Annotated in this window: 53 protein-coding genes (2 of these 53 running past the window's edge); 19 read left to right on the top strand and 34 right to left on the bottom strand. The window is 67.7% G+C overall.

The window, feature by feature from the left end; genetic code table 11:
• The 6 genes from EV646_RS40475 to EV646_RS36835 form a co-directional block, all read right to left on the bottom strand.
• A protein-coding gene (locus EV646_RS40475) for a response regulator transcription factor (protein WP_132157125.1) crosses the window boundary here: on the bottom strand, positions 1-817 show its 5' portion. 800 nt of this gene lie to the left of the window's left edge; the window shows 817 of its 1617 coding nt (coding positions 1-817); its start codon is at positions 815-817; the stop codon falls past the left edge of the window.
• Between the two features lie 76 nt (positions 818-893).
• Entirely contained in the window at positions 894-3755 is a 2862-nt protein-coding gene (locus EV646_RS36855; protein ID WP_132157123.1) for a vitamin B12-dependent ribonucleotide reductase, read from the bottom strand.
• A gap of 84 nt (positions 3756-3839) precedes the next feature.
• Positions 3840-4334 (bottom strand): transcriptional regulator NrdR, encoded by a 495-nt coding sequence (gene nrdR / locus EV646_RS36850; protein ID WP_132157121.1) that lies wholly within the window; start codon positions 4332-4334, stop codon positions 3840-3842.
• 279 nt (positions 4335-4613) lie between these two features.
• A complete protein-coding gene (locus EV646_RS36845; protein WP_132157119.1) occupies positions 4614-6299 on the bottom strand; it encodes a dihydroxy-acid dehydratase in 1686 nt (561 codons plus the stop codon).
• Positions 6296-7183, bottom strand: coding sequence for a dihydrodipicolinate synthase family protein (locus EV646_RS36840; RefSeq protein ID WP_132157117.1), 888 nt, complete (start codon positions 7181-7183; stop codon positions 6296-6298). The genes EV646_RS36845 and EV646_RS36840 overlap by 4 nt, the downstream gene beginning before the upstream one ends.
• 10 nt (positions 7184-7193) lie before the next feature.
• Positions 7194-8909 (bottom strand): GH39 family glycosyl hydrolase, encoded by a 1716-nt coding sequence (locus EV646_RS36835; RefSeq protein WP_132157115.1) that lies wholly within the window; start codon positions 8907-8909, stop codon positions 7194-7196.
• A gap of 102 nt (positions 8910-9011) precedes the next feature.
• On the opposite strand from EV646_RS36835, the gene EV646_RS36830 reads away from it, so the two are divergent.
• Positions 9012-9962: a nucleoside hydrolase gene (locus EV646_RS36830; protein WP_199237434.1), complete on the top strand. Its 951-nt coding sequence runs from the start codon at positions 9012-9014 to the stop codon at positions 9960-9962.
• Here the strand turns inward: EV646_RS36830 and EV646_RS36825 are convergent.
• Positions 9945-10700 carry a TetR/AcrR family transcriptional regulator gene (locus EV646_RS36825; RefSeq protein ID WP_199237432.1) on the bottom strand — a complete coding sequence of 252 codons (756 nt, stop codon included), beginning with the start codon at positions 10698-10700 and terminating at the stop codon, positions 9945-9947. The two genes, EV646_RS36830 and EV646_RS36825, sit on opposite strands and share 18 nt — an antisense overlap.
• A 76-nt stretch (positions 10701-10776) precedes the next feature.
• Here EV646_RS36825 and EV646_RS36820 point away from each other — a divergent pair, with 76 nt between their 5' ends.
• Positions 10777-11349 (top strand): GNAT family N-acetyltransferase, encoded by a 573-nt coding sequence (locus EV646_RS36820; RefSeq protein WP_199237443.1) that lies wholly within the window; start codon positions 10777-10779, stop codon positions 11347-11349.
• Between the two features lie 76 nt (positions 11350-11425).
• Positions 11426-12247: a bifunctional 2-polyprenyl-6-hydroxyphenol methylase/3-demethylubiquinol 3-O-methyltransferase UbiG gene (ubiG, locus tag EV646_RS36815; RefSeq protein WP_199237430.1), complete on the top strand. Its 822-nt coding sequence runs from the start codon at positions 11426-11428 to the stop codon at positions 12245-12247.
• A gap of 30 nt (positions 12248-12277) precedes the next feature.
• Here the strand turns inward: ubiG and EV646_RS36810 are convergent, their stop codons facing one another.
• Positions 12278-12778, bottom strand: coding sequence for a LysM peptidoglycan-binding domain-containing protein (locus EV646_RS36810; protein ID WP_132157105.1), 501 nt, complete (start codon positions 12776-12778; stop codon positions 12278-12280).
• Positions 12779-13147: 369 nt separating this feature from the next.
• Here EV646_RS36810 and lexA point away from each other — a divergent pair, with 369 nt between their 5' ends.
• Both lexA and EV646_RS36800 read left to right on the top strand, forming a co-directional pair.
• Positions 13148-13906 (top strand): transcriptional repressor LexA, encoded by a 759-nt coding sequence (lexA, locus tag EV646_RS36805; protein ID WP_132157103.1) that lies wholly within the window; start codon positions 13148-13150, stop codon positions 13904-13906.
• A 48-nt stretch (positions 13907-13954) separates the two neighbouring features.
• Positions 13955-14464, top strand: a complete 510-nt coding sequence (locus tag EV646_RS36800; protein ID WP_132157101.1) for a glutathione peroxidase — start codon at positions 13955-13957, stop codon at positions 14462-14464.
• Positions 14465-14845: 381 nt separating this feature from the next.
• Here EV646_RS36800 and EV646_RS36795 read toward each other — a convergent pair whose 3' ends face one another.
• Positions 14846-15442, bottom strand: a complete 597-nt coding sequence (locus EV646_RS36795; protein ID WP_132157099.1) for a hypothetical protein — start codon at positions 15440-15442, stop codon at positions 14846-14848.
• A gap of 239 nt (positions 15443-15681) precedes the next feature.
• Entirely contained in the window at positions 15682-16590 is a 909-nt protein-coding gene (locus tag EV646_RS36790; protein ID WP_132157097.1) for an alpha/beta fold hydrolase, read from the bottom strand.
• Positions 16591-16655: 65 nt separating this feature from the next.
• Here EV646_RS36790 and EV646_RS36785 point away from each other — a divergent pair, with 65 nt between their 5' ends.
• The gene (locus tag EV646_RS36785) at positions 16656-17273 is read left to right on the top strand and encodes a winged helix-turn-helix transcriptional regulator (RefSeq protein ID WP_132157095.1); all 618 of its coding nucleotides are present in this window, start codon (positions 16656-16658) and stop codon (positions 17271-17273) included.
• Here the strand turns inward: EV646_RS36785 and ligD are convergent.
• From ligD to macS, 5 genes are all read right to left on the bottom strand, one after another.
• The gene (gene ligD, locus EV646_RS36780) at positions 17259-18221 is read right to left on the bottom strand and encodes a non-homologous end-joining DNA ligase (RefSeq protein ID WP_422386737.1); all 963 of its coding nucleotides are present in this window, start codon (positions 18219-18221) and stop codon (positions 17259-17261) included. The genes EV646_RS36785 and ligD overlap by 15 nt on opposite strands.
• Before the next feature lie 5 nt (positions 18222-18226).
• The gene (locus tag EV646_RS36775) at positions 18227-20227 is read right to left on the bottom strand and encodes an ATP-dependent DNA helicase (RefSeq protein WP_132157091.1); all 2001 of its coding nucleotides are present in this window, start codon (positions 20225-20227) and stop codon (positions 18227-18229) included.
• 55 nt (positions 20228-20282) lie between these two features.
• Entirely contained in the window at positions 20283-22583 is a 2301-nt protein-coding gene (gene secD, locus EV646_RS36770) for a protein translocase subunit SecD (protein WP_132157089.1), read from the bottom strand.
• A 194-nt stretch (positions 22584-22777) separates the two neighbouring features.
• Entirely contained in the window at positions 22778-23413 is a 636-nt protein-coding gene (locus EV646_RS36765; RefSeq protein WP_241996567.1) for a response regulator, read from the bottom strand.
• A complete protein-coding gene (macS, locus tag EV646_RS36760; protein WP_132157087.1) occupies positions 23410-24534 on the bottom strand; it encodes a MacS family sensor histidine kinase in 1125 nt (374 codons plus the stop codon). Before macS ends, EV646_RS36765 begins: the two co-directional genes overlap by 4 nt.
• A gap of 195 nt (positions 24535-24729) precedes the next feature.
• Between macS and EV646_RS36755 the strand changes: the two genes are divergently transcribed.
• Complete coding sequence (locus tag EV646_RS36755) at positions 24730-27096, top strand: immune inhibitor A domain-containing protein (protein ID WP_132157085.1); 2367 nt, start codon at positions 24730-24732, stop codon at positions 27094-27096.
• Positions 27097-27150: 54 nt separating this feature from the next.
• Here EV646_RS36755 and hflX read toward each other — a convergent pair whose 3' ends face one another.
• On the bottom strand, positions 27151-28632 hold the full coding sequence (gene hflX / locus EV646_RS36750) for a GTPase HflX (RefSeq protein ID WP_132157083.1): 1482 nt from the start codon (positions 28630-28632) through the stop codon (positions 27151-27153).
• Positions 28633-28715: 83 nt separating this feature from the next.
• Positions 28716-29558, bottom strand: coding sequence for a diaminopimelate epimerase (gene dapF / locus EV646_RS36745; RefSeq protein ID WP_132157081.1), 843 nt, complete (start codon positions 29556-29558; stop codon positions 28716-28718).
• 374 nt (positions 29559-29932) lie between these two features.
• Here dapF and EV646_RS36740 point away from each other — a divergent pair, with 374 nt between their 5' ends.
• Positions 29933-30202: a hypothetical protein gene (locus EV646_RS36740; RefSeq protein ID WP_132157079.1), complete on the top strand. Its 270-nt coding sequence runs from the start codon at positions 29933-29935 to the stop codon at positions 30200-30202.
• Here the strand turns inward: EV646_RS36740 and EV646_RS36735 are convergent.
• The 4 genes from EV646_RS36735 to EV646_RS36720 are packed head-to-tail and all read right to left on the bottom strand — an operon-like array spanning position 30189 to position 34239.
• On the bottom strand, positions 30189-31736 hold the full coding sequence (locus EV646_RS36735) for an N-acyl-D-amino-acid deacylase family protein (protein WP_132157078.1): 1548 nt from the start codon (positions 31734-31736) through the stop codon (positions 30189-30191). The genes EV646_RS36740 and EV646_RS36735 overlap by 14 nt on opposite strands.
• A 19-nt stretch (positions 31737-31755) precedes the next feature.
• On the bottom strand, positions 31756-32865 hold the full coding sequence (menC, locus tag EV646_RS36730; RefSeq protein ID WP_132157076.1) for an o-succinylbenzoate synthase: 1110 nt from the start codon (positions 32863-32865) through the stop codon (positions 31756-31758).
• Positions 32855-33505, bottom strand: coding sequence for a MurR/RpiR family transcriptional regulator (locus tag EV646_RS36725; RefSeq protein WP_132157074.1), 651 nt, complete (start codon positions 33503-33505; stop codon positions 32855-32857). The genes menC and EV646_RS36725 overlap by 11 nt, the downstream gene beginning before the upstream one ends.
• Positions 33502-34239, bottom strand: a complete 738-nt coding sequence (locus EV646_RS36720; RefSeq protein WP_132157072.1) for a GNAT family N-acetyltransferase — start codon at positions 34237-34239, stop codon at positions 33502-33504. Before EV646_RS36720 ends, EV646_RS36725 begins: the two co-directional genes overlap by 4 nt.
• Positions 34240-34345: 106 nt before the next feature.
• On the opposite strand from EV646_RS36720, the gene EV646_RS36715 reads away from it, so the two are divergent.
• The gene (locus EV646_RS36715) at positions 34346-35449 is read left to right on the top strand and encodes a M20/M25/M40 family metallo-hydrolase (protein ID WP_132157070.1); all 1104 of its coding nucleotides are present in this window, start codon (positions 34346-34348) and stop codon (positions 35447-35449) included.
• Here EV646_RS36715 and ggt read toward each other — a convergent pair.
• The 4 genes from ggt to miaA all read right to left on the bottom strand — a co-directional run bounded on the left by ggt (position 35436) and on the right by miaA (position 39525).
• Entirely contained in the window at positions 35436-37247 is a 1812-nt protein-coding gene (gene ggt / locus EV646_RS36710; protein ID WP_241996566.1) for a gamma-glutamyltransferase, read from the bottom strand. The two genes, EV646_RS36715 and ggt, sit on opposite strands and share 14 nt — an antisense overlap.
• Before the next feature lie 77 nt (positions 37248-37324).
• Complete coding sequence (locus EV646_RS39140; RefSeq protein WP_158291116.1) at positions 37325-37999, bottom strand: hypothetical protein; 675 nt, start codon at positions 37997-37999, stop codon at positions 37325-37327.
• A 37-nt stretch (positions 38000-38036) separates the two neighbouring features.
• A complete protein-coding gene (locus EV646_RS36700; RefSeq protein WP_132157066.1) occupies positions 38037-38549 on the bottom strand; it encodes a SigE family RNA polymerase sigma factor in 513 nt (170 codons plus the stop codon).
• Positions 38536-39525 (bottom strand): tRNA (adenosine(37)-N6)-dimethylallyltransferase MiaA, encoded by a 990-nt coding sequence (miaA, locus tag EV646_RS36695; RefSeq protein ID WP_132157064.1) that lies wholly within the window; start codon positions 39523-39525, stop codon positions 38536-38538. Before miaA ends, EV646_RS36700 begins: the two co-directional genes overlap by 14 nt.
• 158 nt (positions 39526-39683) lie before the next feature.
• On the opposite strand from miaA, the gene EV646_RS36690 reads away from it, so the two are divergent.
• On the top strand, positions 39684-39893 hold the full coding sequence (locus EV646_RS36690) for a hypothetical protein (RefSeq protein ID WP_132157062.1): 210 nt from the start codon (positions 39684-39686) through the stop codon (positions 39891-39893).
• A gap of 85 nt (positions 39894-39978) precedes the next feature.
• The gene (locus EV646_RS36685; protein ID WP_132157060.1) at positions 39979-40221 is read left to right on the top strand and encodes an antitoxin; all 243 of its coding nucleotides are present in this window, start codon (positions 39979-39981) and stop codon (positions 40219-40221) included.
• A 347-nt stretch (positions 40222-40568) separates the two neighbouring features.
• Here the strand turns inward: EV646_RS36685 and EV646_RS36680 are convergent, their stop codons facing one another.
• From EV646_RS36680 to EV646_RS36670, 3 genes are read right to left on the bottom strand one after another with little or no spacing between them, the layout of a single operon-like run.
• Positions 40569-42005, bottom strand: coding sequence for a nitric oxide synthase oxygenase (locus EV646_RS36680; protein ID WP_241996565.1), 1437 nt, complete (start codon positions 42003-42005; stop codon positions 40569-40571).
• Between the two features lie 59 nt (positions 42006-42064).
• Positions 42065-42592 carry a DivIVA domain-containing protein gene (locus EV646_RS36675; protein WP_132157058.1) on the bottom strand — a complete coding sequence of 176 codons (528 nt, stop codon included), beginning with the start codon at positions 42590-42592 and terminating at the stop codon, positions 42065-42067.
• Positions 42540-43841: a globin domain-containing protein gene (locus tag EV646_RS36670; protein WP_132157056.1), complete on the bottom strand. Its 1302-nt coding sequence runs from the start codon at positions 43839-43841 to the stop codon at positions 42540-42542. The genes EV646_RS36675 and EV646_RS36670 overlap by 53 nt, the downstream gene beginning before the upstream one ends.
• Before the next feature lie 359 nt (positions 43842-44200).
• Between EV646_RS36670 and EV646_RS36665 the strand changes: the two genes are divergently transcribed.
• Both EV646_RS36665 and EV646_RS36660 read left to right on the top strand, forming a co-directional pair.
• Entirely contained in the window at positions 44201-44650 is a 450-nt protein-coding gene (locus EV646_RS36665; RefSeq protein ID WP_132157054.1) for an NUDIX hydrolase, read from the top strand.
• Between the two features lie 93 nt (positions 44651-44743).
• Positions 44744-46576: a LamG-like jellyroll fold domain-containing protein gene (locus EV646_RS36660; RefSeq protein WP_241996564.1), complete on the top strand. Its 1833-nt coding sequence runs from the start codon at positions 44744-44746 to the stop codon at positions 46574-46576.
• Here EV646_RS36660 and EV646_RS36655 read toward each other — a convergent pair.
• Together EV646_RS36655 and miaB are read right to left on the bottom strand one after the other, a co-directional pair.
• Positions 46573-47271, bottom strand: a complete 699-nt coding sequence (locus tag EV646_RS36655; protein ID WP_241996563.1) for a phosphotransferase — start codon at positions 47269-47271, stop codon at positions 46573-46575. The two genes, EV646_RS36660 and EV646_RS36655, sit on opposite strands and share 4 nt — an antisense overlap.
• A complete protein-coding gene (gene miaB / locus EV646_RS36650; RefSeq protein WP_132157052.1) occupies positions 47268-48740 on the bottom strand; it encodes a tRNA (N6-isopentenyl adenosine(37)-C2)-methylthiotransferase MiaB in 1473 nt (490 codons plus the stop codon). The genes EV646_RS36655 and miaB overlap by 4 nt, the downstream gene beginning before the upstream one ends.
• Positions 48741-48939: 199 nt before the next feature.
• Between miaB and EV646_RS36645 the strand changes: the two genes are divergently transcribed.
• The 4 genes from EV646_RS36645 (at position 48940) to EV646_RS36630 (ending at position 52224) form a co-directional block, all read left to right on the top strand.
• Complete coding sequence (locus tag EV646_RS36645; RefSeq protein WP_206752060.1) at positions 48940-49668, top strand: amino acid ABC transporter ATP-binding protein; 729 nt, start codon at positions 48940-48942, stop codon at positions 49666-49668.
• A 47-nt stretch (positions 49669-49715) separates the two neighbouring features.
• Complete coding sequence (locus EV646_RS36640) at positions 49716-50642, top strand: glutamate ABC transporter substrate-binding protein (RefSeq protein WP_132157048.1); 927 nt, start codon at positions 49716-49718, stop codon at positions 50640-50642.
• Between the two features lie 65 nt (positions 50643-50707).
• Complete coding sequence (locus tag EV646_RS36635) at positions 50708-51355, top strand: amino acid ABC transporter permease (RefSeq protein ID WP_132157046.1); 648 nt, start codon at positions 50708-50710, stop codon at positions 51353-51355.
• Positions 51355-52224, top strand: a complete 870-nt coding sequence (locus EV646_RS36630; RefSeq protein ID WP_132157044.1) for an amino acid ABC transporter permease — start codon at positions 51355-51357, stop codon at positions 52222-52224. The genes EV646_RS36635 and EV646_RS36630 overlap by 1 nt, the downstream gene beginning before the upstream one ends.
• Before the next feature lie 48 nt (positions 52225-52272).
• On the opposite strand, the gene EV646_RS36625 is transcribed toward EV646_RS36630, so the two are convergent.
• The gene (locus EV646_RS36625) at positions 52273-53562 is read right to left on the bottom strand and encodes an aspartate aminotransferase family protein (RefSeq protein ID WP_132157042.1); all 1290 of its coding nucleotides are present in this window, start codon (positions 53560-53562) and stop codon (positions 52273-52275) included.
• 132 nt (positions 53563-53694) lie between these two features.
• On the opposite strand from EV646_RS36625, the gene EV646_RS36620 reads away from it, so the two are divergent.
• Together EV646_RS36620 and EV646_RS36615 are read left to right on the top strand one after the other, a co-directional pair.
• A complete protein-coding gene (locus EV646_RS36620; protein ID WP_241996562.1) occupies positions 53695-54789 on the top strand; it encodes an LOG family protein in 1095 nt (364 codons plus the stop codon).
• A gap of 34 nt (positions 54790-54823) precedes the next feature.
• Positions 54824-55528: an alpha/beta fold hydrolase gene (locus EV646_RS36615; protein WP_132157038.1), complete on the top strand. Its 705-nt coding sequence runs from the start codon at positions 54824-54826 to the stop codon at positions 55526-55528.
• Positions 55529-55531: 3 nt separating this feature from the next.
• Here EV646_RS36615 and EV646_RS40800 read toward each other — a convergent pair whose 3' ends face one another.
• The 3 genes in view from EV646_RS40800 to EV646_RS36600 are tightly spaced (at most 33 nt apart) and all read right to left on the bottom strand, a layout consistent with a single transcriptional unit that may run on beyond the window.
• Positions 55532-56020, bottom strand: coding sequence for a DivIVA domain-containing protein (locus tag EV646_RS40800; protein WP_132157036.1), 489 nt, complete (start codon positions 56018-56020; stop codon positions 55532-55534).
• Positions 56017-57135 (bottom strand): dual-specificity RNA methyltransferase RlmN, encoded by a 1119-nt coding sequence (rlmN, locus tag EV646_RS36605; protein WP_132157034.1) that lies wholly within the window; start codon positions 57133-57135, stop codon positions 56017-56019. The genes EV646_RS40800 and rlmN overlap by 4 nt, the downstream gene beginning before the upstream one ends.
• Before the next feature lie 33 nt (positions 57136-57168).
• On the bottom strand, positions 57169-57671 hold the 3' portion of the coding sequence (locus tag EV646_RS36600) for an LLM class flavin-dependent oxidoreductase (RefSeq protein WP_132157032.1). 409 nt of this gene lie beyond the right edge of the window; the window shows 503 of its 912 coding nt (coding positions 410-912); the start codon falls outside the window, past its right edge — the gene reads right to left on this strand; its stop codon occupies positions 57169-57171.

The following is a 57671-nucleotide window of genomic DNA, read 5'->3' as shown; positions in this document are numbered from 1 at the left end:
GGACAGCCGGCAGCGCATCACGGGCCAGCTCCGCTGCAGCGGTCAGCTCGTTCTCCGCCCGGAGCCAGTCGCCGATAGAGACCAGCACTGCGCCGTACGACGCTCTGCACGTCGCGTGGAGGTACGGACAGCCGTAGCGCTCGATGAAGTCGTCCAGCGACCGCGTCCACTGCACTACCCGCGGGAAGTCGGCGCCGCGCACACAGGAACGCATCAGCACACAACTGGTGAAGACGACGGTGTCGGGCCGAGCGCCCTCACCACCGAGCGCACCAGCCAGCGCCTCGTCCAGCAAGGCAGTGCCCTCGATGGCCTGCCCCAGATTGACCAGGGCCGAGCCCCACAGGCTCAGCGCACACAGCTCGAGGTCCGTGTCGCCTGCTTCGACGGCAACGTCGTACGCCGCCTCACACCAGGCGGCAACGTCACTGGGGTCGTCTGCGGCACCAGCCCGGGCCAGCGAAGCCCAGGCGGAGACCAGAGGGTCACCGACTTCCGAAGCCACCCGGACTGCGCGTGCGGCCCAGCCCTGTGCGGCTGCGCGGTCGCCGAAGTTGGCGTCGTACAGGAGGCTCAGGCCGAGCGCTGTGAAGACGGCCTGAGCGGGGTTGGAGCGTCTCAACAGAGCGTAGGCACGTTCCCAGGAGGAAAACGCGGCCCGGACGTCGCCGAGCCACCACTGCGCGTCGCCCAGACCGGAGAGGCCCTCGGCGGTCTCCTTGACCCCAGCAGAGCCGAACGCGGCGCGTGCCGCCACCCAGTCCCCGTCGCCGAGCGCCTTCTCCCCGGCCCTGAGGAGACCGTCGATCTCCTCCACAGCTCGACGGTAGACGCGCTGCGGCCCCCGGGGAAAGTGGGAAGTTCCCGGGGGCCGTGGCGCGATCAGCTACTGATCAGCTGCAGCCGGAGGTGCTGCCGCAGCCTTCGCAGACGTAGCAGGAGCCGCTCGGGCGCATCTTGGTGCCGCAGGTGAAGCAGAGTGGCGCGTCGACCGACGTACCGGTGATGAGCTCGAACATCTCCGCCGTCGTGTGCGCCTCACCCTTCACCGGCTTGGCGGCAGCTGCTTCGGCGACAGGCTCCGGCTCGACGGACTTCAGCGACTCGGCCTCGGAGATCTCGGCCGGGGCCGGCTCGTAGGAGCCGGTGTCGAGCTGCCGGGACCGCTCCTCCGCGGAGTAGATGCCCAGGGCGGCCCGCTCGTCGAACGGCAGGTAGTCCAGGGCCAGCCGGCGGAAGATGTAGTCCATGATCGACTGCGCCATCCGGACGTCCGGGTCGTCGGTCAGACCGGCCGGCTCGAACTTCAGGTTGGTGAACTTCTGTACGTAGGTCTCCAGCGGTACGCCGTGCTGCAGGGCGATCGAGATCGCGATCGAGAAGGCGTCCATCACCCCGGCCAGGGTCGAGCCCTGCTTGCCCATCTTCAGGAAGACCTCACCGAGACCGTCGTCCGGGTACGAGCCGGCGGTCATGTAGCCCTCGGCGCCGCCCACGCTGAACGACGTGGTCCGCGACGGCCGCGACTTCGGCAGGCGCTTGCGGGTCGGCCGGTACTCGATCACCTTCTCGACGATCTTCTCGGCGACGGCGGGGTCGACGGCCTTCTTTGCCTTGGCGTCGCTCAGCGGCTGACCAACCTTGCAGTTGTCCCGGTAGATCGCGAGAGCCTTGAGTCCCAGCTTCCAGCCCTGGAAGTAAATGTCTTGGATCTCCTCGACTGTTGCGGTCTCGGGGACGTTGCAGGTCTTCGAGATGGCACCACTCAAGAAGGGCTGGCAGGCCGCCATCATCCGGACGTGGCCCATCGGCTTGATCGCCCGCTCGCCCATCGCGGTGTCGAAGATCTCGTAGTGCTCCGGCTTCAGGCCCGGCGCGTCCACCACGTGACCGTGCTCGGCGATGTACTCGACGATCGCCTCGATCGTCTCCTCGGTGTAGCTGTACTGACGCAGCGCCCGCGGCACCGTCTGGTTGACGATCTGCATCGAGCCGCCGCCGACCAGCTTCTTGAACTTGACGAGCGAGAAGTCCGGCTCGATGCCGGTGGTGTCGCAGTCCATCATGAAGCCGATGGTGCCGGTCGGCGCCAGCACCGAGGCCTGCGCGTTCCGCCAGCCGTTCTTCGCACCGATCTTCAGCACGCCGTCCCACGCCGCGGTGGCGTGCTTCTGGACGTCCTTGTCGATCTCGTGCAGGGTCCGGATCGCGTCGTTGGCCGCCGCGTGCTTGCGCATCACCCGGGTGTGGGCGTCCTTGTTGCGCTCGAACCCGTCGTACGGGCCGACCACTCCGGCCAGCTCGGCCGAGCGCCGGTACGACGTACCGGTCATCAGCGAGGTGATAGCGCCCGCCAGTGCGCGACCACCGTCGGAGTCGTACGCGTGGCCGGTCGCCATCAGCAGGGCGCCCAGGTTCGCGTAGCCGATGCCGAGCTGCCGGTACGCGCGGGTGGTCTCGCCGATCGCCTCGGTCGGGAAGTCGGCGAAGCAGATCGAGATGTCCATCGCGGTGATGATCAGCTCGACCGCCTTGACGAACTTCTCCGAGTCGAACATGTCGTCGTCGCGGAGGAACTTCATCAGGTTCAGCGAGGCCAGGTTGCAGGACGAGTTGTCCAGGTGCATGTACTCCGAGCACGGGTTGGATGCGGTGATCCGGCCCGTCTCCGGCGTGGTGTGCCAGTCGTTGATGGTGTCGTCGTACTGCAGACCCGGGTCGGCGCAGGCCCACGCCGCCTGGGAGATCTTGTCGAACAGCTCGCGCGCGTCGACGGTCTCGATGACCGAGTTGTCCAGCCGCGCCCGCAGCCCGAACTCGCCCTTCTCCTCGACCGCACGCATGAACTCGTCGGTGACCCGGACCGAGTTGTTGGCGTTCTGGTACTGCACGGAGGTGATGTCGCGGCCGCCGAGGTCCATGTCGAAGCCCGCGTCGCGCAGCACGCGGATCTTCTCCTCCTCGCGCATCTTCGTCTCGACGAACTCCTCGATGTCGGGGTGGTCGACGTCGAGCACAACCATCTTGGCTGCCCGCCGGGTGGCACCGCCGGACTTGATCGTGCCGGCGCTCGCGTCCGCGCCGCGCATGAAGGAGACCGGGCCGGACGCCGTCCCGCCGGAGGACTGCAGCAGCTCCTTGGACGACCGGATCCGGGACAGGTTCAGCCCGGCGCCGGAGCCGCCCTTGAAGATCAGGCCCTCCTCCTTATACCAGTTCAGGATCGAGTCCATCGAGTCGTCGACGGCGAGGATGAAGCAGGCCGACACCTGCTGCGGCGAGGACGTCCCGACGTTGAACCAGACCGGCGAGTTGAAGCTGAAGTACTGGTGCAGGAGCATCCAGGTGAGCTCGTGCTCGAACACCTCGGCGTCGGCCGGGGTGGCGAAGTAGCCATGCTCCTCGCCCGCCTTGCGGTAGGTCTTGACCACCCGGTCGAGCAGCTGCCGCAGGCTCCACTCGCGGTTGTCGTGCCCGACCGCGCCACGGAAGTACTTAGTGGTGACGATGGTGGACGCGTTCACGCTCCAGTAGTCGGGGAACTCGACCCCGCGCTGCTCGAAGACGGTCTCACCGGTCTTCCAGTTCTGCTGGACGACGTCGCGGCGCTCCCACGTCACCTCGTCGTACGGATGTACTCCCTCGGTCGTGAAGATGCGCTCGATGGTGAGTCCCGTGGGCGCGTTCTTCCGCCCGCGGAACCCGGCCGCCGACCTCTTGGTCGACCCCGAGTGGCCGGTCACCGTCTCTGTCATGGTTGCTCCTCGCCCTGTGTCTGGTACTGCCGCGGTCTGTCGGGACCGCCCCGTTGGTAACGCCTGGTGTTGCTGTTCCCCGATTTACGTCTGCTGGGTCGGCTTCAGCGGGCGCGGCTCGGTGCCTTCCGGCTCCTTCTCCGCCCGCAGCAGCGCGATCTCCGTCTCGAAGTCGTCGGCGGACTCGAACTGCCGGTACACGCTCGCGAACCGCAGGTAGGCGACCTCGTCGAGCTCCCGCAGCGGCCCGAGGATCGCCAGTCCGACCTCGTGCGCGGGCACCTCCGGCGAGCCGCTCCCCTTGAGCGCGTCCTCGACCTGCTGGCCGAGGCGGGCGAGCTGGTCCGCGTTCACCGGCCGGCCCTTGCAGGCCTTGCCGACCCCGTTGATGACCTTCTCCCGGCTGAACGGCTCGGTCGCGCCGGAGCGCTTCACCACCGTCAGCTGCATCTGCTCCACGGTCGTGAACCGCTTCTCGCAGACCGGGCACTGCCGCCGGCGGCGGATCGCTCCGCCGTCCTCGGCCACCCGGCTGTCCACCACGCGGGAATCGACGTGCCGGCAATACGGACAGTGCACGACGAATCACTCCTCCCGTGGGCTGCCGAGGGGGCAGCATGTGGACCAGCCTGGGGACAACCTGTGTAGAAGTTGTGTGCAACTGACCACTACCTGTGGAAAATTACACCCGTGTAACCACTACATCTAGGGATCCTAGATCGCTGCTCCGACAGTTTGCAAGAACGGCCGGATCTCGCGCGCGTCTCACTGGTTCCAACGCTCACGCGTCCTCGTGTAGTCCCGCGTGGCGCCACCGAAACGGCCTCCGGGAGGCGCAGACTATGGCCCGCCGACAGGTCAGGAGGGCGGTCGGCAGAAGCCGAAATCGCAGCCCTGGTCCGCACCCAGAACGTGGTCGCGGAACAACCGTCGGTAGCCGGTGAGAGGTTCGTTACTCGCGGCCGGCAGCTCGACCCGGCGTGTCGCGAGCTCCTTCGGAGAGACCAGCAGATCGAGGCGGGCCGTCGCGACCGAGAGGCGGATGAGGTCGCCGGTGCGGACGAGGGCGAGCGGCCCGCCGAGCGCCGCTTCCGGAGTGACATGCAGCACGATCGTCCCGTACGCCGTACCGCTCATCCGCGCATCGGAGATCCGGACCATGTCCCGCACCCCGGCCCGGGCCAGCTTGGCCGGGATCGGCAGGTATCCGGCCTCCGGCATCCCCGCACCCAGCGGTCCGGCGTTCTGCAGCACGAGTACGTCGGACGCCTCCACCTCCAGCGCAGGGTCGTCAATCCGCGCCGCCAGGTCCTCCAGCGAGCTGAACACGACAGCCCGCCCAGTGGTCTCGAACAGCGCCGGGTCAGCCGCGGACCGCTTGATCAGTGCACCTGCCGGCGCCAGCGAGCCTTTGAGCCACACCAGCCCGCCTTTGTCCCGGCTGGGCTCACTCAGCGGCCGTACGACGTCACGGTCGACCCACGCGGGCCCGTCACCCAGCCGCTCCCCCAGCGTCTCCCCGGTCACCGTGAGGGCAGATAGGTCGAGGAGGTCCCGTAGATCATGCAGCACGGCGGGGAGGCCGCCAGACGCATGCAGATCCTCCATGTAGTGCGACCCGGTCGGCTTGAGCTCCACCAGCACAGGTGTCGTGTCGCTCAGCTCGTTGAGCTCGTCCGGATCGACGGTGAGCCCAAGCCGGCCGGCCATCGCGGTCAGGTGAATCAGGGCGTTTGTAGACCCGCCGATGGCCAGCAGCACCCGCAGTGCGTTGCGGATCGACGCAGCTGTCACGACCTGGTCCGGCGTACGATCGGCGACCGCGATCTCGACCGCCGCGGCACCTGTTGCCTCGCCGATCCGCAACCGGTCAGCATGTACGGCGGGTGCGGTCGCACTGTCGGGCAGCGCCATGCCGAGCGCCTCGACGAGGCAGGCCATCGTGCTGGCTGTCCCCATCACCGCGCAGGTGCCAGCGGTGGTCGCGAGGTTGCGCTCGATCCGGCCGATCTCGTCCTCGCCGATCTCGCCGGCTCGGTAGCGCGCCCAGAAGCGGCGGCAGTCGGTGCACGCACCCAGCCGTTCGCCTTCGTAACGACCTGTCGACATCGGGCCGGTGACTAGCTGGATCGCCGGACGGCCGGCGGAGAAAGCACCCATCAGCTGGGCCGGAACGGTCTTGTCACACCCACCCACCAGTACGACGCCGTCCATCGGCTGGGCCCGGACGAGCTCCTCGACGTCCATCGCCATCAGGTTGCGGTAGACCATCGCGGTCGGTTCGAGGAAGCTCTCCCCCAGCGAGATGGTCGGGAACTCCATCGGCAGCCCGCCGGCCGCGATGATGCCGCGGGCAACGGACTTCACCAGCTCCGGTTGTTGTCGATGGCAAGGGTTGAAATCGCTGCTGGAGGTGGCGATACCGATCACCGGCCGATCCAGCGACTCCGGCGACCGGCCGCTCGCATGCAGGAACGCCCGCCGCAGAAAGCGCGAGAACTCAGGGTCACCGTAGCTGACCAGGCCGCGATAGATACCGCTCACAGGGCTCCAGGCGTCCGGCGGAGGTGCTCGGCCAGGAGTCGCAGCATGCTTTCCGGCGGTACGGCGCCGGGCGCGCGGACGGCGTCGTACGAGATCAGGCCGCGGAGGACCAGGCTGCGTTTGCGCAGGCCGAGGGCGATAACGGCCTGGAACTCGAAATTCACCAGCGGGAGGTAGTCGCGCCAGACCTCGCGAGCCTTCTCGAACCCGCCGCCTTTGTAAGCTGCCACGCAGGCGAGCAGGCCTTCGGGGACGGAGAAGCCGGTCATTGCACCGGCGGCGCCGACGGCCAGTTCATCGAGCAGGCAGGTGCCGCCGAGCCCACCGAAGATCGGTATGTCGAGTCCGGCCGCGAGCTCCGCGACAGCCGGCGGGCTTGGGGACGACTCGGACTTCACGGCCACGGCAGCGGGGACGTTGCGGACGGCGGCGATCAGGTCAGCGGTGGTGATCGGGATACCGCTGATCACTGGATAGTCCTGGACGACAAGGGGTCGATCGGTGCGGTCGGCAACCTCGTTCAGGTACTTGCTCAGGGCATCGGGATCGCTGGAGTTCACTTGAACCATAAGTCCGGCAAGCCTGGATCCCACGGCTGGCAGGATGTTCGTTGCCTCCGCGCAGACTTCGTCGAGCTCGAACGCACTCAGGCCGATCACCAGTGGCAGATCGGTCGAGGAGGCAACCACTGTCTCCACGACAGTGCGTCGCTCCGTCGGTGTCAGGCGAGCCGCTTCTCCGAAGACGCCAAGCACTGTCAGCCCGGTCGCGCCGATGTGCTCGTAGTGCCTGACCTGCCGTGCGAGCGACTCGGTGTCGACGGCCGAGCCGTCCGCCGTGAGCGGCGTCGCCAGTACGCCCCACACTCCGGGATCCAATGTCATGGAGCTCCTCTCACCGGTCCGTTTGAACCACCCTAGTCAGGACGACGAGGCTGAGGGAGGGCAACGGCAGGTCGATCCGCAGCGTGAGATCGCCGTCGACCTCTTGCTGAGTGTCATCGGTGAATCGCTCGAGGCCTTGCCGGGCAGTGATCGTGGCGAGCTGTTCGGGCGTCGGATCCTGCGGCGCACCGAGGTCCTGCCACACCGTGTGACTGTTGCTGTGATTGTGGTCGATCCGAAAATGCTGCATGGTCCAGTCGCCGTGGTCGAGGCCGTTGACTTGGAGCTCCACCTCGGTCTGCGCGGCGTCCTCGGCGTACTGATCGTCGGTGTGGCGCCAGAACAGGATCGTGACGCTGCCGTCCGTCGTGCTGCGGCTGGCGATCACGTCGACCTCCTCCGGCAGTCCGTTGCCTAGAGCATCCGTGATGCCCACGGATTGGTCCGAGGTCGCGGCGAGCCGGCGGTCTCCGAGTCGTGCGAAGGCTCGATAGGCGTTCATCAACGGCTTTTCGATACCCGACGCGGTGACGAAGCTCCGCGTTCCCTCGAAGTAGCGCTCGCCCTCCATCGAGAAGCTCCAGGTAGTTGCCTCATGCACCTTTGCGGTGTGCTGCTCGTTGAGATCGAGCACCTTTTTCATCAGCTTGGCCTGGAACACCGGGTAGTACTCGTTGTTGCGGTAGGCAAAGTTCGCGTTGTCGTAGATCCCCCAGTGCGCGGGGACCGAGGCGTCGCATTCGTCGACGATCACCGGTGCGTCGACGTACTGCGGGAACTCCTCGATGACACGCAGCGCGCGGTCGATCTCGCGGAGCATCTTCGGGGTCGAGGGCGACTGCTTCTCCGGCGCTGGTGCGCCGATCGGGCCGTAGGTTCGCCACGGAGTGAAGTGCGAGCCCTTGGTGTGGAACGAGACGAAGTCCACCGGCAGGTCGCGGTCGGCGCAGGCTTGGAGGAAGCCGCGGAGGAAGTCCGCACCGCCGCCGGTGACCGCTGGACCACCGACCTTGGCCGTGGGGTCGATGTCCCGGATCGCCTTGACCGTTACGTCGTACAGGTCGTGGAACTGCTCCGGTGTGCCGCGCCAGTACGAGATGTCGGGCTCGTTCCACAGTTCCCAAAGCCAGTGCTGGACCTCGTTGGCGCCGTACCGCTCGAGGCAGTGTTCGACCAGGGCGGCGACCAGGCCGGCCCACTTTGCGTAGTCCTTCGGCGGGTATGACCACCAGCCAGCCTCGTACGCGCTGTACTGGCTTGGACTGCCCTCGAACGGGAACTCGGCCTTCGCCTCCTCCGGTACCAGCGCCAATGGGGTGAAGGCGAGTTCGACCAGCGGATGGTGGCCGGCGCCGACGATCGCATCGTACGTGAGGTCGGCGATGGTGAAGTCGTAGTACGGCTTGCCGTCGGCGTCCTCGTGGTAGACGTTGCCGCTCCCCCAGTGTGGGAGGCCGAGGCCGGTGCCGCTGGTGAAGATGTTGTGCGGCCGGACGTGGTACGGCGTCTCGGCGAATCCGCCGATTGTCTGCAATGTGCGACGGCCCTGAGGTGTGTAGGTCCAGTTGATCTCGTCGTACCCCAAGCTCGCCCAGGGGCGGTCGAGGACGCCGAGATCCTGGCCGGCGTCGACGGTCACGCGCGCGGCGCGGATCGGGGTGGCAGCTGGGTCGGAGGGTGTGTACGGGAGGTGCTGCGCGTGGCTGGCAGAGGCGTTCTGGGTCATGTAGGCCTTTCGTTGTATCGATAAACAATCGTCTGGACCTGTGGAAGTCAAGACTTGAGGCCGCCTGGTTGGCGCGTGCCCGCATGCGTGAGGATGGGCGGCATGAAGCCGGTGATTCTCGATGTCGACACCGGGCTGGACGACGCCTGTGCGCTACTGCTCGCCGCCCGCCACCCAGAGCTCGACCTGAAGGCAGTGACGTGTGTAGGCGGCAACGTCGGCCTCGACGACGTCGTGGTGAACACGCTGACCGTGCTGGAAGCTGCCGGACGCACTGACGTCCCAGTGGCTCGTGGCGCCGCCCTGCCGCTGCTGCAGCCGGTGCGGGCGGCTCCGCACGTCCACGGCGTCGACGGCCTCGGCAACCTCGACTGGCCGCGCTCCAGCCGTACGCCGGGACCAGGCCACGCTGTTGAACTCCTCCGCGACGTACTGCGTGATGCGGCCGCTACGGGCGAGTTGGTCACGCTCATCCCGCTGGCGCCGATGACGAACATCGCGCTGCTGCTGCGGACGTACCCGGACGCGGCTGCAGGGCTACGCGAGATCGTGTTCATGGGCGGTGCCGCCGGGATCGGGAACGCGACTGCCTCGGCGGAGTTCAACATCTGGACCGACCCGGAGGCGGCTGCGATCGTGCTGGCCGCGGCCGCGGAGCTCGGCGTACCGGTGACGATGTACGGGCTGGACGTGTTCTACGACGTGGTGATCACGCTGGACCAGGCGCGTTCGTTGGGTGATTCCCCTTCAGCTGAGCTGGCGCGGCGGCTGATCGAGAAGCGCAGCGAGCTGTACCAGTCGGACGGCGCAAGCATCGGCGACGGCGGCGCGGTGTGCGCGGTGATCGACCCGGCCGGTCTGACGACTCAGCCGTTCCCCCTCCGGGTCGAGCTGTCCGGCACTTGGTCACGCGGCCGCACCATCGTCGACACCCGCGACTGGTCCTCCGACCTCACCAACGATCCCCATGGTCCGTCGCCGGCCGTCGTACAAGTAGCCACCGCGGTAGACGGCAAACGCTACGCCGACCTCTGGCTATCGGCCGTCAAGTAGTACGAGCTCCTGTAGGCGGGCGTGGACGCCGTGCATGAAGAGGTTGAGGCCTTCGGCGAAGTGGTCGGGGCTGGAGCCGTCGGGGTCAGAGCTGTCGGAGTCAGAGCTGTCGGAGTCAGGGCTGTCGGAGTCAGAGCTGTCGGAGTCAGAGCTGTCGGGCTCTGCGTTGTCGGGGCCTGGCGGGGGCTCGGCGACGACGGCGGCTAGGGTCCAGCGGGCGCTGGTCTCGAAGATGCGGCGGGCTTGCGGCTCGGGTACGCCGAGGTCCACGAGGGCGCGGATCTGCGCGCGTACGAGCTCCGCGCGCGATCCCTCGCCCTGGTCGCGGTCGGCTGTCGCCTTCGCCTGGATCAGACCGGCGAGTCCGGGGTGTTCGGCATAGAACTCCTTCAGCTTGTGGGCGCCGGCGATCGTGACCGCGATCCAGTCGTCGACCGTACGGACGCTCTCGTACGCCGCGGCGTCGGCGGCGAACTGATCGAACGCGTTGCGAGCAACAAGCTCGAGCAGCTCACCCTTGTTGTGCACATGGTGATAGAGCGACGGAGCCCGAACGTCGAGCCGCTCAGCAACCAACCGCATGGTCAGCCCGTCGAGCCCCCGCTCCCGAATGACCGCCAGCGCCGCATCAACAATCACCCCTACCGAAATCCCCGCCGCCACATGCGACGACGGATCCCGCCGGGCGGCTTGCCGATCGCGACGGGTGGCCGGCGGCGTACTGGGGCTCGTGGGCACGGAAACCTCGTTGTCGGCGGGGAAGCGGGCGGCTAGGTTGCTGTCTAACAGTATTAGACAGAGTAGAGGATCCCCTGTGCCTGGACTGCGACCTGCCTACCCGCTGCGTACCGAGCGACTCGATCTGCGGCCGCATCGGATGGATGATCTGGACGACCTGTATGCGTTCCACTCGCGGCCGGAGGTGGTGCGCTACACGCCCTGGCCGGTGCGGGACCGCGAGCAGACCCGTGTTGCGCTCGAGGCCAAGCTCACCCAGGATGCGCTGACCGAGCCCGGTCAATGGCTCGTGCTGGCGATCGAGCTCCGCGAGACCGGCACGGTGATCGGCGAGGTGCTGCTCAAGTGGGCCAGCGACACGGATCGCCAAGGGGAGATCGGGTTCGCACTGCACACCGACTACCAGGGCAAGGGACTCGCCGCCCAAGCCGCTCGGGAGGTACTGCGCCTGGGCTTCGAAGAACTCGGCCTGCACCGCATCTGCGCCGTACTCGACGACCGCAACAAACCGTCCGCCCAACTCCTCGAACGCCTCGGCATGCGCCGCGAAGCCCACCTGATCCACTGCGTCTTCTTCAAGGGCGAATGGACCAATGAATACATCTACGCCCTCCTCGAAGACGAGTGGCGCGCAACCACCAGCCACTGACCCACCACCTCCACAACCACCAACCCAGGACCCCCAGCGGGGGTGGAATGGCTCGGCGGATGGGCAGAGTGGGATTGTGCTGCTTGACTGGGTGGTTGGGCGAGGGGCGGCTGTGGTGGCGATCGACAACGGGATTTACGAGCGGCTTGGGGAGTCCTGGTGGGATGAGGACTGTCCGCTGAACGTGCTGCAGGGGAGCTTTACGCCGGGGCGATTCGGCTACTTCCGGGCGGTGCTCGATCGGCTCGGGAAGGAGGCGATCGGGTTGCGCGCGGTGGACATCGGCTGCGGCGGCGGGTTTCTGGCTGAGGAATTCACGCGGCTCGGCTGTGAGGTGGTCGGCGTCGATCCGTCGGCAGTGTCGATCCGGACCGCGCGGCGGCACGCGGACATCTCCAGCCTTCAGATCGAGTACGCCGTTGCCGCCGGTGAGCGGCTGCCATTGGCTGACGAGAGCTTCGACGTTGCGTATTGCTGTGACGTGCTCGAACACGTGCCGGATCTCGACCTCGTCATCGCGGAGACCGCGCGGGTGCTCAAACCCGGCGGCGTCTACCTGTTCGACACGATCAACCGGACGGTCGCGTCGAAGGTGCTCGCTATCAAGGTGATGCAAGAGTGGCGGCTGACGCGGATCACCGATGCGCGGTTGCACTGCTGGTCGATGTTCATCAAGCCCGCGGAGCTCGCCACGACGCTACGCCGGCACGGAATGCATCTCCACGAGATCACTGGCCTTGGCCCCAGGGCGGGCAAGGCGACCTTGATGCGCAGCTACCTGCAAGCGCGCCAAGGCCGGATGAGCTACGGGCAGCTGAGCCGGCTGATGAACGTCGGCGAGATCAGACGCACCACCGTCTCCTACATGGGCTACGCCACCAAGACCCTCACCACCTGAACCCGGTGCACTGAGGCCGTGTGGCCGGGGTTAGCGGGCGATGGGGATCTGGAGGGTTTGACCTGGGATGACGTCGGCTGGGGTGCCGAGGTTGTTGAGGTTGGCGATCTTCTCGACGACGATCGCTGGGTCCTGGCCGGGGTTGGTGTCCTTCGCGATCGACCAAAGGCTCTGACCAGGAGCGACCTGGACCGGGACAGTGTGGGTGAAGTCGGGGCCGGGCTGGAGTACGCCGGTGATACGGAGGCCTAGCACCACGATGGCCGAGCCGAAGACGAGCACCGAGAGGGCGGTCACCAGCATCCGTCCGCGCCGGGTCAAGCGCAGCGCCGGCGGCTCGACGTGACGGCCGAGGTCTTCGCCGGAGCAAGCCCGAACCGGGCGGGGCTCGGTCGTGGCGCCGGGGATCGTGCGGCGGCGAGGCTTGGTCTCGGGCGGTGGGGCCGACCAGCGCCGGATCGGGGCGTCCAGCGTCAGGGCTGTCGCGCCGTCCGTTGCCAGCGCCGCCGCGGTTGTCGCCGCTGTGCTCATCGGATCCTCCAGACCTCGTTCAGACCACGTTCTGCGGTGTCGATCTCTGTCTACCGGGCGCCTCCGACAGTTTTTGCCCGGTGGCCCGAACCCTGCCGATCTCGGCCCGGCTCCGAACACCTGTTCGATCGAACGCCTGTACGAATGATTAACCGACCGGCACCCGGAGCGCAACCTCTTCCAACCACGACACGCCCGGGAAATTCCCGGGCCGCGGACGCGCTTATAACCCGACACACGAACAAGCGTGCGAACCGACACGCCTTCGAACAGATGTTTGAAGAATCTCAGGATTCGGTCTAACGTCGTGTCCGTCGAGCAAGTGTGGCCGGTGCGTGACCGCCGGCCCGACCAGAGGAGCAAGCACCGATGGCCAGGACGCCGAGCGGTTCCAGCAAGGACGAGGCAGCGGACGACACCGTGACCGAGCTGCCCGACGGCCCGGCCGACGCGACCGGCCTGACGCCACGTCAGCGCCGCGTCCTGGATGTCATCCGCGACTCGGTGGACCGCCGCGGCTACCCACCCTCGATGCGCGAGATCGGCGAGCGGGTCGGTCTGACCAGCTCCTCCTCGGTGTCGCATCAGCTCCGCGTGCTGGAGCAGAAGGGCCTGCTCCGCCGCGACCCGAACCGCCCACGCGCGATCGAGGTCCGTTATCCGGGCGAAGTCGACGCCGCGGCGCGTCGTACGGCGCTGGGATCGGTGCGGCAGACGACGTACGACGAGACCGGTGCGGGCGATGTGCACGCGGACGCGGCCTATGTGCCGGTGGTCGGCCGGATCGCCGCTGGTGGGCCGATCCTCGCCGAGCAGGAGATCGAGGAGGTCTTCCCGTTGCCCAAGGCAATGGTCGGCGAGGGCACACTGTTCATGCTGCGGGTCAAGGGTGAGTCGATGATCGACGCGGCGATCTGCGACGGCGACTGGGTCGTGGTGCGCCAGCAGCCGAACGCGGAGAACGGTGACATCGTGGCCGCGATGATCGACGGCGAGGCGACGGTGAAGACGTTCAAGAAGACCAAGAACGAGATCTGGCTGCTACCACACAATCAGGCGTTCGAACCGATCGACGGCAAGGACGCGACGATTCTCGGAAAGGTCGTAACAGTTCTGCGCCGAGTCTGACATCAGAGACGGCGAGCGAAGTCGGGCGTGTCGTGTCAGCATTGAGTCATGACGACTGTCTATGACTTCAGCGCCCGGCGGATCGAAGGCAATGAACAGTCTCTTGCCGATTTCCGCGACCAGGTGCTCCTGGTGGTGAACACGGCGTCGCAGTGCGGCCAGACCCCGCAGTACACCGGACTACAGAAGCTCTACAAGGCGTATCGCCGGCAGGGCTTCTCGGTGCTTGGCTTTCCCTGCGACCAGTTCGGCCACCAGGAGCCTGGTGACGAGAACGAGATCGCGAACTTCTGCTCGACGATCTATCACGTCACGTTCCCCATGTTCGCCAAGATCGATGTGAACGGGTCGAAGGCGCTTCCGCTGTACAACTGGCTGAAGCGTGAGGCCGGAGGGTTGCTCGGTGGGCGGATCAAATGGAACTTCACCAAGTTCCTGATCGGCCGCGACGGCAATGTCATCGCCCGGTACGCCCCGACGCAATCGCCGGAGAAACTGACCGACAAGATCGAGGCGGCACTGGCGATTCCGGCGCCTTCCCGGGAAGCGAACGACTGACTGAAAACGCGCGGGATCGGTGGAATCGATTCCGCGGGTGACAGGAGTTGCGTGACGAGTACCTGAGTTCTCCTCGTCGTTGCCGAATTCTTCAGCATTTCCGCGACACCTGAACACCATTTGTCGCAGTGCGACACGAATGCCGTTGAGTCACATTCACCGACCCGGCCGCCGGGACGGCTGCACGAAGGTTCGCCGGCTGCACGAAGCAGGGGGCGGCCGACCGCGCGGACGGCGCGGGGTGCCGGCGCGCGGACGGCGCGGGGTGCCGGGCCCGCGGAAGGCGCGGGGCCGCCGGGCGTGCGGACGGCGCGGGGTGCCGGGCGTGCGGAAGGCGCGGGGGTGCCGGGCGGCGTGAGGGTGTGGGTGGTGGAGTGCGAGCTACGGGGGGCTTATGACGGTGAGCATGCGGGCGAGCTTCCATGGCCGACTGCCCCACGCGGCGAGCTTCCCGCCAAGAAGCGGTTTCCAGATTCCTTGCCGGCCGATGAACACCAGCATGAGTGCAGCGGGGTCGGCTGACAGATAGGCGTCGATGTCGGGTGCGCTCCCCGCCTCGAGCGTCAACGAACCGCGGTCGAAGACAAGCGAGATGGGTCCACCTCCACGCAGGCGCACTTCGACGTGAGCCCGGAAGGGGCCGGCCTTCTCCTGGTTCAGGAAGGCAGTCGGTGGCAGGGCCGCGATCAGCGGAAGCACGCCGCCCTCGACCGCGAGCAGAGCATGGTCGCGTTCTATCGGCCACGGGCGCCCAGTTGCTCTGGCGATGTCATGGCCGTGCATCAGGCATTCCTCGAGCAGGTGACACGCCACCACCGACGGCGGCAGGCGGACACCCTGTAGCCAATCGACGGTTGCTGCTCGCGAACGCGACGCGAGGTCGTCGAACTTCTTGGCGAGTGATCCGATGCGGTCCGCGAGCACGGCTGGATCCCGTTCGCCGTCCTCGGCCAGCATATTCGCGTTGACCTCGGCCATCCCCGCCCTCGTCACTGTGGCTTCCGGAACCGCTCTTCCGGCGATGGCGTCGCTGTCGAATCGGAAAACATGAGACAGGTGAGCCGCCACATCGCCCACCGTCCAAGCTCCGACGGAGATGGAGCGGGCGTCAGGGATACCCCGCACCAGCGAGACGAGGCTGGGCACAACCTCCCGCAACGCCGTTCGAGCCTGGGCCATGGTGTCGGGTGCGCCGCTGTGCGTCACGTCGTAGGCCACTACGGTTCCTTTGGCGCTTTCCGCCGAACGTTCCCGCGAGCCGGAGTTCCACGCCGTCGGCCGCGCGATAACCGCCAGGCGCGGATCGCCGCGGCGAAGCGGGCGGGAGCGTCGGACTGTACGAAGTGGCCGGCGCCTTCGACGATGACGGTCTGGTGGTCGGCGAAGGCCCGCTCCCATCGCTGTCGTTCCTTGGCCCGGAAAGCGAAGTCCGCGTCGCCCCAGATGATGAGCGTCGGGAGGTCGGGGAGCCTGGCCTCGACATCGGCGAGGAAGGCGCGGCTGGCGGTGATTCGCCCGGGAAGCACGGCCGACGCGTCGCGGGTGGCGCGAGGCTCTCGGTAGTGGGCCATTTCGGCGGCGGTCGGCTTTCGCAGCCGGTGGCCGGCCGGGATCATCGCGTTGACGAACAGGTTGAACTGCCTGACCAGTAAGCGCCCAAGCACTCCGCCCATGACGAAGGAAGCGACCTCGAGCTGGACGTCGCCGGTGATCGGCCAGCCCCACGTGTTCGTCAGTACCAGGCCCTCGAAGGCAGCAGGCCGCTGCTCGACCGCGGCCAGACCGATGGGGCCGCCCCAGTCATGGGCGACCAAGGTGACGCCGCTCAAGCCCACGGCGTCAACGAACGCGGTGACGACGTCGGCGTGCTCCTCGGGTAGATACCGGTAGCCCGGGCGGGGCGTCGACAGCCCGAAACCGGGGTAGTCCAGGGCCACGCAGCGGAAGTCGTCCCGCAGGGCACGGATCACGTCGCGATACACGAACGACCAGGTCGGGTTGCCGTGCAGCAGGAGCAGTGTCGGCCCCGATCCTTCGTCGACGTAGTGGACGGTGTGTCCATCGATGGTGACGAAGCGGCTCTCGAACGGAAACAGCTCGTCGTCAACCCACGCAGGCCTTCCCACAACTACACCCCTCTCGCCGGCTTGCTAGATATTGTCAGATGAGCTTGAGATTATAAAGTGATCGTATGAGTCGAAGCTACGGCCAGTACTGCGGCCTCGCCCGGACGCTGGATGTCGTCGGCGACCGGTGGAATCTGCTCATCGTCCGCGAGCTCCTGATCGCCCCGGCCCGCTACCGCGAACTGCTCGATGGACTTCCCGGCGTGGCCACGAACCTGCTCACCGACCGTCTCCGCGACCTCGAAACCGCGGGAGTGATCGAGCGACGGTTAGCCGAGGAGAGCAACGCCATCGTGTACGCGCTCACCCCGTGGGGCGCCGAGTTGCGGGAGCCCATCGAGGCCCTGATCCGCTGGTCTACGCCACTCATGATGCGCGGGCCCGGCGGCGACCGCTTCCGCGCTGAATGGCTCGTCGTCGCCCTCCGAGCTCTGCTCGCCGGCAGACCACACGTACGCCGCTCATCGACGATCGGGATCGCGGTCGACGGCCAACTGCTCCAGGTACGGGCGACGCGCTCGGGCATTGAAGTCAGCCTGCATGATGGTCGCGCCCTCGATGCCGTTGTACGCGCTGACGCCTCGATCATTCTCGGGCTGGCAGCGGGCGGGCTCATCCTCGACGAGCACGTCGAGGTCGAAGGGGATGAAGCCGCCGTGCGAGCCGTCTTAAACCAGGACTGAGTCTGGGTTGATGTCTAGGCGGAGGCCTCGCCAGACGGGGTGGCGGAGGCGGGCGTCGGCGGCCCAGCCGGAGTAGGTGACTTCGGCGACCAGGACCGGGTCGAGCCAGTGGGCTCTGCGGCGGTCGGGGCCGGGGATGGTGGCGGGATCGAAGGGTGGGCGGTCGATCTCGAGGCCGGCCAGTTCGGCGCTCAACAGGTCGAGGGTGGCGAAGTCGAGGCCCGAGCCGACCTTGCCGATCAGGATCAGGTCGCCGCCCGGTTCGTCGTACGCGCCACAGTAGAAGGAGCCGATCTTGCCGGCGCGGTTGCCCTCACCCGGATGCCAGCCGCACAGGATCACGTCGCGCGTCTGCACCGGCTTGACCTTCACCCAGTCGGAGCTGCGTCGGCCGGCCAGGTAGCGGGACTTGCGCCGTTTCGCGACCACACCTTCGAGCCCGGTGGATGCGGACAACTCCAGCGCCGCGTCGCCGTCGTCGTACGCGGGTGGGGTTTCCCAGAACGGGTCGCCGATCTCGAGCGAGTCGAGCAGGCCGCGGCGGTCGTCGTACGTTGCCTCTAGCAACCACTTGCCGTCGAAGCGGAGTACGTCGAAGAGCCGGACGGAGACCGGGACGTCGCGGATCAAGTGCCGCAGCTGGCGAGGATCACGCACATGCATCCGCCGTTGCAGCAAGCCGAACGACGGCGCGCCGTTCTCATCCAGGGTGACGATTTCACCATCCAGTACGGCGGGCAGCCGCAGCCCCGGCGCCTCCGCCAGACCGACCAGCTCGGGGTAGCCGCCGGAGACGTCACGGCTGTTGCGCGACCACAGCCGGCAGACACCTTCGTCGACCTCGGCGATGATCCGGATGCCGTCCCACTTCATCTCGTACGACCAGCCCGAGCCCGACGGCATCTCCCCCGCCGCCGCCATCATCGGCAGCACCGGTGGACTGGTCACAGGACTCATGACGACTGCAGTCTCTTCAACGCGCCAAGCACCTTCTCACGATCGGCGGTCGGCCACATCGGGGGCAAGGAGGCGCGCAGGAAGGCGCCGTACCGCTGGGTGACGATGCGCGGGTCGAGGATGGCGACCACGCCGCGGTCGCTGCTGCGGCGGATCAGCCGGCCGGTCCCCTGCGCGAGGAGCAGCGCGGCATGGGTCGCGGCGACCGACATGAAGCCGTTGCCGCCGGCCTCGTCGACGGCGCGCTGGCGGGCAGCCATCAGCGGTTCGTCCGGGCGCGGGAACGGGACCCGGTCGATGATGACCAGATTGCAGGTCGAGCCCGGTACGTCGATGCCCTGCCACAGCGAGAGTGTGCCGAACAGCGACGTCTCCGGATCGTCGACGAACTCGCGAGCCAACTCCCCCAGCTGGGCGTCACCCTGGCAGAGCACCTTGAGATCCGTCGCTTCCCGGACGGCTGCGGTCGCCGCCTCGGCCGCACGGCGGGATGAGAACAGGCCGAGAGTCCGACCACCAGCGGCTGTGACCAGGTCGATGATCTCGTCGAACTGCTTCTGGCCGAGTCCGTCGCGATGCGGTGGCGGCAGATGCTTGGCGACGTACAGGATCGCCTGCTTCTCGTACTCGAACGGCGAGCCGACATCGAGCCCCCGCCACGGCAACGGGCCGGTGTCGGAGGACGGGTCCTCCAGCTCCGGCATCTCGTCATCTGAAGAGAGCTTGTCCGCCGGACGCAGACCGACCTGCCGCGCGATCGCGTCGAAGTCACCGCCAAGGGTCAGCGTCGCGGACGTGAGTACGACGGTCCGGTCCTTCAGCACCAAGGCCCGCAGGAGACCGGCGACGGTCAACGGAGCGATCCGGAGCTCACGACCGAAGCGATCACGGTCGACCATCCACACCACATCGGCATCGCTCAGGGCCGCGACGCGCTCGGAGACGTCGAAGATCTCCTTGACCGCGCCCTTCGACTGCCGCTTGGCGCCGTCCGGGTCGTCGTCCTTGTCGTCGGACTTCTTGTTGAGGTCGGAGTACAGCGCGCGGGCGGCGTCGCGAACCAGCGCGGCTGCTTCCAGAACCGGGCCGTTCGAGGCTTCGATCCGGCCTTCGCGCGAACCGTCGAGGGCGGCTCGGAGCGCGTCGGAGGCGTCGATCAGGTCGTCGGCCTTGTCGTCGTCGACGAACCGGCGGGAGCGTTTGGCGGCGCGCTCGACCATCTGCGGTGAGAGCTCGTCGCCCGCGGCATTGGTGACGCGGGCAGGCAGTTCGTGGGCCTCGTCGACGATGACGACGTCGTGCTCGGGCAGGACGATGCGGTTCTCGAAGGCGTCGATTGACAGCAGCGCGTGGTTCGTGATGACGATGTCGGCCTTGCGGGCCTGGTCCTTGGCCTTCTCCGCGAAGCACTCCTCGCCGTACGGGCATTTCTCGGCGCCCAGGCACTCGCGGGCGGCGATGGAGACCTGCTGCCAGGCCTGGTACTGATGCGAGGGCGCGTGGTCGCGGTCGCCTGCCTCGCCGTCTTTGAGTTGCTGCTCGGCCCAGTCGCGGAGCTCGAGCACCTGCTGGCCGATCGCGCCGGGCGGCGGGACGTCGATGAGCATGCCGTCGTCGTCGGGCGCGCCTTCGCGGATGCGGTGCAGGCAGGCGTAGTTGTTGCGTCCCTTCTGGATCGCGTACGACGGTCTGCGCGGCAGCAGCTTTTCGGTCGCGTCGAGGAGCGCGGGGACGTCGCGGTCGACGAGCTGGGACTGGAGCGCGAGGGTCGCGGTGGAGACGACGACGCGGCGGTCCTCGATCGCGTGCACCAAGGCCGGCACGAGGTAGCCGAGGGACTTGCCGGTGCCGGTGCCTGCTTGGACCAGGAGGTGGGAACCGTCGTGCATGGAGTTGTTGACGGCCTCGGCCATCTCCACCTGACCAGGCCGGGTCTGCCCGTTGATCCCGGAGACAGCGGCTTCGAGCAGTTCACGCACATCGACACCCACCGCCACACCCTAGCCCCCAAGACGGACAGATTTCCTCGCCGACGCCGCCGGTTGTGGATAACTAGACGACGGCGCCGCGGTCTGGTTGGGCGTCCCGGTCTACCTGGGGGCGCTTGGGGCGCGGCGGCGGAGCCGGATACCGACGCTCGAGCTCCAGCAGCAGCGGGGCTGCGGTCAGGTTGGACGAGTATGTGCCGACCAGAATGCCGAGCAGCAGCGCGAGGGAGAAGTCGGCCAGGGAGTCGCCGCCCAGAAACAGCAACGCGCTCAGGATGAACAACGTCGAGATACCGGTGTTGATGGTTCTCGGCAGCACGTTCACGATCGCGGTGTCGATGACCGTGCCCAGGTTGTCGGTGGACCGGGCGTTGCGGGTTTCGCGGATGCGGTCGAAGACGACGACGGAGTCGTTCACGGTGTAGCCGATGATGGTCAGGATCGCGGCCAGGAAGATGCCGTCGATCGGCTTGCCGGTCCAGGCGAACACACCGACCACGACCGCGACGTTCTGCAGCAGCGCCAGCACCGCACCCGCGCCGAACGTCCATCGGAATCGCGCGGCCAGATACAGCAACTGCGCGAGCAAGGCGATCCCGAGCGCGATCAACCCCTTGTTCCTGAGTTCCTCACCGAGCGACGGGCCGATGCTCTCGTTGCGGATCAGCTCGGTCCCGCCGCCGATGCGGGAGATCGACTCGCGGATCTTCTCCGCCTCGTCGTCGCTGATCGTCTGCGTCCGAACGGTGATGTCGTCGGTGCCTGATGCCTGTACAACGGCGTTCGGGTACCCGGCTTCGGCGACCGCGGCGCGCGCCTGATCCGGCGTGATCCGCTGCGCCGTACTGACCTCGAGCAGTCGCCCGCCGGTGAACTCGATACCGAGGTTCAGCCCGCGCACCAGTACACCCGCGACCGCGACGACGATCGCGACGACCGTGATCAGCAGCCAGCGCCGGCTGTGCTTCATCAGCGACGGACGCCGCGCCTCGAGCCAGGTCCGGACCCGGCCGTGCCCGGCGATCCCGCTCAGCCCCGGACGCCGCAGTACGAAACCGCGGGACACCAGGAGTTCCGCGAGTACGCGCGTCACCACCAGAGCGGACAGCATGGACGCGACCACACCGATGCTCAGCGTGACACCGAAGCCGCGGACGGGACCGGCGGCCAGGAAGAACAGCAGACCGGCGGCGAGCAGGGTGGTGATGTTCGAGTCGGCGATTGCAGACAGCGCGTTCTGGAAGCCGCTGCGCAGCGATCGGCGCAGTCCGTCGGTGCGGCCCGCGATGTAGTCCTCACGAGCACGTTCGAAGACCAGCACGTTCGCATCGACCGCCATACCGATGGCGAGGACGAACCCGGCCAAGCCGGGCAGCGTGAGTGTCGCCCCGAGCGCGGTGAGAGCCGCGTACGACATCCCGGAGTAGGTGATCAGGCCGAGGACGGCCATCAGGCCGACCAGGCGGTAGACCACGATGATGAACAGCGCGGTCAGCGCCAGGCCGATGATCGCGGCCAGCGCGCTCGCCTGGATCGCGTCCTTGCCGAGCGACGGGCCGACCGTGCGCTGGTCGATGACCTCGACCGGCACCGGCAGCGAACCGCCCTCGATCAGCGCGGCCAGGTCCTTGGCCTCCTCCTCGGTGAAGGTGCCGCTGATCGTGCTGGTGCCACCGGTGAGGCCGGTGTTGCAGAGCTGGTTGCCGCCGTTCGGGTCGACCTGCGGGGCGCTGATCACCTCGTCGTCGAGCACGATCGCGATCATCCGCGGCGGAGTGTTGACCGGCTGGCAAGCGGCCTTGCCGGTGATGTTCGCCCAGATCTTGCCGCCGTCGCCCTTGAAGTTCAGCTCGACGAACCAGCCCTGGGCGACCTGCTGCGGGTCGAGCCGGCCGTCGGCGCTGCTGATCATCTCCCCCGTCATCGCCGGTTTCGCCAGCCGGAGGAATCCCTGGCCGGTGTCGCTGGGCAGGTACACCTCCCCGGCGGCAGGCTTGGCCGGCTTGGAGGCGACCTGGTCGAGCACCTCATGGAAGGTCAGCTGTGCGGTCTTCCCGATCACCCGAGCGGCCTCGCGTGGATCCTGTACGCCGGGCAGCTCGACGATGATCCGGTTGTCGCCCTGGCGGGTCACGTTCGGCTCGCTGACCCCGAGGGCGTCGATCCGGCGGTGCAGCACCGTGGTCGCCTGGTCGGTGGTCTCCTTGGTCGCCTTGACCGTCGGCGAGTCCTTCGCCTCCAGCACGATCTGCGTCCCGCCGCGCAGGTCGAGACCGAGCTGTGGCTTGGCCGTGAGTACGACGTACGTCGACGCCGCCAGGACGAAGAACGCGAGCAGCGCACGGACCAGGGACGACCGGTTCACAACAGCCTCCGGAGCTGGGCACCCGCCGTACGGGTGTCGTGACAGAGAGCAGACCACTCAGGCGTGGAACGCACAGTGTATGGAGGCATTCAAGCCGTACGCCGGACAATCGCACAAGCGACCGGGTCGCGGCTGGAACATGGTCGCCATCTCCCAGGACGTCTACGTGCAGAACGTCCTCGACACCCGGGGGACTACTCGGGGGCGTCTATCCCGTGTTCTATGGCGTAGCGGACCAGCTCGGCCCGGTTGTGCAGCTGCAGCTTCCGCAGGGTGTTCTGCACGTGGTTCTCCACAGTCCGGTGCGACAGGACCAGTCGAGTGGCGATCTGCCGAGCCGTCAGCCCGCGTGCCACCAGCCGGAGCACCTCAGTCTCCCGCTCGGTCAGCTGTGGCACCTCCGGCCCGGCTCCAAGCCGTCGGTACTCCCCCAGCAACAGTCCAGCCAGCCCAGCGCTGAAAACGGCATCCCCTTCCGCAGTACGCCGTACTGCGTCGTCGAACTCGTCCAACGACGCGGACTTCACCAGATAGCCGGACGCACCGTTCTTCACAGCATCCAGTACGTCGACATGCTCGGCGCTGGCCGACAACACGAGCACCCGGGTGTCAGGAAGCGCGGCGGTGATCTCCCGGGTCGCGTCGACGCCAGAGCCATCACCAAGCTGCAGGTCCATCACCACCACGTCAGGGCGGGTCGCCAGCGCGATCTTGACCGCACTGGACACATCCGCCGCCGTCGCACACACGTCGTACCCCCGGCTGCCCAGATCCCGGGCGACGCCCTCGCGCCACATCGGATGGTCGTCGACGATCATTACGCGCGTCACGATGTCCTTACCTTCAGCTCCCACTCGGTTCCCTCTCCAGGGGCGGTCCGGACCTCGACTGTGCCGCCCAGATCGGTGATCCGGCCGCGGATCGACTGGCTGACCCCCAGGTGCCCGTCGGACCGGGCCTGCTCCAGCCGGTCGGGCGTCGTACCGTCTCCATCGTCCCGGATGGACACCAGCACCTCTTCGCCGAGGTCCTCGACCGCCACCCAGGACCGGGCCTCCGGGCCGGCGTGCTTGTCCACGTTGCTAAGCGCCTCCTTGACCGCGGCAACGACCTCACCAACGGTCGTTGCCGGCAGCAAGACAGCAGCAGCCGGTACGACGACATCGACCCGTGTGGTGGCCAACGGCAACAACAATCCGCAGAGGTCGACCCGGTCGCCCTCGGCAACAGTCGGCCGGGACGACATCAAGATGCGGAGGGCAACTTCCTGTTCCGCGGCCAGCTTGGCCAGCTCGACCGCTTCACCGCCGATCGCGTGACCGCGCCGCTGCACCTGGGCCAGCACCTGCAGGACGCCGTCGTGGATCGACCGGCTGAGCCTGAGCCGCTCGGCAGTGGCGCTCTCGGCGGCGATTGCCTCCCGCAACCGTGCTCCCGCCCGGCGCATCGTCGTGGCGGCGTACCCGACGACGAGGCCGGCGACCAGCAGCAGCTGCACGTTGGCGAGGATCTTCGAGGCGTTCTCGACACCCCGCAACGACAGCAACGCGAGGCTGACCGTCGCGGCGCCGAGCAGGCCGCCGTCGCGACCACGCGAGATGGCCAGCGCGATCACCGGCCCGGCCGCCCAGACTGAGGTCAGCACGGAAGCGCCGCCGCGGATATCGATCAGCGGCTGCGCGAGCAAGGTCGCGTACATGCAGCCGACGGTGATGATCAGGTCGGCGAAGGCGAGCCGGGTGTTGCGGCGCCCCCAGCGGCGGCTGTAGCCGATCGAGGAGATCACCGTCCAGACGGCCATGATCGCCAACTGGAGCACCGCGCCGTACGGCCGGACGATCCCGTCCCACCGGCTCCAGACTCCGAAGACGGCGAAGACCCAGGTGATCAGCCGGAAGACCACCAGCGCGCGCCACAGCGGCTGCAGCAGGTCGACCGAATCACGCTCCACGCGGACAGTCTGCCAATCCGGACGGCTCTCGTGCGTGAGTAGTTCCACCGATGGCGCAGGTTTCCCCGCCCGTTTCCGGGATTTTCCGCCGTCCGCTTCAGGAACGCCGGTTTTCCCCGTACTCTCGCGCAAAACACGCTCGGGGAAGCTATGGACACTCCGCGTCACCACGCGGCAGAACATGGAGGGGAAGACGTGCGCAAGCTACCCGCCGGGCTCTTCAGCCTGGCTCTGGCGGCGACTGCCGGGGTGGGCATTGCCCAAGCCGGCAACGCCGCAACGCCCCAGGAGGTGGGTACCGCGCCAGTCGCCAGCGAGGCGTCGGCGCCGGACGAGTTGTCCAGCCCACTGGAGGAGAAGCGCCGCGAACTGCGCCAGGAGGCGCTCACCAAGGTGCTCAACGGCACCGCCAAGACCGAGCAGCGTGGCGGCAGTACGGTCGTCAAGCTCGGCAGCAAGCCCGTCGGTGCCAAGGGCGTAGTGAACGCCACCACCGGCCGGGTCGACCAGTACGTCGAGCTCGCCCGGGAGAAGACCGACAAGATCTTCGTGGTGCTGGCCGAGTTCGGCAACGAGCGGCACCCCGATTACCCCGACAAGGACACCTCGGCGGCCTTCCCGGGCCCGGCGACCTTCGAAGGACCGCTGAACAACGCGATCCCGGAGCCGGACCGCACGGTGGACAACTCCACCGTCTGGAGCTCGAACTACGACCGCCAGCACTTCCAGGACCTGTACTTCGGCACCGGCAACTCGGTGAAGAACTACTACGAGAAGCAGTCCTCCGGCCGCTACAGCGTCGACGGCACCGTGACCGACTGGGTCAAGGTCAAGTACAACGAGGCCCGGTACGGCCGGTCGAACGGCTTCCCGTGCACCGGCAACGTCTGCAACAACACCTGGGACCTGATCCGCGACGCGGTCAACCAGTGGGTCGCCGACCAGAAGGCAGCCGGCCGGACCAGCGAGCAGATCTCCGCGGACCTCAAGTCGTTCGACCAGTGGGACCGCTACGACTTCGACGGCGACGGCAACTTCAACGAGCCGGACGGCTACATCGACCACTTCCAGATCGTGCACGCCGGCGGCGACCAGGCCGACGGCGACCCGTGGCAGGGTGAGGACGCGATCTGGTCGCACCGCTGGTACGTCGGCTTCCCCGGCGGCCCGGCGAACAACCCGGCCCGCGGCGCGCAGATCGGCGACACCGGCCTCTGGGTCGGCGACTACACGATCCAGCCGGAGAACGGCGGCATCAGCGTCTTCGCGCACGAGTACGGCCACGACCTCGGCCTGCCGGACCACTACGACACCTCCGGCGCCGCAGTGGAGAACGGCGTCAACTGGTGGTCGATCATGGCGCAGAGCCGGGTCAGCAAGCCGAGCGACGGCGGCATCGGCGAGCAGGCGGCCGACTTCAGCGCCTGGGACAAGCTGCAGCTCGGCTGGCTGGACTACGAGATCGTCGCGGCCGGCCAGAACCGGACCGTCGAGCTCGGCCCGCACGAGTACAACTCGAAGAAGGCCCAGGGCCTGGTCGTGACGCTGCCGAAGAAGCAGGTTGTCACCGACCTGGTCGCGCCGAAGACCGGCACCAAGTCCTGGTGGAGTGGCAAGGGCAACAACTTCACCCACACGATGAACCGTCAGGTCACGCTGCCGGCCGGTACGTCGACCCTCAGCTTCCAGGCCAACTGGGACATCGAGGACTGCGGCTCGACCGCGTGTGACTACGCGTACGTCGAGGTGAACGACGGCACCGGCTACAAGCCGATCGCCGGAAGCATCACCAAGGCCACCGAGGGCAACGGCATCGACGGCACCAGCGCCGGCTGGGTCGCGGCGACGTTCGACCTGACGCCGTACGCCGGCAAGACGATCGGACTGCAGTTCCGCTACACCACCGACCCGGCCGACGGCGGCAAGGGGTTCTTCGCCGACGACATCAAGGTGATCGCCGGTTCGACCACGCTGGTCGACTCGGGTGCGGAGGCGACGCCGGAGGGCTGGACGCTCAACGGGTTCGCCCCGGCCGGTGCGTCCATCACCACGCTGTTCGACAACTATTACCTGGCGTCGCACATCAACTACGTGTCGCACGACCAGTACCTGAAGACCGGCCCGTACAACTTCGGCTGGGCCAGCACGCTGCCCGACAAGGTCGAGCACTTCCCGTACCAGGACGGCCTGCTGCTCTGGTACTGGGACACCTCGCAGTCCAACAACAACACCAACCAGCACCCGGGCGAAGGCAAGATCCTGCCGATCGACTCGCACCCGGTGCCGATCAACCGTCTCGACGGCGCGCTCTGGCGGCCGCGAGTCGGCGGGTACGACGCTCCGTTCGGACTGGAGACGGCTGATTCGTTCAGCCTCCACATCAACGGCCAGGCCAGCTACATCCGCGGCCAGAACGGCGTATCCACCTTCAACGACAGCAAGACCTACTGGTACGCCGAGCAGCCGACCGCCGGTGTGAAGGTGCCGAACAACGGCGTCAACATCAAGGTCCTGTCCCGCAACAACACCACCATCAAGGTCCTGGTGTCCAAGCGCAGCTAGCCCTAACCGCACCACAGCAAACGGCCCCGGGGTTTTCCCGGGGCCGTTTCTGCGTTACAGGGCTGTTGCTACTTGGTACGGCGTGAGGTCGCCGGCCAGGTCTGGATGGACCCGGGCGGTGAGTCTGGTGCCGTCGGCGGTGTGTTCGAGTTGGTCGACCGAGCCCTCGGAGTGGATCCGGGAGACCAGGTCGCCGCGGTCGTACGGCAGCAGCAGATCGACCGCGATGTCCGGCTGCGGCAGCGACGCCTCGACCAGCGAGCGCAGCTTGTCGATGCCCTCGCCGGTGTGCGCCGACACGACCAGCGCACGCGATTCGCGGTGCAGGATCGGCGCCAGCGCCATCGGATCCGCGATGTCGCCCTTGTTGATCACGATGATCTCCTGGACGTCCGCGGCGCCGATCTCACTCAGCACCTCGCGAACCGCCTGGATCTGCGCCAGCGGATCCGGGTGCGAGCCGTCCACCACGTGCAGCAGCAGGTCCGCGTCCGCGACCTCCTCCAGCGTGGACCGGAACGCCTCGACGATGTCGTGCGGCAGGTGCCGGACGAACCCGACGGTGTCGGTGAACGTGTACACCCGGCCGTCGGAGGTCGTCGTACGCCGGGTCGTCGGGTCGAGGGTCGCGAACAGCGCGTTCTCGACCAGCACGCCGGCGCCGGTGATCTTGTTCAGCAGCGAGGACTTGCCGGCGTTGGTGTAACCCGCGATCGCCACCGAAGGGATCGAGTGCCGGCGGCGCTCCTGGCGCATCGTCGAGCGGGTGCCCTTCATGTCCTTCAGCTCACGCCGGAGCTTCGAGATCTTGGTGTTGATCCGGCGCCGGTCGGTCTCGATCTTCGTCTCACCGGGACCACGGCCACCGATACCGCCACCGGCCGCACCGACGCGTCCACCGGCCTGGCGGGACAGGTTGCCACCCCAACCACGCAGCCGCTGCTTCATGTACTGCAGCTGGGCCAGCTCGACCTGGGCCTTGCCTTCCTTGCTCTTCGCATGCTGGGCGAAGATGTCCAGGATCAGCGCGGTCCGGTCGACCACCTTGACCTTGAGCTTGTCCTCCAGGTTGCGCAGCTGCGCGGGGGCCAGCTCGCCGTCGGCGATCACGGTGTCGGCGCCGAGCGACGCGACCAGGTCGCGCAGGTCGGCGACCTTGCCGGAACCGATGAAGGTCGCTGGGTCGGGCTTCTTCCGCCGCTGGATCACGCCGTCCAGCACCTCGGAACCGGCCGTCTCGGCGAGCAGCTTCAGCTCGGCCAGCGAGTTCTCCGCGTCCTCGGCGCTGCCCTCGGTCCAGACACCGACCAGGAGCACGCGCTCGAGCAGGAGCTTGCGGTACTCGACCTCGCTGATGTCGGTCAGCTCGGTCGACATACCGACCACGCGCCGTAGCGCCTGGCGTTCCTCGAGATCGAGGCCCTCGGTGGTCAGCTCTGAGTCGTGACCCGTCAACGAATCGCCGGAGTCATCGCCCTCAATGAGGTCAAGTTCGACGTCGGAGGTCTCGTCGTAAAAGTTCGAATGGGTCGTCATATACCTTCCATCGTGGCACGGGCCACCAGTACAAGCGACCCGATTTCCCACGTCAACGCCCTAGGCGTTACCTGAATTCCCGTTCAGGCCGGCAACCACGCGCGATCGAACTCCCCCCGAGCGTGTACGACGGCCGGCCCGGTCAGCTCCAGGTGGTTGTCCTCCCGCCACGTCACGGTGACCGAACCACCCAGTACGCCGACACGGTAAGTAACCGGCAACTCCTGCCGCGCCTGCCGCGCCGACGCCACCGTCACCGCGCACGTACCCGTCCCGCAGGACCGCGTCTCCCCCGACCCACGCTCGTGGACCCGCATGGCGACCTCGTTCGGGCCTCTGCGTACGACGAACTCGACGTTCACACCCGCTGGGAAAGCCTCTTCCGGCGACCACACCGGTTGATCGACGAGGTGCCCGGGTTCGCGCAGATCGTCCACGAAGGCAACAGCGTGCGGATTCCCCATGTCGACATGCAACGCCGGCCACTGATGGCCGTTCGCCTCCACGACGACGCCCGCCGGATCTGGCAGCGTCGGCTCGCCCATGTCAACGGTCAGCGTGCCGTCGTCGTTGAGCACGACCTCCTTGACTCCCGCGCGAGTCCCGACACGGACCGGCTTGCCGTCGGTCAGTCCTTCGTCCGCGAGGTACCGGACGAACACCCGGACGCCGTTGCCGCACATCTCCGCGATCGACCCGTCCGCGTTCCGGTAGTCCATGAACCAGTCGCCGCCGTCCTCGACGTACGACTGCTTGCTCCCCTCGATCACCCGCAGCACACCGTCCGCCCCGATCCCCGCGTGCCGATCACACAAGAACCGCACCAGCCCGGCGTCGAGGTCCCCGTGAATCGATCCGTCGGGGTCGGGCAACAACACGAAGTCGTTCTCCGTGCCATGCCCCTTCGCCCAGGGGAAAGTGCTCATACCCGAATCCTACGGGCAGGCCAGAATCCCTGCCGAGGCCACGGCCTGGGTGATCGTCGAGCGGGACTGGGGAGCGCTACCCACCTGAATCGGCAGGCCGGACTCCCCAGTCGTCCCCGGTTCCGTGCGGTACGGCGCTGTCGCGGTGAACGACTGGCTACTGGCGACGTTGTGCACCGCTCGACCATGGCGCCGCGGCGTGTCGTGGTCGAACCGTGCACAAAGTCGGGCATTACACCTTGGACCCCCCGGCGGTGAGGGGAAAGGTTGCCCGCGGCAAATTAAAGATGGACACCAGCCTGATTCGGGCAGCGGAGTCTGGTGCGAAGAAGCCCATCTCCACCATCTTGGCCAGGTAGCCGTATCGTTGGTTCGTGGGTGATGAGGTGGTTGCGTACTTCTGGGAAGAGGACGACGCCGAGGCGGTGGCCGGGCTGCTGCGTGGTGAGGTGCGAAGCGGGCGCTTCCACGGCGAGGACGACGACCAGGACCATCCATGGGTGGTCGTAGCCCGGAATGTGCACCCTGCCGGGCTGGAATACCTCCTCAACGAGTACGACGGATGGCTGGAGCCAGCAGAGGACGAGCCAGCGGCTGCTCCTCCCCCGCTGCCGACCGGTCCCAAGCGCTTCAAGAAGACCTGAGCACGCGACCGGGACGAGCGCCCGTGGGTGTGCCGTTGGTGAGGACCGATTCGCCCGAGACGAGGACGTGTTCGACGCCAACCGACAGCTGCCACGGATCGTCGTACGTCGATTTGTCGGCGACCCGCGCCGGATCCAGTACGACGAGGTCCGCGACGGCGCCGGGTTTGACCACACCCCGGTCGGACAGACCGAGTCGTGAGGCCGGGAGCGAGGTCATCCGACGGATGGCTTCGGGGAGCGTGAGCACGCCGAGGTCTCGGGTGTAGCGGCCGAGGACGCGGGGGAAGGTGCCGAAGTTACGCGGATGCGGGTGAGCGGATCCGGTGGCGCTGAGGATCCAGCCGTCGCTCGCGATGCTGGTCATGGGATGGCGGAGGACGGTGACGACGTCGGCTTCGCTCATCGTGTGGTTGATGATGCTGACCGCGGCCTGGTGGTGCTCGAGGATGCGGAGGATGGCCTCGGCCGGATCGACCTCGTCTCGCTGGGCGATGTCGGCGACGCTGAGGCCGCGGCAGTCGTCGTACTTCCCGGGTGGCAGGGAGGCGATCACGATGGCGGGAGCATCGAGCTCCATCTCGGCTGCGATCCGTTGACGTTCCGCCCGGTCGGCGAGGCGGGCGAGGAGGCCGGCCGTCCCGCCGTCCATCGCCCAGGTGGGAAGCCAGGTGGTGAGCGTGGTGCTGGAGGCGTCGTACGGGTAGACGTCCCAGCCAACGTCCACGCCGTCGGCTCGGGCTTGATCGAGGCGTTCGAGCGCGGCTCCGACCAAGCCGTGGTTGGCTTTGCCGCTTGCCTTCAGGTGCGAGACTTCCAGCCGGGCGCCAGCAGCTCGGGCGGCTTCTACAGCTTCGTCCAGGGCGTCGAGCAGCTGAGCGGCCTCGTTGCGGATGTGGGTCGAGTAGAGCAGACCGCACTCCCCCGCCGTCGCCACCAGCGCCGCGACCTCGGCCGAATCGGCGAAGGCTCCGGGCGCGTAGATCAGCCCGGTCGAGAAGCCAACAGCTCCTTGATCTGCTGCCTCACGCAGTAGGTTTTGCATCTGCTGCAGTTCGGCCGGCGATGGCGCGCGCTCGGCGCTGCCCATCACCGCGAGCCGGAGCGCCGAGTGCCCGACCTGCAGGCCGAGGTTGATGGCGAGATTGCCCAGGGCGTTGGTGAACCCGGCGACGTCGTGCCACGACCAGCTGAGATCGGTGCCGAGGAACGCCGTACCGGCCTTCATCTGGTCGAGATCGGTGATGGGGAACGGCGACCAGCCGCAGTTCCCGGTGACGAGTGTCGTTACACCTTGGTAGAGCTGAGTGGAAGCCTGCGGCGACGACTCGGCGGTGAAATCGGCGTGCGAGTGGAGGTCGATGAAGCCAGGCGCCACAATGTTGCCCGTGGCATCGATCAGCTCAGCGCCGGAGGGCTCCTCGCCGGGTGGCAGTACGGCGGTGATCCGCCCGCCGTCCACCAGCACGGTCGCGGCGACCGGCTCCGCGCCGGTGCCGTCGACAACGAGTCCACCGGTCAGTGCCCTGCGCATGGAGCCGCTCCTGTTGTGGTCAGAGCGACAGCGTGGCGACAGTGTGGGCCGCGATCAGGTCAGTATCGACCGCGTGACCGAGACCGGTTGCCTTGGGCACCTGTACGACGCCGTGCTCGGCGACGACCGGTGGGGTGATGACGTCCCGGGCGTAGTACTTCTCCGAGGCGGACACGTCCGATGGGAGGGTGAACCCGGGCAGGCTGGAGATGGCGACGTTGGCGGCACGGCCGATGCCGAACTCGTGCATGCCGCCGCACCAGACCGGGATGCCGGCCTGCTTCGCGCGGTCGTGAGCAGCGCGAGCGGCGGTCAGACCGCCCATCCGTGACACCTTGATGTTCAGCACGCGCAGCGCCTCGATCGAGAGCGCCGTCTCCAGGTCGTCGAGGGTCTCGATGCTCTCGTCCAGGCAGATCGGGGTCTGCATGCTCTGTTGCAGCCGGGAGTGCGCCAGCAGATTCCGCGGGGCGAAGGGTTGCTCGATCATCGTGAGACCGAACTCATCCAACGCCAGCAATGGCTCGTCATCGGTGTAGATGCCGTTGGCATCGACATGGAGATCGAGCTCCGGGTGTTCGGCCCGGACCGCGCGTACCGGTTCGACATCCCAGCCAGGCGCGATCTTCAGCTTCACGCGGGGATAGCCGGCCGCCACCTGACGACGCACTTCGGCCAGCAGGTCGTCGATGGTCGGCTCGATCCCCAGCGACACCCCGGCGACGACCTCGGCGCGAGTACCGCCGAGAGCCTGAGCCAGCGAGACGCCCTGCAGCTCAGACCACAGCACCCACGCGGCGACGTCGACACCAGCCTTGGCGAACTGGTTGCCGCGCACCTTGGCCCAGAACTGCGACACCTGCTCAGGCCGCTCCCACGACTGCCCCAGCACCGCCGGCAGCAGGTAGCGCTCGGCAACATGCCAGCACGTCTCAACCGTCTCCGGTGCATAGTAGGGATCCGACGGCGACGCGATCTCGCCCCACCCGACCGCGCCCGAGGCGTCCTCGAGCTCGACCAGGATGTGATCCAGCAGAGTCTTGCGATGCGAGCTGGTGCGGAACTCGTGCACGAGCGGCAACCGAACCCGATGCAGCCGGGCCGCGATGACCTTCAGCTCAGTTGACATACAGCCCCAGCTCCGTGTTGAGCCGATCGCGTTCGCCGAGCCGTCTCCGGGCACCCTTCGCACTCGCCGTGGTCAATGTCGCCAGCACATGCAGTACGGCGGCTACCACGGTCGGCGAGTCGACGTACGACGCGCTACCGGTGGCGACGTAGATGGATTGGTCCGCGATCTTCGCCAGCGGCGCGTCCTCGAAGTCGGTGATGGCGATCAGCTCACCGCCCGCCTCAGCGAAGCGCTGCGCGAGCTCGACGGTGTCGCGACGGTACCGGCGCAGCGAAAACGCCACCATCAGGTCGCTCGACCGCACATCGGACAGTACGTCGACACCGCGGACGACTGTGCCGTCGATCAGCGTCACCTGAGACAGGCCGACGCTGAGATCGAAGGCGAGCAGTGACGCGTAGGAGAACGACTTGGCGGAGCCGACGATGAAGCGCCGGCGGGCGGCGACAATCCGGGCCGCCGCCTGCGCGATCGAGTCGTCGGCGAGGATCTCGTCCAGAGCTTCCTCGATCGAGGCGCGTTCCTGCTCGACCACGCGCCGCTGCAACAGTGTCGACGATCGCCGTTGCAGCCGGGCGTCGTACCGCTCGTGCGGGCTGGTCAGCTCCCGGTTCCGCGCCTTGTCGGCCTCGCTCATCCGGCGTCCTTTCCGAAGAGGTAGACGCCGGTGCCGCCGACCACCTGACACGATCCGGCCACGAGGCCTTTGCCGAGGAAGTCGGTGAAGGCAGCGCGGAGTTGATCGCGGAATGCTTCCTGCTTGGCGGGGTCGACCGGCAACGCCAGCCACGACCGCTCGCCGTCGCCGCCGACCACACCCCAGTCGGCCTCACCCAGCTCGGGCGCGGCTGGTGAAGGCGCGGGCTCCTCGATCCGCAAGTCCCATTCGACGGTCACCCGGTCGATGCCGGGGCCGTAGGCGTCCGGGGTGAACCAGCGGCCGCGCGCGCCGAGGACGTCGAGGTTGAAGTGCCCGTTGCGGATCTGGAACGGATCGTAGGTCCAGCGCATCCGGTTCAGGCCGTGGCTGAGCGCGACCTCGCGCTGCGCGTACTTGAGCCGGCGGCCGAGACCGTGGCCTTGGTGGTCCGCGGCGACGAGAGCCGTCTGCGAGTAGTGGTAGAAACCGCGGCGGTCAGTGCCGCAGAAGCCGTACGCGAAGGCGACGAGCTTGTCGGCCTCGTCGAGCAGGCCGACGACCGAGCCGCCGTTGGAGGTGAGCGCGGCGAGCAACCGCGGATTCAGGCCGTACTCGGGGTCCTGGTAGCCGAAAACCTCCCGGTACAGCGCTGCGGCCTCCGCATACCGAGCCGGAGTCGTCAGCGTGACGGTCCGGACCCCGTCTTCCTGGATCACCCTGGGCTGGATCACTCGGACGCCTCCAAAGATACGTAACGGATCATTGCTGCCCCTGCAGTACATCCCGCTCCCGCACAGCGAGTCAATCGACATCCGGATCGTGATACGTTGACTATCCATGGACCTCGACCGCCTGCTCGACCGGCTTCGCGCATACGTCGAACACGAGACGCCAACCGGCGCGGCCGAGGCGCTGAACTCTTTCGCCGACCGGCTCCTCGCACGGTACGCCGACCTCGGCGGTACGGCGAGACGAGAGCACGCGGCGACGGGTGATCACGTCGTCGCGGACTTCCCCGGCGAGGGTCCGCGCGCCGAGGAGGCGCCGCTGCTGTTCCTCGGGCATCACGACACGGTCTGGCCGTTCGGGCAGCTCGAGTCGATGCCCTGGCGCGAGCGAGACGGCGTCGTCCGCGGTCCGGGAGTGTTCGACATGAAGGGCGGCCTCGTCGTCCTGGAGGCCGCGCTCGAGCTGGTCGACGGGCGCGACCATCGACCGGTGCGGGTGGTCGTGATCGCCGACGAGGAGATCGGATCCCCGACCGCACGCGAGCTGGTCAAGTCCGAGTCGGCCGACGCATACGCGGCGTTCGGCTTCGAGTCGCCGCATCCCAACGGCGATCTGAAGACGTCTCGACGCGGCAGCAGCCGGGTCCGGATCGAGGTCACCGGCCGCGAAGCCCACGCCGCGCTCGATCCCGGCACCGGCGCCTCCGCGATCGACGAACTCGTCGACCAACTGCTCGTGGTCCGCTCACTCGTCGCCGGGTACGACGATGTGCTCTGCAACGTCGGCACGATCAGCGGCGGCGGCCGGACGAACGTCGTACCTGGAAAGGCGTCGGCCGAGCTCGGGTTCCGGTTCGTGGATCCCGAGACCGAGCGCGCCGTACTCGATGCGGTGACGGCGCTCGAGCCCGTGCGGCCCAAGGCGCGGCTCGAGGTGTCCGTGATGTCGAACCGGCCGGCGTGGCAGCCGTCGGAAGCGAGTGCTGAATTGCTCGCGGCGGTGGCCGAGGCGGCGCGGTCGGTGGGTCAGACGATCGGCGGCGCGGCTGCAGCGGGCGCAGCCGACACCAATCTGACCGGCGGGTTGGGAGTGCCAACCCTGGACGGCCTGGGCCCCCGGGGTAAGGGAGCCCACGCCGTCCATGAGCAGGTGATCGCGGCGAGCCTTGCCGAACGCGCGGCCTTGGTCGCCGCGATCATCACTTCGCTATAGGCCAGACCGTGCCCGCGTCGCCGCCACCGCGACGGGTTGGTTCGGCCGCTGCCAGGATCGCTCCGCCAGGCAGGAACTCCAGCGCCGCGACCGCACCGATCTCGGCCGCAGACGTGAAGGCGTCGCCGGAGGGGACGAGCGTGTGGCCGAGCGCCGTGAGATCGGGGCCATAGGCGTCGATGAACGGCGGCTCGGCCGTCACGGCCGCGGTGTTCCGCTGCGAGGCGCGCGGAGCGGCGATCGCCTGCGGCAGGGTCATGCCGCGGTCGAGCCGGTTGGTCAACGTCTGCAGGACCGTCGTGATGATGGTCGAACCACCCGGCGAACCCAGCGCGATGAACGGCTTGCCGCCGCGCAGCACGATCGTCGGCGACATCGAGGACCGCGGCCGCTTGCCCGCCTCGATCCGGTTGGGATCTCCCGCGACCGGTACGGCGGAGAAGTCGGTCAGCTCGTTGTTCAGCAGGAAGCCGCGACCGGGGACGGTGATGCCGCTACCACCGGTCTGCTCGATCGTCAGCGTGTAGGAGACGACATTGCCCCACTGGTCCGCGGCGACCAGGTGCGTCGTCGACAGCCCCTCGGTGTCCGGCCGCTCGACGGTCGTCGTACCTGCGGTGCAGGGCGAGTAGGACCCATCGGGTGAGCCCGCCGCGGTCGGCTTGGTCGCTGCGTGGTCAGGGTCGATCAGGCAGGAGCGCTCGGCGCCGAAGCCGGGCGACAGCAGCTCCTGCGTCGGCACGTTCACGTACGCCGGATCACCGACGTACTTCGCCCGATCCGCGAACGCCAGCGCCGACGCCTCCAGGTAGGTGTGCAGCGCCTGCGGTGTCGTCAGCTGGCTGAGGTGCTGCGGCGTGAGGATGTTCAGGGCCTCGCCGACCGTGGTGCCGCCGGACGACGACGGCGCCATGCCGTAGACGTCCAGACCGTCGTACCGGACCTTCGTCGGCGCGCGGTCGATCACCTTGTACGACGCCAGGTCGCCGGTGGTGAGGTATCCGGGGAACACCGGCAGCACGGCGTCCGCTGTCTTCGGTGGGTTCTGCGCCGTCGCCGCCATCTCCGCCGCCAGCGGTCCGCCGTAGAACGCGGACGGACCCTGCTTGCCGATCAGCTTGTACGTGTCGGCGAGCTCCGGGTTCTTGAACACCGAGCCGACCAGCGGCGCGTCACCGTTCGGCAGGAACAGCTTCGCGGTCGGTGGGATCTGCGCGAACCGGGTCTTGTTGTCGAGCGTCTGGCCGCGGAACGTCTGGTCCACCACGAAGCCGCGATCGGCGAGGTCGGCGGCCGGCTTGAGCGCCTTGCCGAGTGACAGCGAACCCCACTGCCGCAGCGCGGAATCCCAGGTCGCCAGCGTTCCCGGTACGCCGATCGACTTGCCGGACGTGACCAGCTGCGCGAAGGGGTACGCCGTGCCGGTCGCGGGGTTGATGAACGCAGTGTCCGACATCGACGCCGGCGCGGTCTCGCGGCCGTCGATCGTGAACACCTTGCGCTGCTTGGCGTTGTAGTAGACGAAGTACCCGCCACCGCCGATGCCGGCGGAGTACGGCTCGGTCACGCCGAGCGCGGCCGCCGTGGCCACCGCGGCGTCGACCGCGTTGCCGCCGAGGCGCAGGACGCCGAGCCCGATGTTGGTCGCCTCCGGATCGACCGACGAGACGGCACCACCGAACCCGATCGAGGTGGGGTTCTTGACCGGCGGCTCAGGTGTGCTCGCGACGGCGCCGCTCGCCGTCAGGGCGGACAGGACAAGCGCACCAGCGGACAGGGATGCGACCAGCTTCTTCACCAGCGTCTCCGAACGTCGGCGTACAGGGACAAGCCTTACCTATCCCGAAGTCGGCGCCGACGCCAGTTGTGGCGCGCCTAGTTGACGGTGCAGGAAGCGAGGAAGCGGCGGAGCAGGTCGTCGTTCCAGTCCTGGCTGTGGGCCGGGACCTCGACCAGGAGCCACCGGTCGGCGAGTTTCACCTGAGCGGCGGTCCGGCCGTCGAGGGTGCCGAAGTGGTAGGCCTTGCCACCCGAGTCGGTGACTCGCACCGACATCAGGCTGCGCGCCTGCGGGGCCGCTTCGATCACCAGCTTGGCGGTCGTGTCCGCCGTACGCACGGTCGGCGGGGTGAGGACGACACGGTTCGCGGCGATCGGGGTCTCGGGGGTCCAGTTCTTCGGGGCGAGGGAGCAGCCGATGGTGTTCCAGGTCTGCTTGTTCGCCACCAGCTCCACCGCCGCGCCGGTCGCGAACATCGACATCGTCTCGCCGTTGGCCGTCGGTGACGGTGTCGGGCCGGCGGTCTTCTCGGCTTCGCCGGTCGCGACTTCACTGGTGCCGTTGTTCCACCACTTCACCTGGTTGCCGATCGCGAGTACGGCGGCCGAGACCGCGGCGACGCACAGTACGCCGGTCACCCGGCGGCGCCGCTTGATCCGGCGCAGGGCACGGCGGCCGCGGGCGACATCCGCGTCGATGTCGGCCGGTGGAAGCCCGTCCGCCGTACGGTCGGCGAACCCCTCCAACAGTTTCTTGATGTCCTCGTCCACTAGTTCTCTCTTCCCCGCCCCACCGCCCTGGTCGGGCTTAGGCACTCCCCGTCGCAGGATCTTCCTCGCTCATCAGATCCTTGAGTCTCTTCAAAGCCTTGGCGGTCTGGCTCTTCACGGTCCCCTCGGTGCACTCCAGGATCCGCGCGCAGCTGGCGACGTCGAGATCCTCGAAGTACCGCAGTACGAGCACGGCCCGTTGCCGCGGCGCGAGCTCCAGCAGGGCACGCCGTACGGCGAGGGTGTCGACCGGATCCACCTCGTCGCTCAGCCTCGGCTCGAACGTCTCCGCGGTCACCACCTCGGGGTGGCGACCAGCTCGGCGGCGCTCGTCCAGGAACGCGTTGACCAGGATGCGATGCGCATACGGCCCGGCGCCTTCGTGCCGGATCCGATGCCAGTGCACGTAGACGCGCGTACACGCGGTCTGCACCAGGTCCTCCGCGGTGTGCACGTCACCCGCGGTGAGCAGCAGTGCCGTCCTCATCAATCGGGTTCGATCCGCGAGCAGGTACTCGCGGAACTCGGCCTCACGGTCACCCCCTCGCATCAACGGCCCCTGTGTTGAACCTTGGGCCTTCTTCCACCTCGACTACGCCGGCGATCCCCCTTCGGTTGCCTTCGGCTATCACTTCGAGTGCCTTGGCTGTCAGGTCCGGGTCGTCGTACCGCAGCCAAGTGATGCGTCGGTCCTTACGGAACCACGAGTCCTGCCGGCGCGCGAACCTGCGGGTCGCCTGGGCGGTCCGCTCCCGTGCCTCGGCCTCGCTGATCTCGCCGTTCAGCAACGCGATCACCTGCGAGTAGCCGAGCGCCCGATTCGCGGTCTTGCCTTCTTGGAGGCCTTTGCCGAGCAGCTCGCGCACCTCGTCGACGAAACCGTTCTCGAACATCCGGTCCACCCGCCGGCCGATCCGCTCGTCCAGCACCGGCCTCGGTACGTCGAGTCCGAGCTGGACGGCCCCGGGATAGACGTACTTGTGCTCGGGCAAGGTCGCGACGTACGGCCCGCCGGTGATCTCGATGACCTCCAGCGCCCGCACGATCCGCCGCCCGTTGCTCGGCAGGATCTGCTCGGCCGCTTTCGGGTCGACGTCCTTGAGCTTGTCGTGCATCGCCCCGGACCCTTTTTGACCAAGCTCGGCTTCGAGGCGTTCCCGTACGGCGGGATCCGTGCCAGGGAAGGCGAAGTCGTCAAGGATCGCCCGGACGTACAAGGCCGAGCCGCCGGCCAGGACCGGGACTGTGTGGCGATCGATGCAGTCGTCGATCGCCTGTCTCGCCAGCTCCTGGAACTCGGCCACGGTCGCCGTCTCGGTGACGTCGAGGATGTCGAGCAGGTGATGCGGTACGCCGTCGCGCTCCGCCGGACCGATCTTCGCCGTACCGACGTCCATGCCACGGTAGACCTGCATCGCGTCGGCGTTGACCACCTCGCCGTGCAGTCGCTTGCACAGGGCAACGGACAGGTCGGACTTGCCGGCCGCGGTGGGGCCGACGACCGCGACGACGAGTGGTTCGGCCATCGGTCCAGTGTGACAGCGTTGCCTCGATTCCCGCCCCACCGCCCCGGTCGCCCCCTGATGAAGACTCGGCCAAGAGGGTGCCGCTGGTCTTGTGGATGACCCTGCATGTTCGGTAGGAACACTGCAGATCGCAACACCTGATACGGGAGGAACGAGCTGTGACGAATCCGTTCGAAGAAGAGTCCGACGCGGCCAAGGAAGCGCTGGACCTGGAGGGTGACGAACAAGCCGCGGCTTTGAAGAAGAGCGGCGGCGATGTCGAGTTCAGCGGTGGGGATGTCGAGGCCGGCGACCCCGGCACCGAGAGCGGCGGCGACGTCGAGGGTGGCGGTGGGGAGACCACCGACTCGGGCGGCGACGTCGAGTAGATCCCACAGTTCGTGCGTAGTTGGTGCGAGGATGCGCGCTAGCTGTCCGTAATCAGTTCACTACGCAGGAAATGGAGCCCCGCGGATGGGCATCTTCGACAAGTTCAAGGGCAAGGCCGAGGACCTGAAGGACAAGGCCGGCGACCTGGTCGACCAGCACGGCGACAAGGTCGGCGAGGGCCTGGACAAGGCCGGTGACTTCGTCGACGAGAAGACCGGCGGCAAGTACGGCGACAAGATCGACCAGGGAGTCGACAAAGCCAAAGAGGGTCTGGACAACCTCGACGGCCAAGACGACGACATCCCCAACAACCAGAACCCCGCCTGAGCACCACCTTCGAAGGGCCGCGAGGAACCCCTCGCGGCCCTTCGTCCCGTCTACGGACACCGCCCCCAGCGGCGACGAACCCCGGCAGACTTTCAGGTGACTTTGTGCATGGTTCGACCATGTTGAAGCGCTTCAGGATGGTCAAGCCGTGCACAAAGTGGCGCGGAGTCGGTCAGCGACGTGGTGGCGGAGGGTAAGGGCGTCTCGGTAGGCCTGATGAGACAGTCCGTCCCCGCCGATCACACCGATCGGCGTTGCGAGTACGCGCCCCGCCGGAGGCGGCAAAAGAAGTGTCGCCGCCGGAGACGGTGTCCTTTGAGGCCTCCCTGCTCCTCCCCTCGGTTTGTTTAGAGGAAGGCGGGTGGGGTGCCGTGGAGGGAGCGGTGTGCGGCGTCGTCGTCGGTGAAGAAGTTGGGGAGTCGGGTCTCGGTGTCGTAGTAGCGGTGGAAGACCGGGGTTTGCGAGCCGGACATGGGTGGCACGATCCAGGTCCAGTCGGCGGGGCAGCGGCGGCCGGCTCGTTCCTCGCGCTCCAGGTGGATGAGGAACCGGCGGGACTCGGTGTGATGGTCGGTGATGGTCACGCCGTTCGCGCGGAACGAGTGCAGGACCGCGCGGTTGATCTCGACCAAGGCCTGATCTCGCCAGAGGGTCGCCTCGTCCGACGTGTCCAGCCCCATCCGTTCCGCAACCTCCGGAACCAGGGCGTACCGGTCGCTGTCGCCCAGGTTGCGCGCCCCGATCTCCGTGCCCATGTACCACCCGTTGAAGGGTGCGGCCGGGTAGGAGACACCGCCGATGACCAGCCGGTTGTTGCTGATCACCGGGACCGCGTGCCACCGCATGCCCAAGTCGGCGAACCACGCCAACTCCGGGTGCTCGAGCGGGACCTCGTGAACCGCTTGTCCGGGGAGCTCGAACATCCGTGGCCCCTCCTCGACGGTCTCCACGACGAGCGGGAGTATGTCGAAGGCACCCGGGCGTTCGGGCGGCCGCCAGCCGCGCTTGATCAGTTCGCTGGTGAACGTTCGGTAGCGGGGGTCTCCGAGGACATGCCCGTCTGCTTGCTCGTAGCCGGCGTACCGGATGAGCTGCTCGTTCCAGATCCTGGGAGCAGGCCGGTACGGCGTCTCGGGTGCGAACACGCTGATCATCGGCCGGATCTTCCCGCTGTTGTGAGCGGCACGCAGATGGTCGAAGCAGTGCTCGGCGACGCCGGCGGCGTCCGAGACAGTCCGCAGGTCACGCACGTGCAGACTGCGCCAGTAAAGCCGGCCGATGCACCGTGCGTTGTTGCGCCAGGCAACGCGGGCGCCGAAGGCCAGTTCCTCAGGGGTGTGCCAATAGGTCCCGGTCATGTCGATCTCGCGCATCACCGCGGCGATCCGCGGTCCCAACGGCCCCGTCTGGGAGTTCTCGGCATGAAACTGCTCGAGGAACTCCGTGGCCGCGGCCCGAACCAGCTCGACGTCAGCGCTCCCGGGGCTGTGCTCGGGACCGAACTGGCTTATCGGGTGGCCGATCCTCGCCCGGACCCGCCCGGGACCTGCCGACGCCCGCCGGCCGGTCCGTGGGGCCTTGCGCCACGGCCTGTCGCCGACCTGGAGCAGCTGTTCTCCGGCGTGGACCGCAACGAGGCTGCAGATCCGAATGCCCAGCAAGAGGATTGCCAGACTCAGTACGACGACAGCCGGACGGCTGGTCGGCACATTCCAGCCAACTTCGACCGCGCCAACGGTGGCACTGGGCACGACCAGTCCGACGAGTGCGAACGGAACAACCACAAGCCTGCGATGTTGGGCGGCCGGGGCGGTGTGGACAGGACAGGTCGGTTGCGAATCGCTCATGCGGTGCCTGGACGCGGCCAGTCGCCCAAGTTGTCGTGCAGAGGGTCGCTCTGGTGTGGCGCCGCCGTACCCAACTCGCCAGGCTGATTTGTGCTCCCGAGCCGGTCGACCTCGGTGGCGAAGGAGTTCACGATCGACTGCATCTGCTCCTGCGCCGTCCGCGCGTACGACCGAACCTGCTGCCCAGCCGTGTCCATGGCCTCCGCGACGATTTTGCGCTCGTGTGCGCGCGCCTGGCCGATGCGCTCGCGGGCGTCCCGGCTGACGTCGGAGACCATCTCCTCGACCACGAGCTGTGCTTGGCTGAACAGCTGGACGACCTGTTCGTTCACACGGTCGCCGGCCTGCTCGTACTGGTCCAGCTCCGCCTGCACGCGCTGCAGTTCCGCCCGCCCGCGCTGCAGCTCGGCCTGGAGACGCTCGTTCCTGGCCCGGCTCTCGCTGAGCTCTCGCTCGGTGGCCTGTACCTGGTCAGCCAGCAGATCGAGGTATCCATAGACCTTGGCCGCGTCGAGACCCCGCATCCGGCGCTGGAACGTCTCGTCCCGGATCGACTGCGGTGTCTGATAGTGCGGAGAGGCGTGGCGGCTGTTGTTCGTCACTTGTTGTCTCCTGACCTGGTAGCGCCGGCAAGGCGGTGTGGTCGCCAGCGGCCGCGTAGTAGAAGTGCTCGTACTTGATGTGCTCGGGAGCCATGCCGGCGGCGGCCAGCTGCTCCAGCGTGTGCGCGACCATCTGCGGGCCGCCGCACACCATCGCCGTACGCCCGTACAGCAGCTGACGTGCGGCGACCGTGCCGACCTTGCCGCGCTTTCCGGGGTACGACGGGTCGTCCGACACGACCTCCGTGTATTCGAACCAGGGCCGCTTCTGCGCCAGCTCTCGCAGCCGAGGGCGGTCGTAGAGGTGCCAGGGCATCCGGACCCCGTGAAGCAGATGGACCAGAGGCCCAGTGCCCGACCGCTGCCACTCGTGGTCGATCTGCTCGAGTACGGCGAGGAGCGGAGCGAGACCGGTTCCACCGGCGACCATCAGCAAGTCCTTCGTGTCGCCTTCCCGCCGCGTCAGCCGCTCGCCGACCGGCGCTCCCAGCTTCACGGTGTCGCCGGCCTTCAGGGACCGCACCACGGTCGGGCTCACCTGGCCACCGTCGATCTGCTGTACGTGCAGATCGATCGAGCCGTCCGAGCGCGGCGCGTTGGCCGGGCTGAAGTACCGCCACAGCCGAGGGCGTTGCGGGATCTCCATGGACACCGACTGGCCGGGGACGAACTGGTACGCGCGCCTGGGCCGGACCGTCAGCAGAGTGAGGTCCATGGTCCGCCGTTCGGCTGAGACCACATCGGCGTCCCACCAGTCAGGAGTGGACTCCGAGGACGTCTCCGCCGCCTCGACCATGATCCTCGCGACCACCTGGTAGGCCGCCGTCCAGTGCGCGGCCAGCTCCTCGTCCCACTCGTCCCCCAGGAAATGCATCAGGGTGGCGCAGAGCGAGGCACCGACCGCGTTGTAGTGCTCCGCGACGACCGCGTACTTGCGATGATCGCGGCCGAGGTGTTGCAGGAAGGCCGCATCGTTCTCGATCTGATCGGCATGGCTGACGATCCGGCCGAGTGCACTGACGAACTTGTCCCGCTGGTTCGACATGTTGAGCGGGAACATCGACCGTACCTCGGGATGAGACACGAAGATGTGCGAGTAGAAGTACAGCGCCACCTGATCGCCGTGCTTCGTCACCTGGTCCCAGCTGCGCTGCAGGGCATATGCATCCATCGGGCTTGGCTATCCGTCTCGGAAGGGCAGCTCCTCGAACGAAACGGACGGCCCATCAGCGGGCACGATGAACTGCCGATCGTCGGCAGCGTGAGCCGGCGGGTACTGCGTTGACAAGGGTTCCCTCCCAGATCAGTCCCCGAGTCTGTTCAGTCGCCGTCCCTCCCGACCTACCCGCGGGCCGCCGGGCTGAAACCGCGAATCGGACTGAATCGTTCCGAAAATCATGAACAGGTGGCTGGGCCCGAACGACAGGAGATACCGGGCTGAAGGGCGCCGGCGCCGGACCGGCCACGCCTACCCGGCCGTCACCCCGGCGCCTACCTCCTGTCGTTCGGGCCCCGTCTAGGGTTTGAGGCATGGATCGGTTTCGGGTGGTTCCGGCGGCGTACGTCGTACTTCGGCGGGGGGATGAGGTGTTGATGTTGCTGCGGGCCAACACCGGTTATATGGATGGGTACTGGGCGGTGCCGGCGGGGCATGTGGAGCGGGGGGAGTCGGTGGTTGAGGCAGCAGTGAGGGAGGCGCGGGAGGAGGCTGGGGTGGAGATCGATCCGGCTGATCTGGTGCCGATCACCGCGATGCACCGCACCGGCGGCAACGGCGATCCGATCGACGAACGTGTCGACTTCTTCTTCACGGCGTCGAAGTGGACCGGCGAACCGCGGCTGATGGAGCCGGAGAAGGCCGACGGGCTGGACTGGTTCTCGCTGGACAAGCTTCCCGATCCGGTGGTCCCGCACGAGGCCCGAGTGCTGGCGGGCTTGCGTGCCGGTGGGCTTCCCGCGGTGATCGCCCACGGCTTCTGACCCGCCGCCGCATCACCGCGCCTCCCGCGCCTTGCGGAGGGTTCTTCTGGTGTTCACCGCCCAAGGGGCTGAACCGCTTTAGAGTTCCCTGCTGTGTCAGAGAGCTCTGGAGGCGGAATGGACGAGCGGTACGACGGGACGACCCGGCGGCGGCTGTTGCAGGCAGGTGTGCTGAGTGCGGGTGCAGTACTCGCGCCAGAGCTCACCCGACCTGATCAGGCAGCGGCCACCACGACGGCGGGCAGGGTCGACACCGAGCACCCGCGGTTCACGCTGGCCGTCGTACCGGACACGCAGTACTTGTTCGATCTGGATCGGGGGGACTCGGCTCCGCTGGTCGCGAGTTTCGAGTGGCTGATCGAGCAGCGGGCGGCGGAGAACATCGTGTTCACCGCGCACCTCGGCGACGTGGTGGAGAACGCGCAGGCGTCCGAGTTCGCCCAGGCCGATCCGGTCTTCACGATCCTCGACCGGGCCAGGATGCCGTACAGCGTGCTGGCCGGCAACCACGACATCGACGCGTCCAAGGACGACACCCGCGGCGATTCGCCGTACCTGCGCACGTTCGGACCGCAGCGGTTCCGGCGGATGCCGACGTACGGCGGATCGACGCCGAACGGGTACAACTCGTACCACGTGTTCCGCGCGGCCGGCCGGCAATGGTTGCTGCTGGCAATGGACTGGCGGCCGTCGGACGCCAGCTTCGCGTGGGCCCGCGCGGTGATCTCGGCGCATCCGAAGCTGCCGGTCATTCTCGCCACGCACGAGCTCGTGAACGCCGATGCCGGCAACCCGGAGGCGTACTTCACCGATCACGGCACCCGCGTCTGGGATCAGCTTGTCAACGGCAACGACCAGATCTTCCTCGCTCTGAACGGTCACTTCTGGCCGCCCGGCCGCACCACCCGGAAGAATGCCGCCGGCAACGATGTGCACCTGCACCTCGCCAACTACCAGGACCGCTACTACGGCGGCTCCGCGATGATCCGGCTCTACCACTTCGACCTGGCCCGCAACACCATCGACGTCGAGACCGTCTCGCCGTGGATCCTCGGCCAGTCCCCGGCCCGGCGCAGTCTGCTCGCCGAAGGCGAGATCGAGCTGACCGACGACACCAACCGGTTCAGCATCCCGATCGACTTCGCCACACGGTTCAAGGGATTCGACCCCATCCCGGTCCGCCCCGCCCGTCCGGCGACACAGCTGGTCATCCCCGGCACAGCGGCGTACTGGCGCTTCGACGGCCCGGTCGGCAACACGGTCATCGACCACTCCGGTCAAGGCAACCACCTCACTCGCGTGCAGCTGGCCGGGGAAGGTCCGCAAGCATCGACGGAGTACCACCCGGACCAGCCCGGCCACGCCAGCTGGTTGTTTGCCGGCGGCAAGAACCCGGCCCGCGGCGGCTACCTCCGTACGGCGGACAACGCGCCACTCAACGGCATGACGTTCAAGAGCGGCTACACGATCGAGGCGTTCGTGAAGCTGGCCGACGACGGCGCCGACCACGCTTGGGAGGGTCTGCTGAGCCGGATGGGTACCGGAGCGGACGCGGGCAAGACCGGCAGCGACCCGTCCGAGCCGGTCGTCAACCTGGCCTTCTCCGGCGGACGCCAACTGCAGTGGGCGGTCTACCCGCTCGACCGCAACGACACCTTCACCAACTGGGGCCATGAGCAGGTCGCCGGCCGATGGTTCCACCTCGCGGTCGTCAACGACGGGCAGCACAGCACCTTGTACGTCGACTCGTCGCCGCTGCTGCGCAACCCGTCAACTCCGTCGAACGGACTCGCGACCGCCGGCAAGCCGTGGCTCCTCGGCGCGAACCACTACAACAACGTGATCGAGCAGACCTTCGCCGGCCACATCGGCGAGCTCCGCATCGTCACCCACGCACTCAAGCCGTCGCAGTTCCTGAGCGCCTAGAGATACGAGCGGATCAGTGCTTCCTGCGCAGGCAGGAGAGCCAACTCCTCGGGTGTGAGCGTGACGTTGCGGCCGCGTACGGCGAGGGCGTCGGCCAAGCCCGGCCTGGGGTCGATGGAGTTGGCGAGGTAACTCGCCAACGCTTCGCGCAGAAGCGGGGTCAGGTCTTCAAACGACGGGTCGAGTGCGACCTGGGCGAAGATGATCGCGGTCATCGCGACGTCGAAGGCCGCTGTGCCTTCGACGGCGTTGCGCCAGTCGATGACGACCGGGCCGTCCGCGGTCGCGATGACGTTGAGCGGGTGCAGATCGCCGTGCACCACGACACGACCCGGCGTGCCACTCGGCGCCGGGATCGCCTGCAGGCGTCGGTGCAGGTCGGCGTGGATCTCGCCGACCTCGGCCGCGCTCAGGCCGCCAGCCAGGGCGGCGTCCCCGAGAGTCGGTCCGTCGAGTCGCTGGATCACCATGTCCGCACCGTCGACCTCGCGGACCGCCGGCACCGGATAGTCGTATGAAGCGACGTGACGCATGAAGTCCGCCTCGTCCCGCACCGGGTGCCCGTTGCGATAGCGCCGCAACACCCAGGAGTTGTCGAGGGCGTAGACGTCAGCGTCCCGCCCAGCCGCGAACGGCTGAGCATCGGGAGGAAGGAGCGGCGCCCGGTCGGCTGACGATCCCAGCTGGTCGGTCACCCGACCTGGCAACCGCCAGTCGCGGGCTCCAGCGGCTTCGCGCCGATTGTCGGCATGCCGAGCATCACGCCGGGCGCCGGGGCCGCTTGGCCTTGTGCCGCTTCCCAGGCGTCGCCGGCGCGAGTACGTCGTACTGAACCGAAGACGTCGGCGACCAAGTGGTGGGGCGCGGCGTAGGTGACCTCGACCGTTGCCATGTCACCTGGCCGCGGCGCCTCGACACCCTCGGGCAGGGCGAAGTGGACGAGCCGATTGTCCCGCGCGCGCCCGCTCAGCCGGTGGGTGGCGGCGTCCTTACGCCCCTCCCCCTCGGCCACGAGCACCTCGAGCGACCGGCCGACGATCCTTTTGTTCTCGGCCCACGCCATCTCGTCCTGCAGCGCGACCAACCGCTCGTACCGATCCTGTACGACGTCGCGCGGGACCTGATCCTCCATCGACTCCGCCGGGGTCCCGGGGCGCTTGGAGTACTGGAAGGTGAAGGCACCCGAGAACCGCGCCTGCCGGACCACGTCGAGCGTGCCCTGGAAGTCCTCCTCGGTCTCGCCCGGGAAGCCGACGATGATGTCGGTGGTGATGGCGGCGTCCGGCATCGCCGTACGCACGTCCTCGATGATCTTGAGGTAGCGGTCGCGGCGGTACGAGCGGCGCATCGCCTTCAGCACCCGGTCCGAGCCGGACTGCAGCGGCATGTGCAGCGAGGGCATCACGTTCGGCGTCTCGGCCATCGCCTCGATCACGTCCGCGGTGAAGTCGCGCGGGTGCGGCGAGGTGAAGCGAACCCGCTCCAGCCCGTCGATCGTGCCGCAGGCGCGCAGCAGCTTGCCGAAGGCGTAGCGGTCGCCGAACTCGACGCCGTACGAGTTCACGTTCTGGCCGAGCAGGGTCACCTCGAGCACCCCTTCGGCGACCAGCGCCTCGACCTCGGCGAGGACGTCGCCCGGCCGGCGGTCCTTCTCCCGGCCGCGCAGCGACGGGACGATGCAGAACGTGCAGGTGTTGTTGCAGCCGACGCTGACCGACACCCAGGCCGAGTACGGCGACTCGCGCCGGGTCGGCAGCGTGGACGGGAACACCTCGAGCGACTCGAGGATCTCGACCTGCGACTCCTGCTGGACCCGGGCCCGCTCCAGCAGCACCGGCAGCGAGCCGATGTTGTGGGTGCCGAAGACGACGTCCACCCAGGGCGCCTTCTTGGTGATGCTGGCCTTGTCCTTCTGCGCCAGGCAGCCGCCGACGGCGATCTGCATGCCGGGCTTCTTGGCCTTCACCGGCGCCAGGTGGCCGAGGTTGCCGTACAGCTTGTTGTCGGCGTTCTCGCGGACCGCGCAGGTGTTGAAGACGACCACGTCGGCCTGGTCGCCCTCGGGCGCGCGGACATAGCCCGCGTCCTCCAGCAGCCCGCGCAGCCGCTCGGAGTCGTGGACGTTCATCTGGCACCCGTAGGTGCGAACCTCATAAGTACGCATGACAGCCACCTAGAGTACGTGCCCCGGCCCGGTGACCGCGAAGTACAGCCGCAGCAAGCAGGCTGTGACCGGGTGATCACAGTCTGTCTCGCTATATTGCAGATCGTTACCACCGTGGAACCGACCAGCGCTGCGACCTCACCCCCGGCTCCGCTAGGTTCTGGCCATGAGCGATTCCGGTACGTTGACGAAGACGGATCTGGTCGCACTGACCGGTGTCAACAAACATTTCGGCGAACTGCACGTCCTGAAGGACATCAACCTGTCCATCGCCAAGGGCGAGGTCGTCGTGGTGATCGGCCCGTCCGGGTCCGGCAAGTCGACGCTCTGCCGCGCGATCAACCGGCTCGAACCGATCGACGAGGGCACCATCACGCTGGACGGGCAGCCGCTGCCGAGCGAGGGTAAGGCCCTGGCGAAGCTGCGGGCCGATGTCGGCATGGTGTTCCAGTCGTTCAATCTGTTCGCGCACAAGACGATCCTGCAGAACGTCACGCTCGGGCCGTGCAAGGTCCGCAAGACGGACCCCAAGGTGGCCGAACAGCGGGCGATGGAACTCCTGGAGCGGGTGGGGGTGGCCAACCAGGCCGCGAAGTTCCCGGCTCAGCTGTCCGGCGGCCAGCAACAGCGGGTCGCGATCGCGCGGGCACTGGCCATGGACCCGAAGGTCATCCTCTTCGACGAGCCCACCTCGGCGCTCGACCCGGAGATGATCCAGGAGGTTCTCGAGGTGATGATCGACCTCGCCAAGCAGGGCATGACGATGGTCGTGGTCACGCACGAGATGGGATTCGCCCGGACCGCGGCCAACCGGGTGGTGTTCATGGCCGACGGCGAGATCGTCGAGCAGGCCAGTCCGGAGGAGTTCTTCACCAACCCCACCTCACGACGTGCCCAGGACTTCCTCGGGAAGATCCTGAAGCACTGACGTCCGCCCGCGGCCGTACCAGCAATCACACGAAGGGGAACCAGACCATGAGAATGCGCAACCTCGTCGCCAGCCTCGGCGTCGCGGCGCTCGCGCTGACCGCAGTCGCCTGCGGCAAGGACGAGCCCGCCGGCGGCGGCGGCACCGGCGACAGTGCCGCGTCCGACACCTGCGGCGACCTGCACAAGTTCACCACCGCGTCCGGCGTGGACGTCGCCGGCAGCGCGACCTTCACCAAGATCAAGTCGCGTGGCACTCCGGTTGTCGGGGTCAAGGCCGACCAGCCGAACCTCGGCTACAAGGATGCCGACGGCAAGCGCTGCGGCTTCGACATCGAGGTGGCCCGGATGGTCGCGGCCAACCTGGGCTTCGACCCAGACAAGATCGAGTACAAGGAGATCCCGTCGGCGAACCGGGAGACCGCGATCGCCGGTGGCGAGATCGACTACTACGTCGGCACCTACTCGATCACCGACAAGCGCAAGAAGCTGGTGTCCTTCGCCGGCCCGTACTTCATCGCCGGCCAGGACCTGCTGGTGCGCAAGTCCGACACCTCGATGGATGCCGGCAAGACCGCGCTGAAGGGCAAGAAGGTCTGCTCGGCCACCGGCTCGACGCCGATCCAGCGGGTCAAGGACGAGAACCTGACCGAGGCGAGCAACATCTCCGAGTTCAAGACCTACTCCGAGTGCGTCTCGCAGCTGCTGGACAAGAAGGTCGACGCGGTCACCACCGACGACGCGATCCTGAAGGGCTACGCGGCGACCGCGCCGGACGAGCTCCGGGTGGTCGGCAAGCCGTTCAGCGAGGAGAAGTACGGCATCGGCCTGCCGCTGGCCGACAAGGCGCTGCGGGACAAGGTGAACTCCATCCTGGAGACCTCCGCGTCCGACGGCACCTGGAAGGAGCTGTACGACGCGACGCTCGGCAAGTCGGGTTCGGACTCGACGCCGCCTCCGCTCGAGAAGTACTGACGCACATCCGGCCGCGGCGTCCCACGGGCGCCGCGGCCTCGTCTTGAGTCCCCTGGAAGGTCGCGATGCTCTCGGTCCTCACCGACAACTGGGAACTGTTCGTCGACGGTTTCTGGACCACGCTCAGGCTGTTCCTGATCGCTGGAGTGCTGAGCCTGGCGCTCGGAACCGTGCTGGCCGCGTTCCGGGTCTCCCCGGTACCGGCACTGCGCGCCATCGGCACCGGGTACGTGAACACGCTGCGGAACACCCCGCTGACCCTGGTGTTCGCATTCCTCGTCTTCGGCGCGCCGAAGATGGAGATCTCCCTGCCGACGTTCTTCTGGTCCGCGGTGGTCGCGCTGACCGTCTACACGTCGGCGTTCGTCTGCGAGATCGTCCGGTCCGGCGTCAACACCGTTCCGCCCGGTCAGGCGGAGGCCGCGCGCTCGGTCGGCATGACGTTCATGCAGGTGCTGGGCATCGTCGTACTCCCGCAGGCCTTCCGGGCGATCGTGCCGCCGTTGACCAGCGTGATGATCGCGTTGCTGAAGAACACGACGATCGCGGCGGGTTTCTCCGTCGCGGAGGCCGGTGCGATTCCGGCCGTGATGGCCGAACGCGGTGAGAACCAGGTGGCCACGCTCGTCTGGATCACGGTCGGCTTCCTGATCCTCATCATTCCCCTGGTCTTCCTGCAACGGTGGGCCGAGCGACGGACGGCGGTGGCCTGATGAGTGTGGTCCTGTACGACGTACCCGGCCCGCGGGCGAAGGCCCGGAACCGGATCCTCAACGCGGTCGTCATGGTCGCGCTGCTGGCCGTCATCGGCTGGGTGCTGTACCGGCTGAACGAGAGCGGTCAGTTCGAGAGCCGCCGCTGGGCGCAGTTCCAGTATTCGTCGATCCAGCAGCAACTGCTCGACGGATTGCTGAACACGCTGAAGGCGGCCGGTCTGGCCGCTGTCCTCGCCCTCCTGTTCGGTGCGGTGTTCGCGGCGGCCCGGATCAGCGATCACTGGTGGTTCCGGGCGCCGGCGACGCTCGTCGTCGAACTGTTCCGGGCGATCCCGCTGCTGATCCTGATGTTCTTCTTCTACTACGGCAACCTGCAGTTCGATCTCGGCATCGGGCCGTTCTGGGCGGTCGTGTTCGGTCTGACCCTCTACAACGGCTCGGTGCTGGCGGAGATCTTCCGGGCCGGTATCGCCGCCGTACCGAAGGGTCAACGTGAGGCCGCGTACGCCACCGGCATGCGGAAGAACCAGGTGGTCCGGCTGATCCTGTTGCCGCAGGCGATCACGTCGATGCTGCCGGCCATCGTCAGCCAGCTCGTCGTCCTGCTGAAGGACACCGCGCTGGGCTTCATCATCACCTACGCCGAGCTGCTCTACGTGGCCAAGCAGATGGGCGGCCGCCTGCAGTACGGCTTCCCGTACATCCCGACGTATATCGTCGTTGCGGTGATCTACATCGGACTCTGCTCGCTGCTCTCGGTGCTTGCCCGCTGGCTCGAGGGCCGCTCCCGCCGCCGGCGCAAGGTCACCGGCGCCCCGCCACCAAGCGCCGCCGAGGCAGCCACCTCGGTGGAAGCCCCGCTCTGATCGACCAGTGCCCCCGGCCTCGTGCCGGGGGCACTGTTAGGTGGCGGGTCAGCGCAGGGTGTTGAACGAGTCGCGGATGATCTCGATGGCTTCGCTCGTCTCCTCCTCGGTGAGGGTCATCGGTGGCGCCATCCGGAGGACGTTGCCGTACAGGCCGCCCTTGCCGATCAGCAGGCCGCGGTCCTTGGTCTCCTGCTGGAGTTTGGCGGTGGTCTTCGGGTCCGGGCTGTTGTCGTCCGGCTTGACGATCTCGGCCGCGAGCATCAGGCCCTTGCCGCGGACGTCGCCCAGCTCTGGGAACTCCTCGGAGATCCCGCGCAACCCGTCGGCCAGCTGCGCCCCGCGCTTGGCCGCATTCGCCTGCAGGTCGTGGTCGAGCAGGTAGTCGATCGTTGCCTTGGCTGCGCTGGTGGAGATCGGGTTGCCTCCGAAGGTGGACAGCGAGTTGGCGCTCAGGCTGTCCATCAGGCTCGCCTTGGCGACCACACCGCCGATCGCGAACCCGTTCCCCAGTCCCTTGGCGAACGTCATCGCGTCCGGTACGACGCCGTGCGCCTGGATGCCCCAGAAGTGCTCGCCGGTCCGGCCCCAGCCGGTCTGCACCTCGTCGGAGATGAGCAGGATCCCGAACTCGTCCAGCACCTCCTTGAACGCGGCGTACAGGCCGTCGGGTGGTGAGGAGAACCCGCCGACGCCCTGGATCGACTCGACGATCAGACACGCCACGTCGCCTGCGGTGGTGGTGTCGATGACGTTGCGCAGGTCGTCGACGCAGACCTTGATGTACTCGGCGTCGGGCAGGTCGCGGAACGGGCTGCGGTAGCGATAGGCGCCCTGCACGTATTGCACGTTCACCGGCGACAGGCTGCTCGCGGACCAGCCCCGGTTGCCGGTGACGGCGACCGTGCCGAAGCCGCGGCCGTGGTACGAGTTGCGCATCGCCAGCACCTGGTTGGAGCGGCGGTTCTGCGTGGCGAGCAGCAGGGCCGCCTCGTTCGCCTCGGTGCCGGAGTTGGCGAAGAACACCTTGGCGTCCGGGATGCCGGAGAGCTCGGCGATCTTCTCGGCGAGCTCGATCTGCTGACGGATCAGGTACACCGTCGAGGTGTGTGCGATACCGGTCGCCAGCTGCTCGCGGACGGCGTCGGAGATCTCGGCGATGTCGTAGCCGATCGCGTTGGTCAGGATGCCGGCGAAGAAGTCGAGGTAGGTGTTGCCCTCGCCGTCGGTGACCCGGCGACCCGAGCCGCTCACGATCTCGATCGGCTCCTCGTAGTACAACGCGAGCCAGTCCGGCATGACGGCCTTGTGACGCTCCCAGAGCTCCGCATGTGTCATGTCCTAAGGATTACCCCATCGCAGGCTCCAGTCCTAGGGAGGGCAGGCAGAGTGCCGGAAGGTTGCCGACTCGGTTCCGGTTCAGTTCCGAGTTGACTTCTGTGCCCGTGGATGGCGGTTAGTGTGCTGCTCGTGACACTGCCGAGCATTCCGCACGTCGACATCGAGTCGCTGGCGCATTTCGACCAGGTCGTGGCCGCCGGGGCCACCTCGATGGAGGGGTGGCGGGTCCAGTCCGTCGACCTGTCCGCCCGTACCGCGGAACTGCTCGGCCTGAACCCGATGGGCTCCCTCTTCCTCGGGTGTGTCCTGGAGGAGAAGGCCGAGGAGTGGATCCGCGAGGGCGGCGGCCTGATCTTCCCCGCGATCCCCTCGCTCCCCTTCGACTCCTACCGCAGCCGCCTGTACGACGCCGACGAGCTCTACGCCGATCTCGACCAGGGGTACGACGCCACCCCGGACGCACGCATCTACGCCTGGTCCCGCCAGCACGACGAGAAGGGCGACACCAGCCGGACCCTCGCCGCCGCCCTTCACGACCACGCCATCGCAGACGCGCTCACTGAGCTCCCCGACGACCGGCCGTGGATCGGCGTCATGGGCGGACACGGTGTAGCTCGCGGCAGTACGTCGTACCGCTCGGCCGTCCAACTGGGTCGCACGCTGGCTCAAGCCAGCCACACCGTCGTCACCGGTGGTGGTCCCGGCGCGATGGAGGCGGCCAACCTCGGTGCGTCGCTCTCGACGTACGACGAGGCCGCAGTCGACGCCGCACTGACCGCGCTGGCCGTCGTACCGTCGTTTCGTCCGTCCGTCGCCGCTTGGGCCGCGACCGGTCTCGCCGTACGGGGGGAATACCCCGGTGACGGCGGAGTGTCGATCCCGACGTGGTTCTACGGGCACGAGCCGCCGAATGTGTTCGCGTCGTCGATCGCGAAGTACTTCTCCAACGCCCAGCGCGAGGACGTCCTGCTCCGCCGGGCGCGAGGCGGCATCATCTACCTCCCCGGCGCGGCCAGCACGGTCCAGGAGATCTTCCAGGCCGTCACACCCAACTACTACGGCGACCCGGCCACCCAGGTCCCCCTGATCCTCGTCGGCATCCACCACTGGACCACCGAACTGCCCGTCTGGCCCCTCCTCGAGTCCTTGGCCGCAGACCGGCCCATGGCGCCCCACATCCACCTGGTGGACACCATCACCGAGGCCGCAACTCTGGTCCGCTGACGTTTTGTCGGTGGCGTGGTCTACGGTCCCCGGCATGACGAACTTCGTGTTGGTGCCGGGGGCGTGGCTTGGTGGCTGGGCGTGGGATGAGGTGGCCGCGCTGCTGCGGGCCGAGGGGCATGAGGTGTATCCGGTGACGCTGTCCGGTGTCGCCGAGCGGCACGGCCCGGACGCCGCTCAGGTCAGCCAGGCGCAGCATGTCGACGACATCGTCTCCGTCATCGAGACCAACGACCTGTACGACGTCGTCGTCGCCGGCCACAGCTACTCCGGGATCCCAGCAGGCCAGGCTGCCGCGCGGATCGGCGACCGGCTACGTCGGGTCGTGTACGTCGATTCGAACATCCCCACAGACGGGCAGTCGTTCATCGACGGCTGGTCCGACGAAGGCCGCGCCTGGGTCGAAGGCCAGCTGGCCGAGTCAGGCGGCCTCTGGCCACCACTCACCGCCGAGGACTACGCCGATCAGGACCTGAGCGACGACGCGATCGCCTTGATCGTCGCCCGCAGTACGCCGCACCCCGGCCGCGCGATCTCCGAGCCGGCCCAGCTGGTCCGCCCGATCGCAGACCTACCCACCACCTACATCAAGTGCCTGATGGACGGCGCCGAACCCATGCCGGTCGTCCGCAAGCAGCTCGAGTCCCCGCAGTGGAGCCTGGTCGAGCTGAACACCGGCCACTGGCCGATGTTCTCCCGGCCGGCCGAGCTCACGAAGATCCTCGCCGGCCTGGCCTGACGGTCAGCCGCGGCGGAGCCAGTCCTCGGCCTCGTCCAGGAACTGGTCCACCTCGACGATGTCGTAGCCCTCGTGCAGCCGGACCGGATTGAACTGCACCCGGCGGACGTCGCGAGGCGTCACCGGACGCTCGACCGGCTCGCCGTTGACGGTCGCCATCACCCGGCCGACGAACTCGTCGACCTCGCGCGGGTCGTAGCCCCGCATCCGGACCGTGCTGAACGTCGGCGCTTCCCGCCGCTGCCTCGAGGCTGCGGACGCGCGGTCGGGCATCCACTGCTCGGCTTCGGCGAGGAATTCGTCCACCTCGTGCACCGGGTAGCCGGCGCTGAACAGCGGCGTCCGGAACTCCACCCCGCGGAGCTCAGCCACGGTCACCGGCCGCGTGGCCAGCCGGCTCACCGTGGCGATGATGCGGTCGACGAACTCGTCGACATCCGCACATTCATACCTGTCACCGGTACGGCGGACGGTGAACTCCGGCCGGATCACCGGTTCGCGGCGGCGAGCTGGCCGCAGGCGCCGTCGATTTCCTGGCCGCGGGTGTCGCGGACCGTGGTGGGGATGCCGCCGGCCTGCAACCGCCGTACGAACTCACGCTCGTCGGCTGGGTCCGACGCGGTCCACTTGGAGCCGGGGGTCGGGTTCAGCGGGATCAGGTTGACGTGCACCCAGCTCCAGTCGCCGCGGGCCGCGAGCTTCTCCGCCAGCAGGTCCGCGCGCCAGGCGTGGTCGTTGATGTCGCGGATCATCGCGTACTCGATCGACACCCGGCGCTTGGTCTGGCGCGCGTACGCCCAGGCCGCGTCGAGCACCTCGTCGACCTTCCAGCGGTTGTTGATCGGGACCAGCTCGTCGCGCAGCTCGTCGTCCGGCGCGTGCAGCGACAGCGCGAGCGTGACCGGGATGCCCTCGGTCGCCAGCTGGTTGATCCGCGGCACCAGGCCGACCGTCGACACGGTCACTCCACGGGCCGAGATCCCAAGCCCCTCCGGCGACGGGTCGGTGAACCGCCGGACCGCGCCGATCACGGCCTTGTAGTTGGCCATCGGCTCGCCCATGCCCATGAAGACGATGTTGCTGACCCGGCCGGGACCGCCCGCGATCTCACCGCGCGACAACGCACGCGCACCGTCGACGACCTGCTCGACGATCTCCGCCGTACTCATATTGCGGGTCAGCCCGGCCTGACCGGTCGCGCAGAACGGGCACGCCATCCCGCAGCCCGCCTGGGACGACACACACATGGTGACGCGGTCCGGATACCGCATCAGGACCGACTCGACCAGCGAGCCGTCAAGCAGCTTCCACAGCGTCTTGCGGGTCTGGCCGTTGTCGCACTCCAGGTCGCGTACGCGCGTCAGCAGCGGCGGCATCAGCTCCGCTACCAGCTTGTCGCGGGTGGCGGCCGGCAGATCGGTCATCTCGGCCGGGTCGGACACCAGCCGGGAGAAGTAGTGATTCGACAGCTGCTTGGCCCGGAACGCGGGCTCACCCAGCGCCGCGATCGCCGTCCGGCGCTCCTCCCCAGTGAGATCGGCCAAATGCCGCGGCGGCTTCTTGGCACGGCGCGGCTCATCGAAAACAAGCGGGAGGGAGGTAGTCATAGCCTGCCCATTGTCGCCTGGAGCCCCGACGCTTCACAAATTCACGTGCCCGGACGTGCTGGGGTTCACTTCGAGGACCGGTTTGACGATCTCGTCGCGGAGCCAGCGGGCGGGGTGGTCGGGGTACGGACGTGGCAGCGCCAGGACGATGTGGTTGAACCCCAGATCGATCGAGCGGCGTACGACGGATCGGCTGGCGGCTGGGTCGTCGTACTGGACGATCAACTGCAGCGAGCGGGTCAGGTCGTGCGGGTCGCGGTCGATGCGGGCGCATTCCGCGTCGAGGCGGCGGGAGCGTTCGGCGAGGAAGCCGAAGTCGTTGTGCGGCGGGCCGGGCACGTTCCAGATGTCGGCGTGTTCGGCGATCAGGCGCAGCATCCGGTCGCCGAAACCGCCGATCAGCAGCGGCGGGCCGGGGCGCTGGATCGGCTTCGGCTCGTTCCGGTTCTGCTCGAGGGTGTAGTAGCGGCCGTGGAAGTCGAAGACGTCCTGCGTCCACATCCCGCGCAGGATCGCGATGGTCTCGCGCAGCCGCT

This window comes from Kribbella antiqua (genome assembly GCF_004345665.1).
Taxonomy (GTDB): domain Bacteria; phylum Actinomycetota; class Actinomycetes; order Propionibacteriales; family Kribbellaceae; genus Kribbella; species Kribbella antiqua.
Note: the sequence above shows the minus strand (reverse complement) of the source record. Positions and strands in the feature narration are given on the sequence as shown.

Coding starts and splice junctions, on each gene's coding strand:
- EV646_RS36855 (WP_132157123.1), bottom strand. CDS start 3,755: ATGACAGAGACGGTGACCGGCCACTCGGGGTCGACCAAGAGGTCGGCG.
- EV646_RS36840 (WP_132157117.1), bottom strand. CDS start 7,183: ATGACATTGGATCCCGGAGTGTGGGGCGTACTGGCGACGCCGCTCACG.
- EV646_RS36835 (WP_132157115.1), bottom strand. CDS start 8,909: ATGACCCAGAACGCCTCTGCCAGCCACGCGCAGCACCTCCCGTACACA.
- EV646_RS36830 (WP_199237434.1), top strand. CDS start 9,012: ATGAAGCCGGTGATTCTCGATGTCGACACCGGGCTGGACGACGCCTGT.
- EV646_RS36810 (WP_132157105.1), bottom strand. CDS start 12,778: ATGAGCACAGCGGCGACAACCGCGGCGGCGCTGGCAACGGACGGCGCG.
- lexA (WP_132157103.1), top strand. CDS start 13,148: ATGGCCAGGACGCCGAGCGGTTCCAGCAAGGACGAGGCAGCGGACGAC.
- EV646_RS36800 (WP_132157101.1), top strand. CDS start 13,955: ATGACGACTGTCTATGACTTCAGCGCCCGGCGGATCGAAGGCAATGAA.
- EV646_RS36795 (WP_132157099.1), bottom strand. CDS start 15,442: ATGGCCGAGGTCAACGCGAATATGCTGGCCGAGGACGGCGAACGGGAT.
- EV646_RS36785 (WP_132157095.1), top strand. CDS start 16,656: ATGAGTCGAAGCTACGGCCAGTACTGCGGCCTCGCCCGGACGCTGGAT.
- hflX (WP_132157083.1), bottom strand. CDS start 28,632: ATGACGACCCATTCGAACTTTTACGACGAGACCTCCGACGTCGAACTT.
- dapF (WP_132157081.1), bottom strand. CDS start 29,558: ATGAGCACTTTCCCCTGGGCGAAGGGGCATGGCACGGAGAACGACTTC.
- EV646_RS36735 (WP_132157078.1), bottom strand. CDS start 31,736: ATGCGCAGGGCACTGACCGGTGGACTCGTTGTCGACGGCACCGGCGCG.
- menC (WP_132157076.1), bottom strand. CDS start 32,865: ATGTCAACTGAGCTGAAGGTCATCGCGGCCCGGCTGCATCGGGTTCGG.
- EV646_RS36725 (WP_132157074.1), bottom strand. CDS start 33,505: ATGAGCGAGGCCGACAAGGCGCGGAACCGGGAGCTGACCAGCCCGCAC.
- EV646_RS36715 (WP_132157070.1), top strand. CDS start 34,346: ATGGACCTCGACCGCCTGCTCGACCGGCTTCGCGCATACGTCGAACAC.
- EV646_RS36700 (WP_132157066.1), bottom strand. CDS start 38,549: ATGCGAGGGGGTGACCGTGAGGCCGAGTTCCGCGAGTACCTGCTCGCG.
- miaA (WP_132157064.1), bottom strand. CDS start 39,525: ATGGCCGAACCACTCGTCGTCGCGGTCGTCGGCCCCACCGCGGCCGGC.
- EV646_RS36685 (WP_132157060.1), top strand. CDS start 39,979: ATGGGCATCTTCGACAAGTTCAAGGGCAAGGCCGAGGACCTGAAGGAC.
- EV646_RS36675 (WP_132157058.1), bottom strand. CDS start 42,592: ATGCGGGGTCTCGACGCGGCCAAGGTCTATGGATACCTCGATCTGCTG.
- EV646_RS36670 (WP_132157056.1), bottom strand. CDS start 43,841: ATGGATGCATATGCCCTGCAGCGCAGCTGGGACCAGGTGACGAAGCAC.
- EV646_RS36665 (WP_132157054.1), top strand. CDS start 44,201: ATGGATCGGTTTCGGGTGGTTCCGGCGGCGTACGTCGTACTTCGGCGG.
- miaB (WP_132157052.1), bottom strand. CDS start 48,740: ATGCGTACTTATGAGGTTCGCACCTACGGGTGCCAGATGAACGTCCAC.
- EV646_RS36640 (WP_132157048.1), top strand. CDS start 49,716: ATGAGAATGCGCAACCTCGTCGCCAGCCTCGGCGTCGCGGCGCTCGCG.
- EV646_RS36635 (WP_132157046.1), top strand. CDS start 50,708: ATGCTCTCGGTCCTCACCGACAACTGGGAACTGTTCGTCGACGGTTTC.
- EV646_RS36630 (WP_132157044.1), top strand. CDS start 51,355: ATGAGTGTGGTCCTGTACGACGTACCCGGCCCGCGGGCGAAGGCCCGG.
- EV646_RS36625 (WP_132157042.1), bottom strand. CDS start 53,562: ATGACACATGCGGAGCTCTGGGAGCGTCACAAGGCCGTCATGCCGGAC.
- EV646_RS36615 (WP_132157038.1), top strand. CDS start 54,824: ATGACGAACTTCGTGTTGGTGCCGGGGGCGTGGCTTGGTGGCTGGGCG.
- rlmN (WP_132157034.1), bottom strand. CDS start 57,135: ATGACTACCTCCCTCCCGCTTGTTTTCGATGAGCCGCGCCGTGCCAAG.